The sequence below is a fragment of the Tateyamaria sp. GN1-10 genome (assembly GCF_055693845.1).
Genome location: NZ_JBVFUR010000002.1, coordinates 1 through 56,981, shown reverse-complemented (window position 1 = coordinate 56,981; position 56,981 = coordinate 1). Strand labels below are relative to the sequence as shown.

Genomic DNA, 56,981 nt, shown 5'->3' with positions numbered 1-56,981 from the left:
CGCCACTCTGGAATACCGGAACTTGTTTCCCACGGCGACACCGGCTTTCTTTCGGACGAGAGGGATGTGGAAGGGCTTTACGCAAACATCCTTTCACTTGTTCAGACCCCGCAGATGGCTGCCACTATGGCTAGAGCGGCGCGGGGAAAGGTTGAGAGTGAATTCAACGAGGATCGACAAAATGCACGTCTTATAGGACGATGCGAAATGCTGACGGCTGTGCCCCAAGACGCCGCGATCAAGATGTCAGTACCTGTCGTCAAGTGAATTGGAACACCACAGTCCGATGTGCAGAGCAAGCGCTTGCCCTGTGTGGTATCGGTTTGCGCGCCGGTTCGGGGTTACCGCAAGCGAAGCCTCAAGTGGTATTTTTCGTCCTTTTGTGCATTTTAGGAAAGCTTCGTAACAACCGAGCTGGAAGCCATCTGATTTCCGAAAGCCTGACAAATGTACCTTCATTGCGTTTGTAATCTGCCGTATTGCATCAAGGTGCGGCATACCTTGCCCTTTGAGCAGCTAAGTTTGCCGTAAACTGATGCAATCTCCCCTGGCTTCAGTTCTTTGATAACCATCCTGGGTCTTCCGTTTTCCTAAACACCGCAAGCTCAACTCAGGCAATGTCATCGATGTCGTGAGTGACCTGTTCATCATGCGCGGCGTGCCGACGTTCATTCGTTCGGATAGGTGGCGTTGGCACTTGCAGCGAACTTCCGCTTTCCGCCCTCCAAGACCAGAACATCCCGCCTGCCAGCTTCAACGTCCGCTTTGGGGGCAGTTGATTTCAGGTCGCGTCTGCAGCGAAGGTCTGCAATCCGCCCCGCCTGCGGGAAACATGGGATCGGGGACAAGTCAGAACCATGTCCACTTCGTCCCGCGAGTTGCCGAATGCCGATGCGTCATCTCGAAGCGATGACCTTGTAACTCTGGGCTCATTTCGAACGTTGAGCCATCAATGCATAACCACCAAGGCGGCTTCAGATACAACGCCCGCCATCCACCTCAAGCGCCACGCCGGTGATCATTGACGCGGCATCAGAGCAGAGGAAGGTGGCAGCGGCCCCCATGTCTTGCGGGGTGGATAAGCGGCCGAGGGGAATGGTAGACAGGAATTTGGCGCGGGTTTCGGGGGTATCTACGCCCATGAAGGATTTGAGCAACGGCGTTTCACCTGCCACCGGGTTGATTGCGTTCACACGCACGCCATGAGGCGCAAGTTCGATCGCCATCGCCTTGGTTGCCGTGATCATCCACCCTTTGGATGCGTTGTACCAGTTGAGCCGGGGCCGGGGGCTGACCCCCGCGGTGGAAGCCACGTTGAGAATGGCACCCGTCCCGCGGTCTTTGAAATGTGGGACCAGGCTGCGGGCGGTGAGGTAGACGGACTTGGCGTTGACCGCCAGCACGCGGTCGAAATCCTCTTCCGTCACATCCTCGAGCGCTTGGGGCAGGTGGGTGATGCCTGCGTTGTTCACCAGGATATCCAAATTGCCGAAAGTCTTGAGTGCGTGGTCGGCAAGGGCCTGCACGGATGCGCCAATGGACACATCGACTTCGAAGGCACTGCCGCCAATGTCCTGCGCAATTGCTTTTGCACCATCGCCGTCGATATCCGCGACCATGACTTGCGACCCTTCAGCAGCAAAGGCGCGCGCGATCCCTTCGCCAAAGCCGCTGGCTCCGCCCGTGACGATGGCCGTTTTGCCTTCAAGCTGCATGTGACACCTCTCCAATGAAATCTCGCATGAGGCTATAGAACGCCTCTGCCGCGTCAAAGTCGACCGTGTGGCCCGCGTTGTCCAGCAGGTGGTAGCGGGCGTCAGGCAGGTGTTGTGCGATTTCAGCGCCGAAAGGATGGGGCATGATGGGGTCTTGTTTGCCCGAGATGACGAGGGCGGGGCAGGTGATCTTTGCAAGCCCGGGGCGGAAGTCGAACCGCCCATGTTCGTTTTTTGGTCCGTTGAAGTGCATGGCAACCGGGTTCTTGACGATCATGCGCGCGACCATGTCCCGGTCCAGACCCTTGATCGAATAGAGCGGGAAACAGGTGTCGAAATAGGCTTGCCTGCGCTCTGGCGTGGGGTCGGACCAGTAGGTGCGCGCGACCTTACCGGCCTTCGCTCCGCCGATGCGTGTGAAAGCGTCGAACACCGCTTCGAAATCCACGTGGGCCGCTGTGACTGACAGAATAAGCCCCGACAGCCGGTCAGGGTGCCGCGTGGCAAAGGATTGCGCGACATAGCCGCCGAAAGACGCGCCGTAGATGATGGGTTTCTCGATCTCCAGAACGTCGCACAGCCCGGCAATATCATCGCCCCACTGCGCGAGGGTCCATGTTTCGGGATCGCCATCGTCTGATCGTCCGTTTCCACGATGATCGACATAGACGATCTGGCACAGGTCGGCGAGTTGGCTCAGATGCGGTTTGTAGATCGAATGATCCGCCCCCGGACCGCCATGCAGGGCGATGAGCGTGGGCTTTTCGCGCATGGTGGGTCCGTCTGGGACAAGGCCTGCGCCCTCTATGTCAACATAGAGCCGAACGCCGTTTACCTCGATCCGCATTACGCCGTCGCCCTCCCGCCCGATTGGTCGAAACAGAACCCGGTGGTGAAACTGGCCTCATCCGAGGCGAGCCAGCAGACCATACTTGCGATTTCGTCCACCGTGCCGAAGCGGCCCATGGGAATCTTGGACTGCATAAAGTCGATATGCTCTTGCGTCATCTGGTCGAAGATGGCTGTGCGCACTGCCGCCGGGGCAATGGCGTTACAAGTCACGCCGCTCGTCGCCAGCTCCTTGCCCAGTGATTTGGTCAGGCCGATGACGCCTGCCTTCGAGGCCGAGTATGCAGGGGCGTTCGGGTTGCCTTCTTTCCCCGCGATCGAGGCGATGTTGATGATCCGCCCCCACCCCTTGGCCCGCATCACGGGGGCAGCTGCGCGGTTGCAGTAAAAGACTGCGTTCAGGTTCAGATCGTGTACCTTCAACCAGTCGTCGATGGGGTAGTCCCATGTGGTTGTGTTTGGCCCGGTGATCCCGGCAGAGCAGACGAGGATGTCCGGGTTAGCGTCTTGCATGGCCAGTGCCACGGCTTCTGCATCTGTCACGTCGATTTGGCGGCTGTCCATGTCCAACGCGTCAAGGGCATCGGCATTGATGTCCCAAATCTCGACCGTTCCACCTTCGGCTGTGATCCGTTCTGCGATGCCGTGACCCAGCCCGGCGGCGCCCCCGGTGATGACCGCTTTGCGGCCCTGAAAGCGGTTTTCGAAAATCATGAGGTGTCCTTTCCGATTGTCTGGCTGTGCGCCCCGATTTCAGCCGTGATGCGCGGCCACAGTTTTCAGGGTTGAGAAGCCGTATAGCGCCTCGAACCCCTTTTCGCGGCCATGGCCGGATTTGCCGATCCCACCGAAAGGCAGTTCAACACCGCCGCCCGCGCCGTAGTTGTTGATAAAGACTTGACCCGAGCGCAGCGCTTTTGCCAGACGCATCTGCCGCGCGCCGTCGCGCGTCCAGACGCTGGCGACAAGGCCGTAGTCAGTGCTGTTGGCGATGCGCAGGGCGTCTTCTTCTGTGTCGAAGGGGATCAGCACTTGTACCGGGCCAAACACTTCATCGCGGGCAAGCGTGTGATCTGGCGGGACGTTTTCAAACAGGGTGGGGAGGACATAGGCGCCGCTATCGGGCGCATCTTTCAGGTGGCCTTGGGCGGCGATGGTCAGGTCCGCGCCTTTTTCAAGGAACCCTTCAACAATCTGTTTCTGCCGGGCCGAGATCAGCGGCCCGATGCGCAGGTCATCGAGCGCGGGACCGACGCTGAGGTTGGAGTAGGCGGCGGACATACGTTTGCGTACTTTCTCATAAACCCCGCGCTGCACAAGGATGCGGGACGAGGCGGAACAGGTCTGCCCGGCGTTTTGGACACCGGCATTCACAAGGAAGGGCAGGGCTGCATCCAGGTCGGCATCATCAAACACCAGTTGCGGGGATTTGCCGCCGAGTTCCAGGGTCACGGGCACCACGTTGGCCCCTGCCGCCTGTTGCACCAGCGCGCCGGTGCGGACTGAGCCGGTGAAGCTGATGTGCTGCACACCGGGATGGGACGCTAGGGCCGCACCGGCCTCGGACCCCAGCCCGGGGACCACGTTCAGCGCGCCATCGGGCAGCCCGGCCTCTGCCGCTATGTGAGCAAAAGCGAGGGCGGTCAGGCACGCCTCTTCTGCTGGTTTGAGAACACATGCGTTACCCATCGCAAGGGCTGCGCCAACTGACCGCCCGATGATCTGCATTGGGTAGTTCCATGGCACGATGTGGCCCGTGACCCCATGTGGCTCGCGCAGGGTATAGACGGTGTAACCATCCAGATAGGGGATAGTTTCACCGGTGATCTTGTCCGCGGCACCCCCGTAGAATTCCATGTATCGGGCCAGCGCAACGGCGTCGGCGCGGGCTTGGGTGAGCGGTTTGCCGACATCCAGAGCTTCGAGTGTGGCGAGGTCGTCGACCCGGTCCAGCACGCAACGCCCGATCCCGGTCAGGATACGCCCCCGTTCGGTGGCCGTCATTCGACCCCAATCGCTGTCACGGGCTGCGTGAGCGGCTGCCACGGCGCCATCGATGTCCTGCGCTTGCCCGCGCGCGATCCGGGCCAGGTCGCTACCATCCGACGGGTTGATGAGGGGGAGCGTGTCGCTGGCCGCGCCCCATGTGCCACCGATCAGCATCAGCGAGGGGTCGAACCAGAGGGCGTCGGTCATGGAAGGCTCCTTGCGCGTGTTGTTTCATGGAGTGGCAATTGCGGCGCGGCGTCAATCAATTGCCTTGTGTAGGGGTGTTGCGGATCGCTAAAGACAGCTTCGGTCTGGCCTGCCTCTACAATCCTTCCTTTCTGCACGACCATCACCCGGTCGGTGATCGTACGCACGACGCTCAGGTCGTGGCTGATGAAAAGGTAAGTCAGATCGTACTGGCGACAGAGTTCCGCAATCAGGTCAAGGATTTGCGCGCGCACCGAGACGTCAAGCGCGCTGACCGCTTCATCAAAGATCACCAGTTCGGGTCTGATCATCAGGGCGCGGGCGATGGCGAGCCGTTGCCGTTGTCCGCCCGAGAATTGGTGGGGGTACTTTTGCGCATCGTCGGGTGACAAGCCCACATCCGTCAGAGCCGACTCGATGCGGACATCGTGATCCCTTGGCGGGCTGTCCAACAGATGAAAAGGCTCCGTGATCAGACGTGCAACTTGGTGGCGGGGGTTGAAGCTGCCGTAAGGGTCCTGAAACACCACCTGCATCTTGCGCCTGACGGACGGGTCCGTGACGGGCGTGCCGTCAAGCGTGATCGACCCGCCTTGCACTGGCTCAAGCCCAAGGATGGCGCGCGTGAGGGTGGACTTGCCACAGCCGCTTTCCCCCACAAGGCCCATTCGTTCGCCGCGCTTGATGTCAAAGCTCACGTTGTCCACCGCACGATGTGTCCCCGCGGGGACAAACAGTTTCGTGCGGGGCAGGGTGTAATCGCGCACGACGTTTTGCACCCGTAACAGCGGAGCTTGCTCCGCCCCGCCCGGCAGATCGACGCGGTGGTTGGAGGCGGCCAGCAAGGCTTGGGTATAGGGGTGCTGCGGGTCGGCCAGTAAGGCGGGCGTGTCGCCCGCCTCGACCACTTCACCATGACGCATGACGACGATCCGATCGGCCATCTCGGCCACGACAGCAAGGTCGTGGGTGATCATCAGCAGACCCATCCCATCCTCAGCGGCAAGGCGTTTGAGCAAGTTCAGGATTTGGGCCTGCGTGGTGACGTCAAGCGCCGTGGTGGGTTCGTCTGCAATCAACAGCTTGGGTCCGCAAGCGATGGCAATGGCGATGACAACGCGCTGGCGCTGTCCGCCGGACAGCTCATGCGGGTAGCGGGACAGGGGGATACTCTCTAGTCCCACACGGTCCAGAACCTCCCGCGCGCGGCGTTGCGGGTTGAGTTCGGGCCGGTGCAGGCGCACCGTTTCTGAGACTTGGGCGCCGATAGTTTGCACCGGGTTAAGCGCTGTCATCGGCTCTTGAAAAACCATACCCGCGAGGTCGCCGCGCAAGGTGCAGAGCGTGGCGTCGTCCAACTCCAGCATCTCGTGGCCGTCGAGGCTGATGGTCCCCGTTGCTTCGGACTGAGGGGGCAGCAATTGCATCACGGCCAGCGCCGTCATGGACTTGCCGGACCCGCTTTCCCCGGTAACGGCGACAACCTCCCCCGGTGCCAATGACAGCGACACGTCTCGCAGGATCGGGGCGCTTGCGATGGACAGAGACAGGCCGTTGATGGACAGAAGGCTCATACCCGCGCCACACGCAGTTTCGGATCAAGCGCATCCCGCAAGCCGTCACCCAACAGGTTCAGGCCAAGCACTGTCAGGATGATCGCCATCCCCGGCACGAGCGCCATGTGGGGCGCGATACTGACCAACGTTTGTGCGTCTGCGAGCATCCGGCCCCAGCTGGGGGTGGGTGGCTGTGCACCAAGACCGACGTAGGACAGCGCAGCCTCGGCCAGAATACCAAGCGAGAATTGGATGGTCGCCTGCACGATCAGCAGGTTCGCGATGTTTGGCAGGATGTGTTCAATGCTGATCCGCGCGGCCCCTTTGCCCGCAACCCGCGCTGCCAGGATGAATTCGCGTGCCCAGAGGGGCAGGGCGCCACCGCGTGTGACGCGCGCAAAAACGGGGATGTTGAAGATGCCGATGGCAATGATGGCGTTGATCGCCCCTGCGCCGAAGACGGCTGTGATTAGGATGGCGATGACCAGTGATGGAAAGGCAAAGATCAGGTCGTTGCCGCGCATGATGACCTCGTCCACCCAGCCGCCTTGCCGCGCGGCTGCCCACAGGCCCAAGGGAACACCCAATCCGATGCCGATGCCCACCGCGACGCAGGCCACGGCGATGGATGTGCGTGCACCCACCATGATCATCGAAAACATATCACGCCCGAAATGGTCCGTGCCGAACCAATGGGTCCCGTTCGGTGTTTGCAGCTTGTCGGGGATGTTCATCGCGCCGTGATCAAACGGCGTCCAGACAAAGGACAAAAGCGCTGCGATGACCATGAGCGCCGACAGCGTCCCCCCAAGGATCAATGAGCGGTTCATGTCCGCGCCCTCAGCCTTGGATCGACGGCGGCATAGGCCAGATCAACAAGGAAGTTCACCATTATCACGGCAAAGACCAGCAGCATTGTCACGCTCTCCACCACGATCAGATCGCGGGCCGAGATGCTTTGAAAGATCAGTCGCCCGAGGCCGGGCAGGTAGAACACCTGTTCGATGATGATCCCACCCGCGAGCAGGAACGAGAATTGCAGGCCGAGGATCGTCAGCACCGGGATCATTGCATTGCGCAACCCGTGACGGCGCAGGGCGGCCCCACGGCTCAGGCCCTTGGCCCGCGCCGTGCGCATGAAATCCTCATCCAGCACATCCAGCAGCGATGACCGCATGACGCGCGCAAGGATCGCTGCTTGCGGCAGTGCAAGCGCGATGGCGGGCAGGGTGAGCGATTTCATCGCAGCCAACACCCCTTTATCCCAACCCGCGAACCCTCCGGCACTGAACCAGCGCAGGTTGATTGCAAAGATCAGCACCAACATCATCGCGAACCAGAAATTCGGGATGGCGATGCCCACTTGGGTCGCGCCCATCACACCCACATCACCCGCCTTGCCCCGGCGGGACGCGGCATAGATACCAGCGGGAAAGGCGATGATCGTGGACAGTGTCAGCGCATAGAGCGCAAGTGGCAAGGACACCCAGAGCCGGTCTGCAATCATCTCTGCCACGGGGGTGCGGTACTGGTAGGACGTACCGAAATCGCCCTGCACCATGCCGCCAACCCAAGACAGGTATCGCTGCCATTTCGGTTGATCGAGGCCCAGCTCGGCCCGCAGGGCGGCCAGCGTATCCTCCTGCGCATTGATGCCCAGCATGAAGGATGCCGGATCGCCGGGCGCGACTTCGATCACCGCAAAAATCAGCAGCGATGCAATGGCGAGGCTGATGAACAAGGACAGAAGCCGTTTGAGAGTGTAGCGCAGCATATGGCTGCGACGTTAGGCGGGGGGATCAGTGCAGGCAAGCACGTCGGTAAGCGCACCGAGATCGCGGGCGAGCGTGGCCATGGCCATCCCTCGGATCGTGGCGATGTAGCAGTCCTGCGACCAGCCGCAGGTTTGTGTCAGGTTTTCCCAGTTGCGAACCGAAAGGAGGGTCCAGAGCAGATCGGTGGCCTGTTCCATGTCGGTGCCGGGGGGCAGGGTGCCATCCTCGGCCAGCGCCGCGATGGCGGCGGCGCATCCTTCGCGCATGTCCTGCATACGGGTGTTCCAAGCGGCAGCCGCTTCGGAATCTGTGTCTGTGACGGCCATAATGGCACGGGCCACTCCATATATCTTGGGGATGTAGTTGCCCCATGCCGTGACAAAGGCATCCAGCCGTTCAGCGCCAGACCGTGCGCCCCTGCTGGGGGCAAGGCCGGTATCAATATCGTTCAGCCGGTCCTGATAGCGCGTTGCCGCCACCAGCAGGTCGGTCCGGCTGGGAAAGTGCAGATACACCGCTTGCCGGCTGATCCCCGTTGCCCGCGCGATGTCGGACATCGTTGGCAGTTTTGCATCGGGCGCTTCCAGCAGCTTCAGGGTCGCCTGCAGAATTTTTGTCGGGGTATCGGTTTGCTCACTTGACATGCTGTCAAGAAGCACATAGTTGACACGATGTCAATTTACACAGTGTCAAGCAAACGACGGAGACATCACATGACCAAAAAGGTTTTCATCTGGGTGGCGCATCCCAAGACCGGATCGCTGAATGCAGCCTTGGCGGAACGCTATGCGCAAGGGGCCCGGGCCAAGGGGGCCGAGGTGCGGATCATGCACCTGTCGGACATGGACACCGAACACGGCTATGATGCGGATACACCCGTGTCAGCGGATGTGCAGGCGTGGCAGGACAACGTCCGCTGGGCCGATCACGTGATGATTGTGCATCCCTATTGGTGGGGCGCGATGCCGGCGCAGGCCAAGGCGGTGATGGATGCGGGGCTGCAATCGGGATTTGCCTACAAATATCACGGGCGCGGTCTGGGCTGGGACAAGCTCCTTGAGGGCCGGACGGGCGATGCGATCATCACAGCAGATACACCGCCATGGGTCGACACGCTGCTCTACCGCAGTCCGGGCCGCCGCGTGATGCGCAATCAGGTAATGAAGTTCGTTGGCGTGAAGCCCCGCAACGTTGTGATGCTGGGATCGGTCAAACTGGCCAAGCCCGAAAAGATCGCAAATTGGCTGAAGCGGGCCGAGGCAATGGGCGCTGCGGCGGCCTGACCCCTCGCCGCAGTGGACAGGACCGTTATGTATGGGTCATGAAACGCCCCTTGTTCATTGGCTCCGAGATCTACCGCGGATCGTCCTACGGAACGTGGCACCCTTTGCGGGTGCCGCGCGTATCCACCGTCATCGACCTGAGCCGCGCGATGGGGTGGTTGCCAAACGAAGCCTATGTTCCCAGCCCACGCGCCAAACCGAACGCGCTGACGATCTGGCACACACCAGAGTATCTGTCGGCCTTGCGCGCAGCGGAAACAGCGCAGCATGTGAATGACGACGTAAAAACCCGGCACGGGTTGGGCACGTCCAACAACCCCATCTTTCCCGAGATGTACCGCCGTCCTGCCACGGCAGCGGGGGGATCGCTGTTGGCAGGTGAACTGCTTCGTGACGGAGGCATCGTCTATCACCCAGCGGGCGGCACGCATCACGCGATGCCGGATCGGGCCGGGGGTTCTGCTATCTCAATGATCCGGTGCTTGCGATCCTTGCCCTGCAGCGGAACGGGGCTGCGCGTGTCGCATATGTGGATATTGACGCGCACCACCCGGATGGGGTCGAAGTCGCCTTTGGCGATGACCCGGATGTGCTGATGATCTCGGTGCATGAGGATGGGTTGTGGCCGCGTACAGGCGCGCTTGGAGCGATGGATACCTTGGTCAACATACCTGTTCCACGACATCTCAACGATGACGAAATGGCCCTGATCCGGGATCAGGTCATTTTGCCCCGTGTTGAGGCATTTCGACCGGACGCCATCGTCATTCAGTGTGGCGCCGACGGGGTCGAGGAAGACCCCCAAGCGCATTTGTCCCTCTCCAACACGGCGCATTGGGCCATCGTCCGCGCCCTGATGAACCTCGCCCCGCGGCTGTTGGTGCTAGGTGGCGGTGGCTACAACCCTTGGTCTGTGGGACGTCTGTGGACTGGCGTTTGGGCCACGTTGAACGGGTACGGCATTCCCGACCGCGTCACCCCCGACGGCGAGGACGTGCTGCGTGGATTACGCTTTGATGGCAACCGGCGCGGCAAAAACCCACCAGAGCACTGGTTTACGTCGCTACAAGACACCCCCCGCAACGGCCCGATCAGGGAAGAGGTGCGACACCGTCTCGCGCAACTCTGATCCCCATTCACTTTGCCAGATAAACTTCGGGGGGAGGCCGCAGGCCGGGGGCTGGCCCCCCTTCGACCTATCCGCCGTAATCCGCGTCGCTGACCTGTTCCAGCCATGTGGCGGCTGACCCGTCCAGCGCCTCTTGCATGGCGATATGGGTCATGGCGGTGTCCGGCGCTGCACCATGCCAATGCTCGGCATCTGCAGGAATCCAAACCGTGTCACCCGGGCGGATTTCTTGCGGTGTCTCGCCCCGCATACAGATCAACCCGGCCCCTTGGGTCACATGAAGCGTCTGGCCCAGCGGATGCGTGTGCCATGCCGTCCGGGCTCCTGGTGCGAAATGTACGGTAAGCGCATGCAGCCGCGCCGGCGCTTCGGCCGAGATGATCGGATCCTGCCACACTTCACCAGTGAAGTACTCCGGGTTCGCCCGTTGGCTGGGGCGGCTGCCCGCCCTGTGTAGGATCATTCTGCCCAACTCACGCTCGTGAGGTCCGTGGCCTGCGTCGGTGCATTGACCCAAAGACCTTGCACCTCGGCCTTGGCAACAGACAGTTGTGCAAGCTGGAACAGGTAGCCGTTGACCGCATCATTCGCGATCATTTCCTGCGCCTTGGCCATCAGGTTCGTGCGTTTGTCGGGGTCCGTGGTGCTGTTCAGCGTGCCGATCAGTTCCTGGAATGCCGGGTTGTCGTACTGGAAATAGTAGTCGGGGTTGGCGTAAATCCCGATGTCCATCGGCTCGGTATGGCTGACGATTGTCAGGCCGAAATTCTTGCCGCGAAACACGGTTTCCAGCCATTGCGCCCATTCGACATTGATGATCTCGGCCTTGATGCCAACATCGGCCAGTTGCGCGGCGATAATCTCGCCGCCGCGACGGGCGTAAGACGGGGGCGGCAGGTGCAGCGTGGTTTCAAACCCGCCTTCCATCCCGGCCTCGGCCAGAAGGGCGCGGGCTTTTTCGGGGTCAAAGGCAGACCCACCGGTCAGATCGACGTAAGCCGGGTTGTGCGGCGCGAAATGGGTCCCGATCGGGGTGCCATAGCCGAACATTGCCCCGTCAATGATGGCTTGGCGGTCGATGGCGTGGGCCACGGCCTGCCGGACACGCAGATCGTCAAAGGGGGATTGCGCATTGTTGGTGGATAGGATCGTCTCGCCTTCGGTCGAACCGACAAGCACCTGAAAGCGCGGGTCGGCTTCGAATTGCGGCAGGTTCTCGGGCGCGGGGAAGCCGGTGAACACGTCCACATCCTCGGCCATCACGGCAGCAAAGGCGGCCGTTGGGTCCGAGATGAACTTGAACGTGGCCTCGGTCAGCGCGGGCGCGTCGCCCCAATACCCGTCATATTGGCTGATGCGGATGCTATCGCCTTGCGTCCAGCTATCGAACTTGAAGGGGCCGGTACCGATGGGTTGTTGCTTGATGTTCTCGATGCTTTCCGGTGCCACGATCACGGCATCACCCCATGCGAGGTTGAACAGCAGGTTGCCGTTGGGCTCGTTCAGCGTCATGCGCACGGTTTGCGGGTCGACCACCTCGACCAAGGCGATGGCAGCATAAAGCGCCTTTTGCGCATTGGCGCTGTCTTCGGCAAGGATGCGATCGAAAGTGAATTTCACATCTTCAGCGTCCATGCCGGTGCCGTCATGGAAGGTGACGCCGTCGCGCAGCGCAAAGGTATATGTCAGCCCGTCATCCGAGATTTCCCAGCTTGCCGCCAGACCCGGCACAACCGACCCATCGCCCATGAAGCGGGTCAGCCCCTCGAACACGTTGGAATAAAGCACCTGGTCGATGGCCCCCGCGGCGGCCGAGGTGGGATCAAGGTGCGGGGGTTCCAATTGCATGGCCACAGTGATGTCTGTTTTTGCCCAGGCCCCCGTCGCGGCAAGGGCGATGGCAGCGGTGGTCATCATCAGTCGGTTGAACATGGCGGTCTCCCCATCGGTGCGGTTTCCCCCAGCTTTCCCGCAAACCGGGCACCGTGCAAGCCCTCTGTGCCTTCGACCCGTTTCTTGCGGGTTGGGCATGGGTGCTTACGCCTGCGCAGGAAACGGGTCGGCGCAGGGTCGCGCGGTACGTAGAGCGAGCGCATGAACACAGATTTCCGAAAGGCAAAAGACATGCGACTGAAAGACAAAACGATCATAGTCACCGGTGCGAGCAGCGGGATTGGCGCGGCGGCGGCCCGACTGTTTGCTGAGGAAGGCGCAAACGTCGTGCTCGGGGGCCGCCGGCCCGACAAATTGCAAGACATCGTGGGTGAGATTGAAACCACGGGCGGGCACGCCGCCTATGCTGCCGGAGATGTGGGTGATCTATCTGTTGCCAAGGCACTTGTCGATACGGCCATAGCGCAATTTGGCGGTCTGGATGGTGCATTCAACAATGCCGGAATGGTGGGCGACATGGGTCCGGTCACGGACATGACGGACCAGACATGGGCCGATGTCATCCAGACCAATCTGACAAGTGCATTCCTGTCGGCCCGCGCCCAAATCCCCGCGCTGGTCGAGCGGGGCGGGGGTGCTTTGGTTTTCACGGGATCATTTGTCGGCGTAAGCAATGGCGGAATGCCTGGCATGGGCGCCTATGCCGCGTCAAAGGCCGGGTTGATGGGCCTTGTTCAGTCGCTGGCCATAGACTGGGCCGGACAGGGCATTCGGATAAACGCGGTCTTGCCCGGCGGCACACGCACTGCCATGGCGGGTGACGACCCTGACACCATCGACTTCGTGGCCGGTTTGCACCCGATGAAACGGCTGGCGGACCCCTTGGAAATCGCGCAGGCCGCCCTGTTCCTGCTGTCCGATGACGCGCCCTTTGTCACTGGCGCACCCCTGATTGCAGACGGGGGCATGTCCGTGCGTATGCTGTGACGTCACGGCCCGGGGTGGTGACATTGCGGTCCCGGGCCTGCTATGGGCGCGCAACGACATTATGCGAAGGACATGGACATGAGCGCCACAGCCCGCAAATCCGCCCCATTGCCCGACGATATCCGGGCCATGAAAGGGGGCACACCGATTGTCAGCCTCACGGCCTACACCACCCCCATGGCCCAGATGATGGACGCCCATTGCGACTTTGTTCTCGTGGGCGACAGCGTAGGCATGGTGCTGCATGGGCTGCCCTCGACCCTTGGCGTGACGATGGACATGATGGTGATGCACGGCAAGGCAGTTGCGCGCGGGCTGACATCCGCCATGATGGTCATCGACATGCCCTTTGGCAGCTATGAGGAAGGACCAGAGCAGGCGTTCAGAAACGCGGCCCGCCTGATGGCCGAGACGGCGGCAGGCGCCGTGAAGCTGGAAGGCGGCGTGGCGATGGCCGACACCATCGCGTTTCTTGTTGCACGCGGTATTCCGGTCATGGCCCATATCGGTCTGACGCCCCAGTCGATCAACACATTGGGTGGCTACAAGGTACAGGGCCGGGGTGACGCGGGGGCGACCCTGATGGCTGATGCCAAGGCGGTGGCAGAGGCCGGTGCCTTTGCCGTCGTGCTTGAGAAGGTGCCGGAAAACCTTGCCAACGACATCACGGGCACGGTTGATATCCCAACCATCGGGATTGGTGCGTCGGCAGGATGCGACGGGCAAATCTTGGTTGTCGATGACATGCTGGGCCTGTTCACTGCTTTCAAAGCCAAGTTCGTGAAACGCTATGCCGAGCTGGGCGTGGATGGCGAAGCGGCCATCGCAGCCTATGCCGAGGACGTGCGCGCGCGCCGCTTCCCCGGACCCGAACACGTGTTTGGTGACGCAGTGCCTGGAGCCAAGACATGACGGCGCCAATCGTGCGCACCTTGGCTGAGTTGCGCGAGATGACCCGCGGGTGGCAGCGGGCCGAAGAAACAATTGGCGTTGTCCCCACCATGGGCGCGCTGCATGACGGACACCTGAGCCTCGTGGCGCGGGCCAAGGACATGTCGGATCGGGTGATCGTCACGATCTTTGTGAACCCCAAGCAGTTCAACAATCCCGAAGATCTAGAGAACTATCCGCGCACCGAACACGAGGATGCGCGCAAGCTGGAACGCTTTGCCGTCGATGCGATCTATGTCCCTGATGGGCTGCAAATGTACCCGGACGGGTTTGCGACAAACATCAGTGTGGATGGGCTGACCAACGTGCTGTGCGGTGCGCATCGGCCCGGTCACTTTGACGGGGTGGCAACGGTCGTAACCAAGCTGTTCACCCAGACCTCGGCCGATCTGGCGTTCTTTGGCGAAAAGGACTTTCAGCAATTGCAGGTGGTGCGGCGGTTGGCCCGTGATCTGGATTTGGGGGTCGAAGTGGTTGGTTGTCCGACCATTCGCGAGATCGACGGGCTGGCCATGTCATCCCGCAACCTGCTCTTGTCCGATCAGGCCCGCAGTCGGGCCGCAGCGCTGAATGACGTCATGGAAGAGATGGCCGACGCGTTGGGGCAGGGCGCGCAGATTGCCGATCTGTTGCCGGACGCACAGGCGCGGCTGGCGGCTGCTGGGTTTGGCGAGATCGACTATCTCGAGATGCGCACCAAAGACACTCTGGCGCTGCTTGAGCGCGCGACAGAACCGGCCCGCTTGTTTGCGGCCGCATACATGGCCGGAGTGCGGTTGATCGACAACATAGATGTGCCGGTGATCGTCAAACGCTAGCTAGTTGTCGAGCTTGGACAGCCGCGCCCGAAACCACGCTTCGAGCGCGGTTTGCGACATGGCCCCGGTCACCACATCGACCACCACGTCATCGATCCTGTCCCCGGCGTGGATGGCAAGGTCGTAGCCGCTGTTGAGGCACAGCACTTCTGTCGTCAGCCACGCCGTGCGCTTGTTGGCATCATTGAAGCCATGGGACGTCGCCAAGCCATGCAACAAGGCTGCAGCTTTCTTGTGAATAGGCAGGTGATAGCCGTGATAGGGGCGGCCAATCGCCCCAAGGACGCTGTCGAGATTGCAGATACCCGGCAGCCCACCAAAAGCCTCAAGCGATTGCTCATGGGCCTCAAGAACGTCGCCAAGCTTGACGCGATAGTGCCGCTTACCGATTGGCGAGCCGCTGCAGGGCGTCCCTGTTCTTGCTGATCGAACTGCGCACAACCTTGGGGGTCTTCTTGCCCGAGGCATGCTCGGACGTATCCCCACCTTCCTTGCGGACGGTGAACTTTCCGGCGTTTGCACTGCGGGCAACGGTTGCGCTGTTTGTCTTGGTCATATCTGCGGTGTCCTTCTGCATCAGAAAATGCACATCCACCGACAACATATCAAGGGATCAAAAACCGGATGTAACCTGCAGCCACGGTCCGGCCTATGGTAAGAGCAGGGTTTCCAGCGCCCGTCCCATCACCTTGGCACTGTCGAGCATATCGGTGATCCCGACCCATTCATCGGGCTTGTGGGCCAGTTCCAACTCACCCGGTCCATAGGCGATGCAATTGCGCAGCTTGCCGATCCGGTCGATATGCTTTTGATCATAGGACCCAGGCGAGGCGACATAGGTGGGTTCGACCCCCAATACGCTTTCAATGGCGGCATGCACCGTTTCGACCACCGGGGCCGACTTGTCCGTCATGGATGGCAAGACCACGTTCAACTCGCGCATTTCATAGTCGAACCGGTCGCGCGAGGCTTTCAGCCCTTCAAGCAGCTCGACCACTTCACCGCGCACCTGTTCCACGTTTTCTTCGACCAGAAAGCGGCGGTCGATCACGATGCGGCAGCTGTCCGGCACGCAATGGGCGGGAAGGCCATCATAGTCTTCGGCCTGTTCCGGTTGACCGCCATGTATCGAATTGATGTTCATCGTGGATTGCCGTGCACCATCCGGCACGACTGGCATTTCAGTGTGGCGGGCCGCCATCGCCGGGTAGAGGTCACTTTCGAACTTGTCCAACACGGCCCCCATGTGGCGCACTGCGCAATCACCGAGAAATGGCATGGAGCCATGGGCAATCTCGCCCTTCGTTTCAATCTCGGCCCACCAGCCGCCGCGATGACCCAGGCAAATACGATCCTTATTCAGGGGTTCAGGGATGATGACATGCTGGACGCGTTCCGGCGCAAACAGGCCCTTTTCAGCAAGGTAGGCGACACCACCATAGCCGCCCGATTCCTCGTCTGCCGTGGCGCTGATTTCAATCGCACCGGCATAGTCGGGGTGTTCTTCGATAAACGCCTCCACCGCGATGATCGAGGCGGCCAGCCCGCCTTTCATGTCGCACGCACCCCGGCCATAGATCTTGTCGCCCTCAATCTCGGCCCCGAACGGATCGCGTGTCCAGCCGTGGCCCACTTCGACCACATCGTGGTGGCTGTTGAAATGCACACATTCCCCGGCACGTGTCCCTTCGCACCGCGCCACCACGTTCCAGCGTGGGTAGGTATCACTGTCACCCGGTGTGCCATGGGCACGGATCATCTGCACCTCGAACCCGTGGCCCTTCAGTCGTTCCCCGACCAATGCGCAGATGTCGTGATAATGCCGTCCCGGCGGATCCAGCGTGGGAATGCGGATCAAATCCTGTGTCAGCGCGATCAAAGCGTCGCGGTGACCGTCGATGCGAGCGGACAGGGTCATGGCCCGAGTGTTGAGCCGCAGACATCAAATGGCAAGGGACGTCCCAGCTCAACCCGGCCCTTCGGGGAGGATTTTTTGAAACAGGGAAGTGTCAGAGTTTGCCCAATGGGACCTTGAGCGCCATGTCCCCCTCGTCATCACGCGGGATTTCACCGGCGCGCATGTTCACCTGTAGCGCGGGAATGATCAGGCTTGGCATGGCGAGCTGTTTGTCCCGTTCCGTGCGGAACTTGATAAAATCCTCGCGCGTTTTGCCACCGCCCACATGGATGTTCTTTTCGCGCTCTTCTGCGACGGTCGTCTCCCACGCGATTGCGCGCCCGCCGGGGCCGTAATCGTGGCAGATGAACAAGCGCATGGCATCGGGCAGGGCCAGAACGCGCATAATACTGTCGTAGAGCTGTCCGGCATCTCCACCCGGAAAATCCGCGCGGGCCGAGCCACCGTCAGGCATGAATAGCGTATCGCCGACAAAAGCAGCATCCCCAATGACATGCACCATGCAGGCGGGGGTATGGCCGGGCGTGTGCATGGCAAAGCAGGTCATTCCGCCAACCTCGTAGCTGTCGCCGTCTTCGAACAGCGCATCGAATTGCGACCCGTCGCGTTGGAACTCGGTCCCTTCGTTGAACACTTTCCCAAAGGTGTCCTGCACATCGGTGATCTTGGCGCCGATGCCGATTTTCCCGCCCAAAGCCTGCTGAATATAGGGCGCCCCCGACAGGTGATCGGCATGGACATGGGTTTCGATGATCCAGTCGAGCCGGAGGTCATTGGCGCGTATGTGGGCGATGATCTTGTCGGCACCATCAAAATTCAAAGCACCTGCGGCATAGTCAATGTCCATCACCGCATCGATGACGGCACAGGCCCGCCCGCTTGGTTCCTGCACGACATAGGAAATCGTATTCGACCGCTCGTCGAAGAACGGGGTGACTTTCGGGTGACAATTCATATCGGGTGTCATGCCGTGTCCTCCTTTTCCACCGGGCCGCCTTGCGCTTCCCAAGTCGAGAAACCTTCGCGCAGATGCCCCGCCTCAAATCCCATGTCCTTCAATGTGGCGACGGTCAGCGCCGATCGCCAGCCCGAGGCACAATGAAACAGGTATGTTTTGTCGGACTGACCGAACACGTCCTTGAAGTAGGGGCTGTCGGGGTCGACCCAAAACTCGATCACGCCGCGCGGCGCATGGACCGATCCGGGGATGTATCCGCTGCGCTGACGTTCGCGAATGTCCCGGATATCGACGATAACGACGTCAGGATTATCCACTGACTTGATGGCATCCACCGTCTCAACCTCTTTGATGCGGGCGCGCGCATCGGCGACCATTTTCGCGGCAGTTGTCTTCAGGGCCATCGGCACCTCCGTTTGAATGTGTGAACTGTGCCAGCAGGTTTCGGCCACAGCAAGGCCGGTAAGCGCCTTGTAATGATGATTATGTAAAATTATGTGGCTAGGGTAGACGCCCAAGCCTCGTTCGGGTCATGTGCCTGTAACAAGGAAAGGGCCAAACATGGGCTTTGTCATACCGCCTCCGCAGCAAGCCTCTGTTGCCATTGCAGGGTTAGAAGACAGGTTCCCGGTCCGCCGCATCTTTTGCGTCGGTCGCAACTATGCCGCACATGCGCGCGAGATGGGCAAGGATCCCGACCGTGAGCCACCGTTCTTCTTTACCAAACCCGCGGACGCCGTTGCCGACAGCCCCTGCACCATTCCTTATCCGCCGCTGACGGCAGACCTGCACCACGAGATCGAACTGGTCATCGCCATCGGTACCGGCGGCGCAAACATTCCAGCCGATGCCGTCATGGATCACGTCTGGGGCGCCGGTGTGGGCATCGACATGACGCGCCGCGATCTACAGGCCGAAGCCAAGAAAATGGGCCGCCCATGGGACTGGGCCAAAGCGTTTGATTTTTCCGCCCCCATGTCGCCGCTTGTGCCGCTGGTGGATGTTCCCAGCCTGACCGCTGGGCGCATCTGGCTCGCCGTGAACGGAGAGGTGCGGCAGGACGCAGACATTTCGGACCTGATCTGGCCCGTCCGCGATCACGTGGCTTACCTGTCGCAAGCGGTGACGCTGGCCCCGGGTGACCTGATCATGACGGGAACCCCTGCCGGAGTGGGCGCTGTCGATCCCGGGGATGTGATGACCGGAGGTGTGGACGGGATCGGAGAGGTCGAAGTGACTGTCGGGTCTCGAGGCTAAAGTCCCGCCAAAACCTCTTTCAAACTGCGGCGCGCGCCGGTTTGCAGATACTCCATGGCCCGCAAGGACGCCTCGTGCGCCTCCAGACTTGATCCGGCGACGCAATCCTCGATCACGCGGCAGAAATAGTCGTGCTGGTGCCCATCAACAAAAGTGTAGTGCACACAGACATCGGTCAGCCCGCCGACCAACAGCAAGGTATCAACCTTGAGGCCTTTCAGCAGGATCTCGAAATCCGTCCCGAAAAAGGCCGAATAGCGCCGTTTCCGGATCACGTAGTCATCCGGTCGAACATCCATTTCCTTGACCGCAAGGGCCGTGGCCGGGTTGTTTTCAAGGCAATGCACATCTTCATCTCCATCCAACTCTCGACCAAAATCGACCATGGACGGATGGTGGACCTCTTGGATGAAAATCACCGGCACGTCTGCGGCGCGTGCGGAGTCAATCGCGGTACGTGCAGCCAGCATGCGATCCTTGTAGCCGGGCATATTGTCGATCGACCGCACTTCGCTGTCGTCGATAAATGTACTGGCCTGAATGTCGATCACGATCAGAGCTGCACGACCTTCGATCAAAGCACGCGGTGTCTTGCTTGCGTTTGCCATCAAACGGCCTGCGTTGCATCGATTGCGCGTTTCCAACGGCCATAGCCCGCTTCACGCGCATCTTCCGACATCTGCGGATCAAACCGTGCTTCGCGTGCCCATGTGGCAGCGAACCCTTCGGTATCCGGGTAGATGCCAGCACGCATGCCGGCCAGCCACGCCGCCCCCAGTGCCGTTGTCTCAAGCCCGGCAGGCCGATCTACCGGCGCACCCAGCATATCCGACAGGAATTGCATGGCCCAATCATTGGCGCTGAGCCCGCCATCAACGCGCAGCACTGCATCGCCCGCATCGGGCCAATCCGCCCGCATCGCTTCCCAAAGATCGCGGGTTTGGAAACCAATACTTTCCAATGCCGCGCGTGCCATGTCGGCAGGTCCCGTATCGCGGGTCAAACCGAACGTGGCGCCGCGGCAATCGGGGTTCCAATACGGCGCGCCAAGGCCGGTGAAGGCGGGTACGAGGGTCACGTTGCCATTGCCTTTCTCGGCCAGTGCCTGTGTTTCCGCAGCCGATGCAATAATCGCCAGCCCATCGCGCAGCCATTGCACGACGGCACCCGCGACAAAGATCGACCCTTCGAGTGCATATGTCGGTTTACCGTCCAGCTGATACGCCACGGTGGTCAGCAAACGGTTGTTCGATGTCACCGGCGCATCGCCTGTGTTCAGCAGCGCAAAACAGCCCGTGCCATAGGTCGATTTCAGCATCCCCGGTTCGAAACAGGCCTGTCCAATGGTTGCCGCCTGCTGGTCGCCCGCGACGCCATAAATCGGGGTCTCACCACCCAGCAGGTCGGTCACACCAAAGTCAGACGCGCAATCGCGGACCTCGGGCAACATCTCTATCGGGATGTCGAGCATGGCGCACATCTCGGGGCTCCAAGCGCCCTTGTGGATGTCATAGAGCATCGTGCGTGCGGCATTGGTCGCATCCGTGACGTGGGCCGTGCGGCCTGTCATGTGCCAGATCAGGAAGCTGTCGACCGTTCCGAACAGCAACTTGCCCGCCTTGGCCCGATCCCTTGATCCTTCATGCTGATCAAGAATCCATTTCACCTTGGTGGCCGAGAAATACGGATCAAGAAGCAGGCCCGTGATCGCCGTCACCTGATCGCCATGCCCGTCGGCCCGCAACCCTTCGCACATCTGCGCCGTGCGGCGGTCCTGCCAGACGATGGCGTTGTGCAGCGGCTCACCTGTTTCCGCATCCCAGATCACGGTTGTCTCGCGCTGGTTGGTGATGCCGATCGCGGCAATGTCGCTTGCCCCCAATCCCGCCTGGTCCATCGCGGCCTTGCACGTCGATTTCACAGTCGCCCACAAGTCGGCGGGTTCGTGTTCAACCCAGCCACTGTTCGGGAAATGCTGCGTGAACTCTTCCTGAGCCGAGGCAACAGGCTGCATGTCCCCGTCAAACACAATCGCGCGCGAGGACGTGGTGCCCTGATCAATGGCAAGAATATGGGTCATGCAGCGTTTTCCTTCATCCAATCGTCCACGGCCGCGCGCTCTTCTGCACTCAGGCGCAGTCCAAGTTTGGTCCGGCGCCACAGCGCGTCATCACCTGCCACCGCGTATTCGCGGGTCATCATCCATGTCAGCTCAGCACCGGTCAATGTTGCGCCAAAGTCGGGCCCAAGATCATCCGCTGTCTTGGCGTCACCCAAAACGTCCCACGCTTCGGTCCCGTATGCCCGGATCAAACGCGCAGCCCATTTCTGGTCGAGGAACGAGTAGTCGGACGCCAGTTTCGACGTCAGCGACCCCACATCTGCCACCTTGAAATCCCCACCGGGCAGCGCAACACCGGCAGTCCATGCCTCGCCCAATCCCATCTTGGCCAGCGACTGTTCAGCGAGCTTGCGATAGGTGGTGATCTTGCCGCCAAAGACGCTCAGCACGGGTGGGCCGTTGTCATCCAGCGCCAGCACATAATCCCGCGTCGCCGCCGTGGCCGAAGATGCCCCATCGTCATAGAGAGGCCGCACACCGGAATAGGTCCAGACCACATCTTCGGGCGTCACCGGCTTCTCGAAATATTCGGTGGCGAAAGCGCACAGGTAGTCGCGTTCTTCATCGGTGATCGCGGGCTTGGTATCCGCATCCGTATGCTCGGCATCGGTGGTGCCAATCAGGGTAAAGTCCTGCTCATAGGGAATGGCAAAGATGATCCGGCCGTCGGTGCCCTGGAAAAAATACGCCTTGTCGTGGTCATAAAGCTTCTTGGTCACGATGTGCGAACCGCGCACCAGCCGGATGTTGTGCTGTGAATTCTGCCGCATCACGCCGGTCAAAATGTCGGCTACCCATGGCCCACCTGCGTTGACCAGGGCCTTGGCGCGATAGGTTCCCTTCTCGGTCTCGATCCGCCAGAGATCACCATCCCGCGTGGCCTCCTTGACCGCGCAGCGGGTCAGGATCGTGGCACCCCGCGCTTCCGCATCACGGGCGTTCAGCATGACCAGTCGGGAATCCTCGACCCAGCAGTCACTATATTCATAGGCCATCTTGAAGCGTGACTTGAGGCCCTTGCCCTCGGACGCGGTGGTCAGGTCCAGCGTCTTGGTCCCCGGCAGGATCTCCCGACCGCCCAGATTGTCATAGAGAAACAGGCCCAAACGAACGAGCCATGCAGGCCGCCGCCCTTCTCGATCCAGGGCATCACAACGCGCAACAGACGCGAGGTCGGCGTGTCGCTGTCGAACCGCATGTCGGGCGCGTAAGGCAGGACAAAGCGCATGGGCCAACTGATATGCGGCATCGCCTTCAGCAGCACCTCGCGCTCTTTCAGCGCGGATTTCACCAGCCCGAATTCGAAGAACTCAAGATAGCGCAGCCCACCATGAAACAGCTTGGTCGACGCAGACGAGGTTGCGCCCCCCAGATCACCGGCCTCGGCCAAGGCCACACTCAGGCCACGGCCCGACGCATCGCGGGCAATCCCGGCCCCGTTGATACCGCCACCAATCACAAACAGATCATAGATTTTGTCGTCCGACACGCCCGCGTCCTCCGGATGGGTACGGAGTCCTCTTAAAACCATAGTAGGCAGTGATCAATCGTTAGCGTTAACGTTGCGGCGTGATGTCCTTGAGACCCAACAGAACGGCTGCGCCGATCATTAGGCCGCCACAGACGCGATTGATGGCCGTCATGGATCGCTTTGCAAAACGGGCGGCCACCCGGTCCCCGGCCCAGCCCCACAACAGCAACGTGGCGCCATCCACGACAAGATACGTGGCCCCAAGGATCAACAGCTGCGGCAGGATTGGCACATTGACCGTGATAAATTGCGGGAACAGAGCCGCAAAGAAAACAACGGCAAACGGGTTGGTCATTGAGGTTACAAACCCAAGGCGAAACAGCCGGACAGGATGGGCAGCGCCATCCGCACGCCCCCGCGCACCGTCGCCTCGGGACATCATCATGCGCAGCCCGATCCACACCAGATAGGCGACGCCCAACCATTTGATGACACCAAAGGCCGCCGCAGACGTGGCTATCACCGCAGCAAGGCCAAAAGCAGCAGCCGTCATCTGGATCACGTTGGCGCTCAAGTCACCTGCAATGACCCAGACGGAACGGCGCAGCCCGTGCTTCATCGCATTTGCAATGATCAAAAGCTGGCTGGTATCCGGCGGTGTGGCAAAAAACACCGCAACAGCCGCGAGGTACAAAAGATAGATCTCTACACTCACACCCGCGCGGCCTGCGCCAGGTCAGCGCCAAAGATCGTGTCGGCATGGTCCGCCAGGTAGATGCGCAGCCATGGCGTAAAACGATCAGGATGACGGGCCACCGTGGCCATCAGATCGTGGTAGTCGACCCACTCGTAGGCCATGACTTCATCCGGGTTTGGCGCCACGCGCAGATCACCCCGGGCGTGGCCCAGATAGACCTCAACCACCTCGTGCTCAATCAACCCATCGCCCACATCCGCCCGGTACTCCAGATGATGTCGATGCTCGAGCGGAACGCCAGTCACGCCCAACTCTTCGTTCAGGCGGCGGGCTGCGCACACCGAAGGCGCTTCGTCCCATTCGGGATGCGTGCAACACGTGTTCGCCCACAGGCCCGGCGTGTGATACTTACCCATCGCGCGTTGCTGCAACAACACCTCGGTGCCCCGCACAACAAAGACCGACACGGCCTTGTGCTTCAGACCGCGCTGATGCGCCTCCAGTTTTTCCACCGGGGTCAACGCGCCGTCGACCCAGGCGGGGATCATGATCGTCATACGTGGTTCGCCTTCACCAGCCCGGTCAGGTGGGCCATATTCTTGATACCGATCTTCAGATGCGCCATGGGCCGCGCTTTGACCAGCCTCTTGTTCATATACGCCTCGAAGGTCAGACGCTGCACATCTATATCGTGACAAAGTGACACAAAGCGTTCGCGCCGGTCGTCATTACGATAATAGGCATTCTGCATCGACGCCAGAACCCGGAACACGGTTTTGTGCTCGCGCATGAACAGCTTGCGCGCCAGTTTCAGGTCCTTGGCCCGGCCCGACGCAAGAGTCGCCGCACAAGCCGTCGCAGCAACCCGACCCCCGACCATCGCATAGTAGATGCCCTCGCCCGAGGATGGTGCCACGACACCAGCTGCGTCTCCGGCCAGAACAACATCCTTGCCATTGTCCCACCGGTCCATCGGCTTCAGGGGGATGGGGGCACCTTCCTAGCGCAAGGTCTCGCACTCGTCCAGACCGGATGCAACGCGCAGCGCCGCCGTCGCTTCCTTGAGGTTCACAGACGATTGCTCGGACCCCATCCCAACGCTTGTCGTGCCACCATGCGGAAACACCCAGCCATAGAAGTCGGGCGATATGGACCCGTCATAGATCACGTCACAGCGCATCGGGTCATAGGTGTCGGTGGCCTCCGGAGCCTTGATGATCTCGTGATAGGCAAAGACAAGCGGCACCTTGTCGGCCCCTTCCACCTCGGCCTGCCCAACGCGGGACTTGGCCCCATCGGCCCCGATCACCAGCTTGCAGGGCAGTTCGCGATGCTCCTGTGTTTCCTTGTCGCGATAGACCACCACCGGATGCCCATCGGGCCGGTCAATGCGGACGAATGTACCGGTGAAATACGCGGCCCCCGCATCGGCGGCGCGCTGGCGCAGGAACGGATCGAAATCCTTCCGATCGACCATCCCGACATACCCGTTCTCGATCGGGATATCGACGCGACGACCCGTGGGCGAAATCATCCGGGCGGTCGTGACCTTGGTCAACAACTGCTCTTCCCCGATGTGAAAATCCTGCATCAGCCGGGGCGGAATGGCACCACCACAGGGTTTGATCCGCCCCTCGCGGTCCAGCAGGGCAACGGAATGGCCCGACCGCACCAGATCCTCGGCTGCGGTGGCCCCGGACGGTCCTCCGCCCACAACAACGACATCATACATTATACTACTCCCCCGGAACCAAGGTTACATCATGGGTCTCGACCGCTCGCATCACGCGAGAGGCGACCAGAGCGGCACATAGGAACAGCGCCGCTTCGAATGTGAAAACCGTGCCGTAAGCCGCAGCATCGGGCAGGATCAAACGGGTCAGGTCCAGCATGCCCGTGGCGACCAACCCAGCCAGACCCGCGGCAATGGCCTGCGCCGCACCAAAGACACCCATGCGGGTGCCGGTGTTGCGCGCATGGGCGGCGGCCAACTGCATCATTGAACCGACCGCGCCAACGACAAACAACCCGTTGCCCAAGCCCAGCACAACCGTCGACGGCACCAGCGGCAGACCGGCCCCCAGACCCAACAAGCCAAGCGCTGACAACACACAGCCCGTCACCGCCCAAAACCGCAGACTGCCAATTCGCAGATGCGACAGGACCCCCGCCGCAATCATCCCCATCAGGGCGGCCCCGTCCTTACCCCCGACAGCTTGGTGCTGTCCTCGGGGCTCAGGCCATGCACATGACCGGCAAAAGGCTCAAAGATCAGTTCGGACAGGTAAAACGCGAGGATCGACAGAAAGACAAAGCCGGTAAACTGGCGCGCCGCGGGGTCAGCCCATGTGCGGCGCAAGGCTGCAATCAATGGCGTATCATCCGCCTGATGCTCGAATGCGGCATGGCTCTCAACACCGATAGTTGCGATCACAGACAGAAGGAAAGCCACCGCACAAACCGCCGCGACAACCCACACCAGCCGGTCCGGGCTGTAAGGCTCAAGCGCGATGCCGGTCCCGACAGAGGCAAAGATCGCCCCGGCAATCAACAGCAACCACGCCAGCGTGGCCCCTGCCCCTTTGCGCGGTCCGGTCACGCAGGCCAGAAGAGCAAGGAACGATGTGCCCGCGGCCCCGATACCCAAGCCAATAGCGGCGTACGACAGCACCCAAACCGTCAGCGCCCAGATCACGGACGTTTCTGCCAGCAGGATACCCCAAGCTGCTCCAATCACGCCCAATGCAACAACAGCAATCCCACCAAGGATAAACGGTGTTCGCCCCCCCTTCACGTCCGACCGGTGGCCCCAGACAGGCCGGGTCAGCTGCACACCATAATGCAGGGCGACCAGCAAACCGGGCAGCAGCGCGGGCAAGGCCAGTTCAACCGTCATCAACCGATTGAACAGATTTACGGGTAGTGCTGCCAGCCCACCGATGGCGGCATTCACCAGACACAGACGCACCAACATGCCCCAGCCAGCAATCATGCCAGCCCCCGCAGTGCAAAGGCGGCAATCATCATGCCGGAGACATAGAGCAGCACACCCGTGCCATTGTACCAAGGCGCCTTGGCCTTGGGATCGCGGAACATGATTGTCATGGCCCAGAATTGCAGCAACAGGACCAAGGCAACCCCCGCCGCATGGGCGGGCCGATCCCAAAGGGTCAACAGCGCAATCACGACAGCTTGTGGCACCGCCATCACGGCACAGGCCACCTGTGCCGCGCGACGCGGACCAAGGATCACAGGCAGGGAATTGACCCCCATCTGCCGGTCGCCTTCCAGCGCTTTGAAATCATTCAGGGTCATAATGCCATGCGCGCCCAGCCCATAGAGGAGCGCCACCAGCAACACCTCGCCGCGCGGTGCGCCCGCACTCAGCACGGCAGCACCTGTGATCCACGGCAAAGTCTCATAACTCAGACCGACAAGGCCCGGACCCCACCATCCCGACCGCTTCAGGCGAACGGGTTCAGCCGAATAAGCCCACGCGGCCAACACGCCCGCAATCGTCGCGGCAAAACCCCACGGACCCAACTGCCAGCCGACAAACAGGGACAGGGCGGACATGGTCAACGCAATCCACAGCCCCCATCGCCCCGGAATACGACCGGACGGGATCGGGCGGTCGGGTTCATTGATGGCGTCCACATGCCGGTCGCACCAGTCATTTGCAGCCTGAGACATCCCGCACACGATAGGGCCCGCCAAAAGCACACCCAGCAAGATCAAAGACCACTGCCCCGCCGGGGACGCCCCGGATGAGATGGCACCACACAGATAGGCCCACATCGGCGGGAACCACGTGATCGGTTTGATCAGGCGCAGGGCCGCCGCAGGCTCGGGAAATCGGCGCGCAGGTAAAGAAGGGCTGACATCCATGTGTCAACTATGGCTGACACTTTGAGTCGGCGCAAGGGTCGCAGCAGGCTAGCCGTTCTTGCTCAGCAGCCCATATTTGCGCAGCTTGACGTAAAGCGACTGACGGGACAGCCCCAACATCTCGGCCGCGGCAACGCGGTTGTTGCGCGTCAGGTTGACGGCCGTTTCAATGCACATCTTCTCAACCACATCAGTGGTCTCGGCCACGATCTCTTTCAGCGACGCAGAGCCGATCAGGTCCATCACGTTGCGGCCAGGCTCTGGCATGCTCGCCCCGCCGCTGCCTTCAACCTTGCGGACACCTTCCAGACGGCTGACATCACGCATGATCAGCGCCACGGCCGGGTTCTGCGCGTCTTCAAGCGCGGTGGCTGAAACTTCGACAGGAATGCGCGCACCCAGATCATTCACAAGACGGGTGGCATAGACACGCATCTGCCCGGTGCGGGCCGCATTCTCCAACAGCACACCCAGATCAATCTGACCGCGGGCCAGATACTCGGCCAAGGATTGACCCACCACATCCGACAGATGAGTTGCCCCTATCAGATCCAGAAAGGCATCATTGACGGACAGCGTGGTGCCACGCGGGTCCATAAAGACAATGGCATCCGTCGTTCCCCGGAACAGCGACACCGCATGATTGGATGCCAGAATCCGTGTTTGACGCAATCGCTTCGCTGCCGACAAGACGACACATCAGAACGCGCTGCCCTGCAGCGCGGAACAAGGTCGGATACAAGTCGATGGTTTGATGTGTCCGCGACGTACGCACCGGTACAGCTTCACCACCGTCTGTCAGGGTGGCGTTCATCAGGCTTTCGGTCAGCTCCGCACCGGACCGATCCTTGAACAGGCTGGCAAGGGTGACACCCACAAGCGCATCCGGCTTCAGGCCCAGCAACGCTGCAGCCCGGCCATTCGCATCTTCGATCCGCCCGGTCTGCACCGACACGAACACAATCGCATCGTCAACATTCGACATGACCACACGATAACGCGCGTCAAACTCGCGGCTGGCCTCGTATCCTTGCTCAAGCGCAATCTGGGCCTGCACCAACTGCTGCTGCGTTTCGGCAATGGGGCGCAGGTCGCGACCCAACAACAAGACCCCATTCTCTTGTCCAAAACGGTGGAACGTATAGCGCACAGGATATTGCCACACGGCATTGTCGCTGTGGTTCAGCTCAAGCGGCTTTTTCGGCGGATGCCCCGACATATACGCGTCGTGCGCTTGCTGAAACTTTTCAATGCTCTCTTCCGTCAGGAACTCGACAACAGGTCGACCTTCCCAATGGCTCAGGTTGCCAAAGCTGTCATCCTGGTCGTTCAACAGCACCGACAGGATCGTGCCTTCGGCAGATACAACAAGAGCGATGTCCGAGGCAGCCGCAATAATGCTGCTCAGAAACTCAGGCTCAATGAGCGGGACAGCGCCGCTTGTCCAAAAACTGCTTCCGTCAGTTGTCATCTACGGGCCAATGCCTTTTTGCGCTTCGTCGTGAAGCCAACAACATCTTTTGCCGTATTCGTCACAAGATCGACGCCTGTTTGTTCTGTTATATGTTTAGTGATCCCAGAATAGGCGCCACCTATGGCCAACACGGGACTCATATCACTTGCTTCTCTTATCTTTGTAACCGTTCCACATGCGGTTTCAAGGCCCGCGGCCCGCGCACATGAGAACAGAATCATATCCGGCTGATCATATTCAACCCTGGCAAGAATCTGAGGTGTTGCCTCGTTGATCGACAGGCTGACATCACAGCCCAGCCGACGCAGCTGCGCCGCAACAACGCTGGCTCCCAGGAAATGCTGCTCGCCATCAGGAACAATGACCAATGCGTGCAATACATTGCTCTGGTCCACCGACTCGCGCGTAAGGCCATGTGCCGCAACGCCCAAAAGCGCCTGCAAACGCAACGAACCCACCGTGACCGTGGCAAAATCCAGGTCTGATGTCATCCATTGCGCGCCCAGGTATTCCGCAGCCTTGGGAATATAAAGGTCAATCAGCGCATCATGGGTCAGGCGGTAGGTGCTCAACTCCTCCAGCACCAGCGCTGCATCAAAACTGCCATCAGACAGAACAGCCCGCACCAGATAGTCGATGGCAATCTGACGTGCGCCCGAGGGTCCAACGACCTGACGATCCTTCAGGATAGAAATAACCTCACCGGCCAACGACTCGTGGTCGTAGCTGTGCCCGTACACATAACGGGAAGTGCCAAATGGGTCGTCCTGCGTCATGGATTACCTCGATCCGTGTGAACGCAATGAACGGTTCTGGCGCGTCAGAGCCGTGGAAACAACAAAAGTGTCTGCCCGAACACACACAATGTCAACTCAATTTGACAGCAGCACCACGTCACAGACCTATGCGCGCCTCTGAGCAGCGCAGCTTAATTCAGAAAAGCGGGGTTTTTTCACACCCATACAGGTTGCAGCGATTAAAAACTGTGCGCCAAGATGACAGTCAGAGTGTAAGTTATAATTGACACTTTTCCCTCCCACCCGATACGCTGAACCCGTGACGCAAAGGGAGAGGCGCAACACAATGTCCATTCGGACACCCCCACATGCAGCACCGGTCGGGCTCTATACAGCCGAGGAACGCGCGCGTCGGGATGCCACCATCTGGACCCCGGTTCAGGGCATTCTCGCACCCCTCCAATTCGCGGTGTTCCTGATCTCCCTGACGCTTGTCATCCGCTACCTGTCTACGGGGGAAGGATACGCCGCCGCCACATGGTCCATCGTCATCAAGACGGGCGTGCTTTACCTGATCATGATCACGGGTGCGATCTGGGAAAAAGTCGTTTTCGGCCAATATCTTCTCGCCCCTGCCTTTTTCTGGGAAGACGTGTTTTCCTTCCTCGTGATCGCCTTGCATACGGCCTATCTCTGGGCGCTGTTCTCCGGTGCCCTGGAACCCGTCCCGCTGATGTGGCTGGCCCTCGCCGCCTACGGTGCCTACGTCATCAACGCCGCCCAGTTCGTGCTCAAGTTGCGCGCCGCTCGATTGCAGGCATCTGCAATGCACGAGGCACCGGCATGACCGAGCTTCCCCGCCTCCCATCGGCAGGTGGCTGCCGCGAGACACCGATTCTCAAACAGCGCGGTCAACGCGAGGTGTTTTGCGGTCTGACGGGAATCATCTGGCTGCACCGCAAGATGCAGGACGCGTTCTTTCTGGTGATCGGCAGCCGCACCTGCGCCCATCTGCTGCAATCGGCGGCCGGGGTCATGATCTTCGCCGAACCACGCTTCGGCACCGCGATCCTCGAAGAAACCGACCTCGCCGGTTTGGCCGATGCGCAGGACGAACTCGACAAGGTCGTGGATGAACTGCTCACCCGCCGCCCCGACATCAAGCAACTCTTCCTTGTCGGCTCCTGCCCCTCCGAGGTGATCAAGCTGGACCTCGCCAAGGCGGCCGAACGCATGACCCAACGCCACGCACCATCGGTGCGGGTGCTGAATTTCTCCGGCTCCGGTATCGAAACGACCTTCACCCAAGGCGAAGACGCCTGCCTCGCCTCCATGGTGCCCGTCCTTCCCAAAACAGACGAGCGGCAACTGCTGCTGGTCGGCGCCCTGCCCGACGTGGTTGAGGAACAGGCCATCGGCCTTCTCGAAGCCATGGGCATCGGCCCGATCAAGGTCCTGCCTGCCCCCCGGGCCGACAGCAACCTCGGCGTCGGCCCAAACACCCTCTACGCCCTGACCCAACCGTTCCTCGGCGACACGCATGACGCGCTGAGCCGCCGCGGCGCGCGCCACATCCCGGCGCCGTTCCCTTTCGGTGAAGAAGGCACAACCCAATGGCTCGCCGCCATCGCCACGGAATTCGGCGTCGCACCCGAGCTGTTCGAACAGGTCACCGCCGCACCTCGTGCCCGCGCCCGCAAGGCCATCGCCCAGGCGGCAGAGGCGCTGAACGGCAAATCCATCTTCTTCTTCCCTGACAGCCAGCTCGAAATCCCTCTGGCCCGCTTCCTGACCCGTGAATGCGGGATGGAAGCGATCGAAGTCGGAGCGCCCTTTATCCACAAAGGCATCGTCGGCCCCGACCTCGACCTGCTAGCCGAAGGGCCCACGATTTCAGAAGGACAGGACGTCGACCTGCAACTCGACCGCGCCAAGGCGGCCAAACCCGACCTCACCGTCTGCGGCCTCGGCCTCGCCAACCCATTGGAGGCTGAAGGGCTGGCCACCAAATGGGCCATCGAACTCGTCTTCACTCCGGTCCATTTCTACGAACAGGCGGGCGACCTCGCGGGCCTCTTCTCCCGCCCCATTCGCCGCGCGGACGTCCTTCAACTTGACCCTGTTTCTTCTGACGGCAAATACCACGGGGTGTGGGGGCTGGCCCCCACGCAGTTGGCCCATGAAGCTCACCGTCTGGACATATGAGGGCCCACCCCATGTCGGTGCCATGCGCGTGGCCACCGGCATGACGGACCTGCACTATGTGCTCCATGCGCCCCAAGGCGACACCTACGCCGACCTGCTCTTCACCATGATCGAACGGCGCGACCACCGCCCGCCGGTCACGTACACAACCTTCCAGGCCCGCGATCTTGGCGCCGACACGGCCAACCTGTTCAAACAGGCAGCGCAAGACGCCTACGACCGGTTCAAACCGCAAGCAATCATCGTGGGTGCCTCCTGCACCGCCGAACTGATCCAGGACGACCCCGGCGGCATGGCCGAAACCATGGGCCTGCCAGTCCCCACCATCCCGCTCGAATTGCCCAGCTACCAGCGCAAGGAAAACTTCGGCGCAGATGAAACGTTCTTCCAGATCGTAAAAACGCTGGCGAAACCCATGGAGCGGACCGAACAGGTCACCGCCAACCTGATCGGTCCCACAGCCCTCGGCTTCCGCCACCGCGATGACATTCAAGAGGTGACCGCGCTGCTCTCGGACATGGGGATCAGCGTAAATGTCGTGGCCCCAATGACGTCCTCACCCGCCGATATCGCCCGCATGGGCGCGGCGCATTTCAACGTTCTGATGTACCCAGAAACGGCAGAGTCCGCCGCCCGCTGGATGGAACGGGACCTGGACCAGCCCTATACTAAAACCGTGCCCATCGGCGTCGGCGCCACCCGTGATTTCGTCAACGAAGTCGCGACGATCACGGGCAAGGATGCTTATCTCGACACCTCCCGCCTGCGCCTGCCCTGGTACTCAAAATCCGTCGACAGCACGTATCTGACCGGCAAGCGTGTCTTCCTGTTTGGCGACGGCACCCACGTGCTCGCCGCCGCCCGCATCGCGCAGGACGAGATGGGGTTCGAGGTCGTAGGCATGGGCTGCTACAACCGCGAAATGGCCCGTTCTGTCCGTGCCAAGGCCCGCGAAATGGGGATCGAAGCGACCATCACCGACGACTACCTCGAGGTTGAGCGCGTGATCGAAGCGCTGCAGCCCGAAATGATCCTCGGCACACAGATGGAACGCCATATCGGCAAACGGCTCGGCATCCCATGCGCCGTTATCTCGGCCCCGGTCCACGTACAGGATTTCCCCGCCCGCTACTCCCCCCAGATGGGGATCGAGGGGGCCAACGTGATCTTTGACACATGGGTCCACCCGCTGGTCATGGGGCTGGAAGAGCACCTGCTGCACATGTTCCGCGAGGATTTCGAGTTCCACGATGCGGCCGGTCCCTCGCACCATGGCGGCCATGCGCCAAGCCCAACCGATGCAGGGGGGCCAGCCCCCCAGCCTGCGGCTTCCCCCCGAAGTTTATCTGGCAAGATGAATGAAGGATCCGTGATCTGGCTGGCTGATGCCGAGAAAGAGTTGAAGAAGATTCCGTTCTTCGTACGCGGCAAGGCCCGCCGCAACACCGAAATATTCGCCAACGAACGCGGTGTCGCTGAAATCTCCGTCGACACACTCTATGAAGCAAAGGCCCATTATGCGCGATGACACGCACATAAACGGGCGCATGCCCGGCTACCGCGTGGTGATCATCACGTTGGACAGCCATGCCGCCGGCCCGGCCCGACGGGCCATGGATGCACTGGTGTCGGACTACCCGGGCCTTGATCTGCAAATACATGCCGCCGCCGAATGGGGCGAATCTCCCGAGGCCTTCGAGGCCGCCGAAGAGGCCGTGATGAATGGCGACATCATCATCTCGAACCTCCTGTTCCTCGAAGAACATGTGGCCCGAATCCTGCCTGCGCTGAAAGCGCGCCGAGACACCTGTGACGCGATGGTCGGGGTCATAGCCGATGCCGAAGTGGTCAAGTTGACCCGCATGGGCACGCTCGACATGCAGGCCCCGCCCTCGACCATGGGCAAGTTGATGAAGCGCCTGCGCGGCTCCTCCAAACCCTCGACCGAGGACGGCGCGAAGAAGATGCAGATGCTGCGTCGTCTGCCCAAGATCCTCAAATTTATCCCCGGCAAGGCGCAGGATCTGCGCGCCTGGTTCATGGTCATGCAGTACTGGCTGGGCGGGTCCGACGACAATGTGCGGGCGATGATCCAGTTCCTGCTGAAACGCTACGCGACCTCTGCCGATTGGGCGAACGGGCCCGAAGCGGCCCTGCCCATCGACTACCCCGACACAGGCCTTTATCACCCCGATCTGCCGCAGCGCATCACCACTGATGCCGCCGATATCCCTGGTCCCAAAGGGGCGGAGATGACCGTGGGCATCGTCATGCTGCGCTCCTACGTACTGGCGGGCGACACGGCCCATTACGACGGCGTCATTCGCGCGTTTGAGGCCCGAGGCATGCGCGTTCTGCCCGCCTTTGCCGGAGGGCTGGACGCACGTTCTGCCATCGACGTCTATTTCAAAGGTCAGGTGGACGCACTTGTCTCCCTGACCGGTTTTTCGCTGGTGGGCGGCCCTGCCTACAACGACAATGAGGCAGCCATCGACGTGTTGTCCGAATTGGATGTCCCATACCTTGCCGCCCACGCGTTGGAATTTCAGACGCTCGGCCAGTGGGCAGACAGCACGGGCGGTCTCGGCCCCATCGAAACAACAATGCTCGTGGCTCTCCCCGAGTTGGACGGGGCCACTTGCCCCACCGTCTTTGGCGGGCGGCTTGGCCCCGAAGGGTGCAATGGCTGCGCCCATACCTGTCAGGCAGGCGAACCGAAGGCGATGGTGCCTTGCGTCGAACGCATCGACAGCCTGGCGGAAAAAACCCTGCGCCTTGGTCGCCTGCGTCGAAAAAAGAATGCCGAGAAGAAGGTTGCTGTCGTCCTCTTTGGTTTCCCACCCAATGCGGGTGCCGTGGGAACAGCTGCGTATCTTTCTGTTTTCGAAAGCCTTTTCAACACGTTGAAAGCCATGCAAGCGCGCGGCTACACGGTCGATCTGCCAAAAAGCGTGGACGCCTTGCGCGCCCAAGTCTTGCAAGGCAACGCCGCGCAGTACGGTCAGGAGGCGAATGTCGCCGCCCATGTGGATGCCGACACCATCGTTCGCACCACGCCGCCGCTTCACGCCATAGAAGCCGTCTGGGGCCCTGCGCCGGGCCGCATCCAATCCGACGGGCGCGGTGTGTTCGTGCTGGGCAAGGAACTAGGCAACGTCTTTGTCGGGGTCCAACCCGCCTTTGGCTACGAAGGCGACCCAATGCGGTTGCTGTTCGAGAAAGGCTTTGCCCCGACCCACGCCTTCACCACCTTCTATCTCTGGCTCCGCAACACCTATCAGGCTGATGCGGTGGTGCATTTCGGCATGCACGGCGCGCTCGAATTCATGCCTGGCAAGCAGGCCGGCCTTGGGGCACAGGACTGGCCGGACCGGTTGATTGGCGAGATGCCGAACATCTACCTCTATGCGGCCAACAACCCGTCCGAGGCGTCGCTGGCCAAGCGCCGGTCCAACGCCGTGACAATCACGCACCTGACGCCACCACTCGCGCAATCCGGTCTCTATAAGGGGCTGGCGGAGTTGAAAGACTCCCTCTGCCGCTGGCGCGAGATGGACGGTACTGACCCTGCGCGGGTTGAGCTGGAAGAGTTGATCGCCGAACAGGCCGAAGCCGTGGACATGGGCAGCACGCCTGCCGAAGCGCTCTGGCTGAAACTGCTCGAAACCGAAGACGCGCTGATCCCCGAAGGTCTGCACGTGGTAGGCCAACCGCTCAGCGATGTCGCGCGCACGGAATACCTCAACCTCATGTCCCACGCGGATGAAGATGCTCGGGCGCGCGTCGACGCACTGCTACAGCAGGAAACTGAACTGACTGCGCTTATGACAGCGCTCGACGCGCGTTACATCAAACCGGTGCCCGGCGGTGACCTCATCCGCTCGACCGACATTCTGCCCACGGGCCGCAACATCCACGCCTTTGATCCGTTCCGCATGCCCACGGCTTTCGCCTGCCGCGACGGGATGAAACAGGCGCAACTGCTCTTGGACACGCACCCGACCCTGCCCCGCTCGATCGCACTGGTGCTGTGGGGGTCCGACAACATCAAATCCGACGGCGGCCCCATCGCGCAGGCCCTCGCCCTCATGGGCTGCACCCCGCGCTTCGACAGCTTTGGCCGTCTTGCCGGGGCCGACCTGATCCCACTCACGGACCTCGGCCGTCCCCGCATCGACGTGATCATGACACTGTCGGGCATTTTTCGCGACCTGTTGCCCCTGCAAACCCGCATGCTGGCCGAAGCGGCATTGAAATGCGCCAAAGCCGACGAGCCGCTGGAGCAAAACTACATCCGCGCCCACGCGCTGGCCTATGCAGAGGCGCAGGGCGTGGATCTCGCAACCGCTGCGCTGCGCGTGTTCTCGAATGCCGAAGGGGCCTATGGCTCGAACGTGAACCAACTGGTCGACAGCTCCGCCTTCGGGGACGAGGACGAGTTGGCCGACGCCTATGAGACGCGCAAAAGCTTTGCTTACGGCGTCGATGGCAAATCCGCCGCGAACCCCGCGCTCCTGCAAAAGGCGCTCGCAGATGTGGAGGTTGCCTACCAAAACCTCGAGATCCGTCGAACTGGGTGTCACCACGGTGGACCACTATTTCGACACGCTGGGCGGCATCGCCCGCGCGGTGAAACGCGCGCGGGGGTCCGAGGCATCGGTCTATATCGGCGACCGGACTCGCGGCAACGCGACCGTGCGCACGCTCAAGGATCAAGTGGCGCTCGAAACCCGCAGCCGCGCACTGAACCCCAAGTTTTTCGAAGGGCTGCTGAAACACGGCGCCGAAGGTGTGCGGCAGATCGAGGCGCATATCACAAACACCGTCGGCTGGTCCGCCACCACCGGACAAGTGGACGACTGGGTGTACCAGCGCATCTCGGAAACCTTCGTTCTGGACGAAGAGATGCGGCAGCGCATGGCCGATCTGAACCCAACCGCGTCGTCCCGCATGGCCAACCGCCTGCTGGAAGCGTCCGACCGCGAATACTGGGCACCCGACGCCGAAACGCTGGCCGCGCTCCAGGATGCCGCCGATGCGCTTGAGGACAAGCTCGAAGGGATCGCAGCCGAATGACCCGTTACACGGACACATACCGCGGGAGCCTCCGGCGGAGGTTTATTTCGCAAGATGAAGCAGGGGATCTTTCCCCATTCGAAAGGAGGGGCGCATGAGCCCACTCGACAGAAACCCACCCGTCCTGCGCGGGCAAGACGGCGAAGGATCGGTGCAGAGTGCACCAGGACGCCGATGCACAGATCACCGGAGCCAAGGTCTTCTCCGTCTACGGCAAGGGCGGGATCGGCAAATCGACCACCTCGTCCAACCTGTCGGCCGCCTTTTCCAATCTGGGCAAGCGTGTGCTGCAGATCGGGTGCGACCCCAAGCATGACAGCACCTTTACCCTGACCGGACACCTGCAACCAACTGTGATCGACATCCTCAAAGAGGTCGACTTCCACCCTGAAGAACTGCGCCCCGAGGACTTTGTGACCGAAGGCTACAATGGCGTGAAATGCGTCGAGGCCGGTGGTCCGCCCGCGGGCACCGGTTGCGGTGGATACGTGGTTGGCCAGACAGTGAAGCTGCTGAAACAGCACCACCTGCTGGAAGAAACCGACGTTGTGATCTTTGACGTGCTGGGTGACGTGGTCTGCGGTGGCTTTGCCGCCCCTCTGCAACATGCCGACCGCGCCCTGATCGTCACCGCCAACGATTTTGACAGCATCTACGCCATGAACCGCATCATTGCCGCGGTGCAGGCCAAATCCAAAAACTACAAGGTGCGCCTTGCCGGCTGCATTGCCAACCGCTCACGCGAGACAAACGAGGTGGATCGCTACTGTGACACCGTCGGCTTCAACCGCATCGCGCATATGCCCGATGTGGATGCCATTCGGCGCAGCCGCCTGAAGAAAAAGACCCTGTTCGAGATGGACGACGAGGAAGACATCGTGCGCTGCCGCGCCGAGTACATCCGCCTCGCCGAAACCCTCTGGAACGGGACCGAGGGGCTGGCCCCCGCACCCATGGAAGACCGCGATATCTTTGAACTGCTTGGCTTTGATTGATGCCCGCATATGACCAAACCCGCGCCCGGGTCGAAAACTATTTCGACCGCACGGCGACCAAGACATGGGAGCGTCTGACCTCGGACGCGCCTGTGTCGCGCATTCGGGAAACCGTGCGCGCGGGTCGGGATCGGATGCGGGATCTGATATTGAGCCGCCTGCCCGATGACCTGCGTGGGGCACGTATTCTGGATGCCGGATGCGGCCCCGGCGTGGCAACCATCGCACTGGCGGAACGCGGGGCCACCGTGGTCGCCGCCGATATCTCGCCCCAACTGATCGATATCGCCCAACTGCGCCTGCCCCATGATCTGCAAAACCAAGTGACCTTCCATACCGGCGATATGCTGGACCCGAAATTGGGCCAGTTTGATGCCGTTATCGCGATGGACAGCCTGATTTACTACACGGCCTCCGATATCGGCGCGGCACTTGCAGCACTCGAACCGCGCGTGAGCGGGCCCATCGTCTTTACGGTCGCGCCTCGCACACCTGCGTTGATGGCGATGTGGTACGCGGGCAAGGCCTTCCCTCGCTCAGACCGCTCGCCCGTGATGATCCCGCACGCGCATCCGAAACTCATGAGCGCTGCCAAATCCGCGAGGTCCGCCGTATGCTGCGCCCGGTCGACCGGATCACCAGCGGCTTCTACATCTCCGAAGCGATGGAGCTGCGGCCATGAGTGCGCTCAAGCATCTCTCGCTCAAGGCACTGCCTTTTGCCGATGCGGCGTCAGATGACCTGCCGATGGGCCAGCTTCTGCGCCTTTCGCTGTTCCAGGTGTCGGTCGGCATGGCCTCGGTCATGCTGCTCGGTACACTCAACCGCGTGATGATCGTGGAATTGTCGGTGCCCGCCATGATCGTGGCGGTCATGATCGCGCTGCCCGTGCTCTCGGCCCCCTTCCGGGCGCTGCTGGGCTTCCGCTCCGACACCTACCGCTCCGCCATCGGGTGGAAGCGTATCCCCTACATCTGGTTCGGCGCGCTGTGGCAGTTCGGCGGCCTCGCCATCATGCCCTTTGCCCTGCTCGTCCTATCGGGCGACACGGTGCACGACATCCCCTTCGCGGGCGAAGTCCTCGCGGGCCTCGCTTTCCTGATGACGGGCCTTGGCATCCACATGACCCAGACCGCCGGGCTGGCCCTCGCAAGCGACCGGGCGACGGACGAAACCCGCCCCCGCGTGGTGGCGATGCTGTATGTGATGTTCCTTGTGGGCATGGGCATCTCAGCCCTGATCATCGGTGGATTACTGAACAATTACAGCAGCTTGACCTTGATCCGCGTGGTGCAAGGCTCTGCCGTTGTCGGTGCCGTCCTGACCTTCATCGCGCTTTGGAAACAGGAAAGCGTGAACCCGATGAGCCGCGCACAGCGCGAGGCCCCGCGCCCGCTGTTCCGCGGCGCGTGGAACGACTACGCCGCCGGGGGCAAGGCCGGCCGGCTTCTGGCCTGCGTCTTTATCGGCACCATGGCCTTCAACATGCAGGACGTGCTGCTCGAACCCTATGGCGGCGAAATCCTTGGCCTGTCGGTGTCGGCCACGACGATCCTCACAGCCCTCTGGGCGGCAGGCGCGCTGACCGGTTTCATCTGGGCCGGACGACGGCTTGCAAAAGGGTCAAACTCCTACCGTCTGGCCGGGGCAGGCATCCTCGCGGGCATCTGGGCCTTCAGCCTCGTGATCTTTGCCGCCCCCATGCAGGCCAACGTCCTGTTCTACGCGGGCGCCACGCTGATCGGCTTCGGTGGCGGGCTCTTTGCCGTCTCAACCCTCACCGCTGCTATGGCCATGCCAGCCAAAGGGGTCGCCGGGCGCGGCCTTGCCCTTGGTGCCTGGGGTGCGGCGCAAGCCACGGCAGCCGGCGTCGCCATCGCCCTCGGCGGTACGCTCCGCGACTGGATCGGCGCCATCGCCATGTCCGGGACCTGGGGCGAAGGCCTCGCCACACCCACCACCGGATACTCTTTCGTCTATCACCTAGAGATTGGCCTTCTCTTCGTCACTCTCGTCATCCTGGGACCGCTTGTGCGCACTTCGGGTCCCCTCACCGAACGGAAGGACGCAGGCCGCCTGGGCCTTGCGGATTTCCCCACATGACCTTCTCCAGGAAAGGACATTTGTCATGACCGCAACATTCTTTGGCGAATTCGACCTTGCGTCGCTGGCGCTCTGGTTGTTCTACATCTTCTTTGCCGGGCTGATCATCTACATCCAGCGCGAGAACATGCGCGAGGGCTATCCGCTGGAAGATGACGAAGGCAACGCCTCGTCCAATTCCGGCCTGTTCCCCCTGCCGGAAGATAAAAGCTTTGAACTGCCCCACGGGCGTGGCACCGTGACTGTCCCGTCGGGCCAAACGCCCGAACGCGCCGACATTCCCATGAAGCGCACCGGCCCAGGCAATGGCTACCCTCTGGAGCCTACGGGCGATCCGATGCTGGACGGCGTTGGCCCGGCCAGCTGGGCCCCGCGCCGCGACGTGCCCGAGCTGGACGGCCACGGCCACCCCAAGATCATTCCGATGTCCGCCAATGACAGCTTCCGTTTTGCCACGGGCCGCGACCCGCGTGGGCTGCCACTGATGTCCGGGGACGGCGAGGTTGTGGGCAAGGTTGTCGATATGTGGATCGACGAGCCCGAGCAGCTTGTGCGCTATCTCGAATACACGCTGGACGCCAAATGGGGCACGGGCAATCGACTGGTGCCGCTGACACTGGCGCGGATCAAATCCGACCGGGTTGTCGTGCGCACGCTCTATGGCAAGCACTTTGCCACCGTGCCACAGCACGCAAGCGCCACGCAGGTGACCATGCTCGAAGAGGAAAAGATCAGTGGCTACTACGGCGGCGGTGTCCTCTATGCCGACAGCAGCCGACAAGAGCCCAAGCTCTGATGCAACACGCACGCGCCATATCCTGGCAAGGCCCCGGGGCACCCCGGCGGCTGGCGCGTGCGTCTTCGTCACTTTGCGAAAAGGGACGCGCCCGACCCTGGGTGGGCGCTCTCGACATGATTTCTAGACACTCTGACTGCGGCAAGGCGTTCGCGAGTTCGATGCGTGACATAACCCATGCGCCCTCCCGGGGGGAGGGTCGGGCGCGGCCCGGGGCTGAACCCCGGGCATACCAGTTCAAATGCAAGACCCCCGAAACCAAGGAAGGGAACGTGCGCCATGTCCCATGATGATTTCGCAGTCGAGCCTATCGAAGGGCTCCCCGAACGCCCGCCCGAGGGCGAACAGATCCTGTGGCAAGGCAGGCCCGACACCCTCGCGCTCGCCCGCGAGGCGCTGAACCTGAACTGGATCATCGGCTACTTCGCCATCCTCGCCGCATGGCGGTTCATCTCGGTCGTCGACCTGTTGCCCATCGGACAAGCGATCGGGGCGACCCTGCCTGTCGCGATCCTCGGGCTGGTGGTTTGCGGCCTGCTCTATGCTATCGCGCTGATCCAGGCGCGGGCGACGATGTACACGATCACCACGTCGCGGATCGCCATGCGGATCGGGGCGGCCCTGACACTCACGATCAACCTGCCCTATCGCGAACTGGGCAACGCAGCGCTCGATCTGCGCAAGAACGGGACGGGCACCATCGCGCTCGACACCACAGGTCAGACCAAAATCAGCTACCTCGTCCTCTGGCCCCATGCGCGGCCTTGGCGGTTCGGCAGCACGCAGCCCGCCCTGCGCTGCATTCCGGATGCCGAAAACGTGGCCCGCATCCTCGCCGACGCGGCCGAGGCGCGGATCACAACACCCCAAATCACCCGCGTTGCCCCCGGCGGCGCCGTCGCGGCGGAGTAAGCGCCATGTCACACGCCGACAGCCCCCGCATCCACGCCAAGGAGGATGAACTTGTCCCGCGCATCCTGATCCGCGCGGTCCTCGCCCTGCTGCTCATTGTCCTTTCACTGGTCACAATTGCCACCCTCACGGACCGACCTCTGGAAAGCACACCGCCGCAAACAGAAATCATCACGGAACGCGCGATCTTCCTGTCCGGTGATGCTTCGGGGGCGGCCCGCGTGCTTGATGCACACGGCACGGTTCTGGCGGATTTCTCATCGGACAAGGGCGGCTTTGTTGCCGGCATCGAGCGCGTCATCGCACGCGAACGGGGCAAGATCGGTGCGGATCCCGCCGCCCCGGTGCTGCTGCGCCTGCGCGACGGCAACCGCCTGTCCCTCTACGACCCCGAAACCAACTGGAGCGCCGAGCTGATGGGCTTTGGCGCCGACAATCTCCGCACCTTCGCCAGGTTGCTGAGCAAACCCTGACCCAGAAAGGAAGCCACCTCATGGGACTACTGACAAAGGACATTGAACGTGCCCCGTGCACGGTTGAAATCAGCCACAAGTTCGAAAGCCTGCACGCCCATGTGCGGTTCAACAACGGCGCCGTGATCTATCCCGGCGACGAAGTGCAAGTGCAAGGGCCAGAAATCATGGCCCCCTTCGGTGAAATCGTGACCGAAGACCGCGAGGCCGTGATCGTCCGCGCCTCGGGCCTCGAACGGCTCTGGACCCGCCTGACGGGCGATCTCGAAGTCATGGAACTCTGCGAATTCTCCTTCTCCGAAGAGGTGACGCTATGAATGTTCGACACAGCAAACACACCGCCGACGCCACTTCGGTCGAGGAAGGGCTGGCCATCGCCCAAGCGCAGGACGAACAGTTCACGTCCGAATTCGCCACCGAAACGGCCATGCAGAACACCCTGCTGACACCGCGCTTCTACACCACCGACTTTGACGAAATGGACGCAATCGACGTGTCCCCGGTGCGCGAAGATTGGGACAAGCTGATCGCGCAAATGGAATCCGACCCGAACAAGGGCCACTTCAAGAAAAACGAAGACTGGGACACCGTCGATTGGGACGGGATGGAACCGGAGCTGAAAAAGGAATTCATCGACTTCTTGATCAGCTCCTGCACCGCCGAGTTTTCGGGCTGCGTGCTCTACAAAGAGATGAAGCGGCGCGGCAACAACGAGGACATTACCCAGCTGTTCCAACTCATGGCACGGGACGAGGCACGCCACGCGGGCTTCATCAATGATGCATTGCGTGAGGCGGGTTTGCGCGTGAACCTCGGGTTCCTCACGCAGAAGAAAAAGTACACCTACTTCCGGCCCAAGTTCATCTACTACGCCACCTACCTGTCGGAAAAGATCGGCTACGCCCGCTACATCACCATCTTCCGGCACCTGCAGGCGAACCCCGAACACCGCTTCCACCCGATCTTCAAATGGTTCGAAGAGTGGTGCAATGACGAGTTCTCTCATGGCGAAGCCTTTGCCCTGCTGATGAAGACGGACCCGAAACTGACCTCCGGCATGAACGTCTACTGGATCAAGTTCTTCCTGACAGCGGTCTATGCCACCATGTACGTGCGCGACCACCAGCGCCCCGCCTTCCACAAGGCCCTTGGGGTCGAGCCCGACTGGTACGCGCACGAGGTGTTCACCAAGACCTCGAAACTGTCGGAACAGATCTTCCCCATCACGCTCGACATCGACCACCCGCGCTGGCAGCGCCAGCTTGAGAAGCTGCAAAAGGCCAATGTCGACATGGCAGAGGCGAAGGGGCTGAAAAAGATCGGCGCACAGCTGCGGGCCGCAGCGGCCTTCGTGGCGCTCTACACGATCCCGGCGAAAAAGCACGTTGTGCCTGCGTCAACCCGCTTGGAGCCAGCGTATTGAACCACGTCGGTCGACATAAGATGGCGTTCCGGTGGAACTGTTGTGCCCGGCTTCAAGCCGGGCCGCGCCCGACCCTCCCCCCGGGAGGGCGCATGGGCAATGTCATGCACCGAACCCAGGTTCTACGGAAATCCGACGCCTCACACCGCACTATTGCCGGGTGCGCCCATCCAGGCTCGGGCGCTGCCCTCAGCACTTCGGGGGCACACTTATGACCCCGTGGATCGCCGCCCTCATCGCCCTGTTCATCTGGTGGTTCTCCACCGGCACCATCCTGATGGCGGTAAAATACGCCGACCGTTCCGGCGAAAGGGCGCGGCGCGCCACGACATTCGCCGCCCTGCCCCTTATGATCTTGGGCGCTTACGGCACCTACTGGTCCATGACGCAAACCGATATCCTCGGCACCTATGTCGCGTTCCTCTCGGCCCTCGCCCTCTGGGGCTGGATCGAACTGGCCTTCCTCACGGGCGTTATCACCGGCCCCAACCGCATGCCGCTGCCGCCGCACAAGGCGGAATGGGAACGGTTCATCCGCGCATGGGGCACCATCGCCTATCACGAGATGCTGCTGACAGCCGCCCTGATCCTTCTGGGCCTCACCCTCTGGCACGCGCCCAATCCGTTCGCCTTCTACACCTTCGCGGTGCTCTTCTTCGCCCGCGTCTCAGCCAAGCTGAACCTGTTTCTCGGCGTCCCCCGCATCCACGTGGATTTTCTACCCGAAGCTCTCAGCCACCTGCCCAGTCACTTCCGCACCGCGGGCATGAACTGGCTTTTCCCCATTTCGGTCACGGCCCTGACATTCGCTGCCGCCTGCTGGCTCGAACGGCTCTACGCCGCAGACACCACCGGCGCAGTCACGGGCTTTGCCCTGCTCACCGCACTCACGGCCCTCGCGGCCCTCGAACACTGGGTGATGGTCCTACCCATCCCCGACGAACGGCTCTGGCGCTGGATGCTGCCTGCGCCCAAACCAACCAAGAACTCGACACCACAAGGGGGACATCATGGACTTTGATGTATTGTTCCAAAGCCAAATCGACGCGCTGAAGGACGAGGGGAACTATCGCATTTTCGCGGAACTGGAACGGAAGGCCGGGGCCTTTCCCAAGGCCAAGTGCCACGACCCTGAAGCCCCCGATGAAGTGACGGTGTGGTGTTCAAACGACTACCTCGGCATGGGCCAGCACGAAAGCGTCACCAAGGCGATGAAAGACGCGGTGGACCTCTACGGCGCAGGCGCAGGGGGCACGCGCAACATCTCGGGCACGAACCACGCGCACAAGCTGCTCGAAGCGGAACTGGCTGACCTGCACGGCAAGGAAAGCGCACTCCTGTTCACCTCGGGCTACGTGTCGAATTGGGCCGCCCTCTCGACACTGGGCAGCCGCCTGCCCGACGCAGTGATCCTGTCGGACGAACTGAACCACGCCTCCATGATCGAAGGCATCCGCCACTCACGGGCCAACAAGGTGATCTGGAAACACAACGATCCCGAAGACCTTGATCGCAAGCTGGCGTCCCTGCCTGCCAACGCCCCCAAGATCGTCGCGTTTGAGAGCGTCTACTCGATGGACGGCGACATCTGCCCCATGCAGGAAATCGTCGAAGTGGCCGAAAAGCACGGCGCCATGACGTATCTGGACGAAGTGCACGCCGTCGGCCTCTACGGCCCGCGCGGCGGGGGTATCTCGGAGCAGGAAGGGCTGGCCGACCGCATCACCCTGATCGAGGGCACACTTGGCAAGGCCTACGGCGTGGTGGGCGGCTACATCACCGGCTCAGATGCGATGTGCGACTTCATCCGCTCGTTCTCAAGCGGCTTCATCTTCACAACCGCCCTGCCGCCTGCCGTCGCATCAGCGGCGCGTACGTCCATCCGCCACCTCAAGCAATCGGACCAGGAACGCATCGAACAACGCAAGCGCGTCGCCTACCTGCGCAAACGGCTGGACCAGGAGGGGATCCCTCATATGGACAACCTCAGTCACATCATCCCGGTGATGATCAAGGACCCGGTCAAATGCCGGATGTTGTCGGACTACCTGATGCAGAAATACGGGATCTACGTGCAGCCCATCAATTATCCCACGGTCCCCAAGGGCACGGAGCGGCTGCGGTTCACCCCGTCCCCCCTGCACAGCACGGAGGACATAGAACACCTTGTCATGGCGCTAAAAGACCTATGGAAACAGTGCGCTATTGCCCACGCCGTCGCCTGACAGGGGAAAACCCGCCTACATTTCCCGCCGATCCGTGGATCAAGTCAAAGTTACTGTTGACTTGATCACGAAGCCGCTACGTTCTTGCGAAGAACTTTGGAAGGAGATTCACATGTTCCGCACACTTGCCATCGCAGCCACAACTGCCACGCTGGCCGTGCCCGCATTTGCTGACGGCCACGCAGCCTCCGGCGACGTCGCCGAAGGGGAAAAGGCATTCCGCCAATGCATCTCGTGCCACGTCGTCCAAAACGAGATCAGGCGACACGCTGGCAGGCCGCAACGCCAAGACCGGCCCGAACCTCTACGGGATCGCAGGCGGCCAGTTCGGCATGGTCGAAGGCTTCCGCTACTCCGACATCAACCAGCTCGCAGCCGAGATGGAAGGCCTCGTGATCACCGAAGAAGTGTTCGTGGCCTATGCCCAGGACCCTACGGCCTACTTGCGTGAGGTCACCGGCGACAAGGGTCGCAGCAAGATGACCTACAAGGTTCGCAAGGAAGAGGACGCAGTGAACCTCTACGCCTACCTCGCCTCTCTGCAGGCTGACGGCGGCAGCTAAGCCGAACCCGGATACAGTCAACAAAGGCCGTCGGACCCCCGGCGGCCTTTTGTACATGTGGCGCATTCCCGCCGATTGGGCTGGGCAATGGCGGGGATGTGAATGCGCGCTGAACAAAAGTGACGACAAGGGACTGGACGCCACCGCACGGACTTTGCATCTGTCTCCGCATTGAATACCAAACCAGAGAACAACAATGGCCCTCACAGCCCACATGACGCGCCGCAGCGCCCTTGCCACGCTTCTGGCAGGCGTCGCCCTGCCACGAACGGTGCTCGGCCAGGCCACAGGGCAAGCGTTCTCCTTTGATTGGCTCAAGGCGCGGATGCAGGCGCGGGCGCATGAGCCTGACACGCCGCCCCCGCCGTTGGACAATTTCCTCCAGAACCTCACCTATGACGATTACCGCAACATCTATTTCCGGCCGGAAGCCGCGCGGTGGTCCGACACCCCCCTGCCCTTCCATGTCTCATCCTTCCATCCCGGCTGGCTGTTCAAAGAACCGGTGCAAATCCACGAAGTCACGGATGGCACCGCCCGCCCGCTCACTTTCTCAACCGACGATTTCGAATATCGCAACGATGTGGGCACACGGGTTCCAGACCACGCCGAACTATCAGGCATCGCGGGCCTGAAACTCACCCACCCGCTCAACACGCCCGACAAGTTTGACGAAGTGGTCACGTTCCTCGGCGCCAGTTATTTCCGCGCCTTGGGTCGCGGCAACAGTTATGGCCTCTCCGCCCGTGGCCTCGCCATCAACACATGGCTGAACGGACCCGAAGAGTTCCCCCGCTTCTCCGAATTCTGGCTGGAAAAGCCCAAGGCAACGGACACGTCACTGACGGTCTACGCGGCCCTCGACAGCGCCTCGGTCACCGGGGCCTACAAGTTCACGATCACACCCGGCGACGACACCACCATGGACGTCGAAGCAACGCTGTTCTTCCGCGAAGCGGTCCCGCAACTCGGCCTCGGCCCCCTCACCTCAATGTTCTATTTCGCCGAACACTCCGAACGGGATTTCGACGACTTCCGCCGGCAGGTGCACGACAGCGAAGCGCTCAAGATCATCCGCAAGGACGGCAACGTGATTGTGCGCCCGCTCAACAACCCGCCCCGCGTGTCCAGCTCCTATTTCAACGAACCGAACATGGCTCAGTTCGGCCTGATCCAGCGCGACCGCACCTATGAGGACTACCAGGACGCAGGCGCGCGCTACCACGACCGCCCCTCCGTGATGATCGAACCCCTGAACGATTGGGGACCGGGCATCGTGCGCCTCGTGGAAATCCCCGCTGAGCTTGAGATTGACGACAACATCGTCGCCTTCTGGGTGCCCAAGACCGCACCGCAAGCCGGGGAAAGCCGCACCTACAGCTACCGCATGCACTGGGGCGACCTACCGCCCTCAGGCGACCTTGCATGGGTTCAAGGCACGCTCGCAGGCATCGGCGGCCCCTCGGGCGTCCCACTGGACAACCCCAACCTGCGCAAATTCGTGGTGGATTTCCAGGGCGGCGCGCTCGGGTCCATGCCCGAAGACGCTGACGTGACCCCGATCATCACCCACTCCGCCGGAGAGATCGACGGCATGGTCCTGCACAAGGTCACAGGTGCGGCGGTCCCAACCTGGCGCCTGTTCATCGACATCGACGGGCAGGATCACGACCTGATCGAACTCACCGCCCATGTCGCCGATGACACGCAACGGCTCTCGGAAACATGGGTCTTCCAATGGCTGCGGGACGACGTGCCAAGCTAACCATGACAGGCGGAGAGTCAGCCGCGCGAAAAAGCAAAACCCTGCACCGTGCCATCCAGCTTTCTACAGTACCCCAAAGCGTCGGATACTGATCAGTGGCTGAGCAACCTATATAAGATGTGGATTTGTACGATGAGCGATCATGTGAATTCACGCCGGAGCGGAATATCTGTATGTTACTTCATTTCAAAAGGCTCTGGATTTTCATCAGCTTTGTTAAAAAGCGCCAATTATTGCTCTGTAAAAAATATATTATTTTCAAGGCAGTAAGGAGTATCTGGAGATATTCGACTGCACATTTCGCACCCACCAGTGCGCAGTCATTGTGTTTTTCATGGACTGTTGAAAACAACGGAGACCTCTGTGGTGCGGCACATCCCATTTAACCGCCTCAGCCTGACCGGGAATGAAATCAAGTATATCCGGGATGCGGTGCGCCTTGGGCAACTCGCGAGTGATGGGACTTATACTGGCAAGTGCCAAGAAATGATCTGCAAGCTCACAACGTCACCCAAAGCCTTGATCACCCATTCCTGTACGGCGGCGCTTGAGATGGCAGCAGTCCTATGTGACCTCGGCCCGGGGGACGAGGTCATCATGCCGTCCTTTACCTTTGTTTCGACGGCCAACGCCGTAGTGCTCCGTCATGCAACTCCAATCTTTGTTGATATCGCCCCCCTTACACTCAATATGGATCCCACAGAGGTGGCCAAACATGTCACGCCCCGCACACGCGCTATTTTTGTAGTGCACTATGCGGGCTTCCCGGCTGATATGGATGCGCTTTCCGAAATTGCCAAAGCGCATGATCTGATGCTGGTCGAGGACGCGGCTCAAGCGCTTGGTGCCACCTATAAAGGCCGTCTTGCGGGCAGTCTTGGGGACATGGCAACCCTGAGCTTCCACGAAACCAAGAACATTACCAGCGGCGAAGGTGGCGCACTGACGCTAAACCGGGAGAACCTTTTTGAGCGCGCCGAAATCATTTGCGAAAAGGGTACTGACCGATCGCAGTTCTCCAGTGGGCAGGTCGACAAATACACTTGGGTCGATGTCGGTTCATCCTACTCCCCTGGCGAGCTTATCGCAGCGTATCTGTATGCTCAGCTTGAGGCGCACGACACGATCCTGACCAGGCGGCAGGCCATCTTCGACACCTATATGCAGGCCTTTGCCCCATTTGAGATGCAGGAAAAGGTCACACGCACCAAAGTGCCTCCGCACAGTGTTGGCAACGGGCACATGTTCTATTTGCGGTTGCCCGATCTGGAGGCGCGCAATCAGTTTATCAAAGAGATGGGCAAGCGGGACATAAACACACCCTTCCATTATGTCCCGCTGCACAGCGCGCCTGCAGGGCTTAGGTTTGGCCGAACCACCGGGCCCTTGCCAGTCACAGATCATGTGGCAGACACACTGGTGCGTCTGCCGATGTATTTTGACCTGGGCTCTGACATCGAAACGGTGATCAGTGCGGCCAGCGATATTTTACAGACGCTCTGAGATTCATCCCACCTCGGTTGTCCCAAGCGAGGCAAGCCAGCGCCTCAGTTCCCCCTGAAATCGACATGCGGACTTGGTTCGACGAACGCTTCGCCCAAAGCAGACGATGCCAGGGCCGGCACCCACAAGGTCGCCATGGCTGTCTTGGTAGGCCAATCGATTTGCAAGCGAACCTACGAAGTGGCCAATATGGAGCGGCCCTGTTGTGCGGTCTCCGTTGAGAATAACGGGTTTGGTGAGTCCGCGCACTCGACCTTCCAGCGTTCCAGATGAGCTTTGCCCATGTTCGCCAAAACTATTCTCTGAATGACCGAAATGTCAGACAGCAATGTTTCCAACAATTTCAGCTGGTTCAGAACTCTCATGTGACAATGACGCCGCCCAGCTTCTTCTGACCTATAGTACGACAGGGGAGGCGCAAAGCGCCGGGGGCAGCGCCCCTCCTACCCCAACATCGGCAAGTCGGTCGGCTCAGGACGTGCCCCCGCCGCCGTCAACATCCCATGAATTTGCCCCCGGTGGTGTGTCTGATGATTGAACAGATGCGCAAAACACACCGCCGCCGGTTTCTCAACCCGCATATCCCCTCCCCCAGGATACCACGCAATCACGCCCTCCAAATCGGATGAAGCAAGACCTTCGGCCCACGCCGACACCTCCGCATCCCGCTCAGTTCGTAACCCCTTGAACACATCCCAATCTCGCGGCGCCTCCAAAGACACAGGTACGCTCAACTCAGGCCGCGTATCCGCGGCAAAGCGGGCCAACCACAGCGCATCATCCCACAGCACATGATTGAAAGTGGCCGCAATAGAGCCGAAAAACGCCCCCGATCCTGCCACCGCTCCGCATCACTCAACGTATCCGCCGCTGCCATAAGCGACCCGTTCTGCCATGCGTTGTACCGCGCCATCAGCCGCAGATGCTCCACAAACTCAGACAACGATCCGCACCTCGCTCACATCGCCATCCACTTCGCGACACGCCGCCAAAACCCGCCGCTCCAGATGCGTCTGTACATAGGCTCCGTGAAAGCGCGACGGCGCGCGCAGGGTCAACCGCCCCCCTGCCCGCTCAACCCGCTCCAGCCCGGCAATCCACGACGCGTACACGCCGGCATCCTCCGCATGCAAAACCGCCTGGGCCAAGGACCACTCCGTCCCCTTCGACACATCCGGCGCAGCCACGGCCCCTTTCACCGGCAAAGGCACCACCTTCAGCGCCTCCTCCTCCGCAGCCCCCATACGCAACTCGAAATCCGGCCCCACAGCCGCCCAATACGCCTCCGTATCCAGCAACACGCGCTCCAGATCCAAACCATGCTCAGATACACGCCCCCGCGCACCCTGTCGCTTCACGACCAACCAGCCCCGGGCACGCAACAGCGCCATTTCGCGTTTCACCGTGCGCTCGTCCACAGACCACAGCCGCGCAATCTCGCGCTGCCCCACGGCCAGCTCGTCCCGCGCCCAGTTGTAGCGCGCCGTGATCAGCGTCATCAGCCGCAGAACACGGCGCTGCTCATGCTTGCCCTGCGCCAACGCAAAGGCACCCAAGGCTGTCAGAATATCGTATTTGCGCGCAGACGCGCCCCGGCCCACCGGCCTCAGCGTTTGCATCACTGCCCTCATTTTTGAAAACTGTCCGGATTACACCGAACAACACCTGCCAACGGTGGGTTTCCCCGCGGTTCTGGCCGCTTTTCCGTCTCTGCCCCTGATTTGCGTCCGAAGCTGCGATTCTGTCAAGGGCGGATGTGGATAACCTGTCAGACCCAAACCAATTTCAAAAGAAAAACAGGTTTAAATGGTATTGGGGGACATCCTGTTTGTCCCCTATTCCAACCCTTTTGTCACCCAATAGATGGTGGAAGGCAAAAAACTGTCCCCCCAAATCTGGTCGGTCAACACAGCGGTCGCGTCCATCACAGAATCACAACCATTGCACCTGCTTCCATGGCGCAACGCCCGATCTGTCCCCGCGGGGACAGACATATTCCCCTTTTGCTTTTTCCGCAAAATCAGCGTAAATCTGGAAATGAGCAGAATTAGCGTCCCCACGGGGCCAAAAAACCACCTGTCCCCGCGGGGACAAACGTACAGGCAGCGCATGTTCACGCACACAGACCTCGCCCAACTCCAGGCGCAATCCCTCAAAATGCAGGGCTTTATCCGCCAGCAAACCTACTCTCCCGAAAGCGAAAAAACGCTTCGCCGCTTCTCAAGCTGGGAGGTGGCGGAACTCATCTTCAAGGCCAACCAATCCACCCTGCGCGGTCGCCTCGGCGCTGACCCCTCTCTGCCCCAGGGCATCGTCGAAGAAGACGGCCGCCAACGCTGGTACACGCTCGAAGAAATCAACGAGTTGCGCCGCCGCATCAAGGTGAACCGCAAATCGCTCATGCCCCACCGCCCGGCGAACAAGCGCGCGATCCGCGCCGCCATCGCCAATTTCAAAGGGGGCGCGGGCAAGTCCACAACAGCCCTCCACTTCGCCCACGCCGCCGCTCTCGACGGCTACCGCGTGCTGTGTGTTGACTTCGACCCACAGGCCACGCTCAGCCACTCCATGGGCCTCAGCGACGTGGCCGAAGAATACACCGTCTGGGGCATCATGGCCCGCGATCTGGGGCACGAGACCGACCGTATGAACTCCGCCCTGCGCGGCGCGGAATCAGGCACCGCCCTGCCCCAGCGCAAACTGCCCGCCGCCATTACCGACATGGGGCTCAACGACCTGCGCGCCAGCGATTTCATAAAGCCCACGAACTGGCCCACCATCGACATCGTGCCAAGCTGCGCCAACGCGGCCTTTGTCGAATTTGCCTCCGCCCAGTACAGGCACATCAACCCCGAATGGTCCTTCTTCGCCGCCGTCTCGCGCTTCCTCGACCAGATCGCGCCTGACACCTACGACCTCATCCTCTTCGACTGCCCGCCCGCCATCGGCTACCAATCGATGAATGCCGTCTTCGCCGCCGACGTGCTCTACATCCCCTCCGGCCCTGGCTACTGGGAATACGACTCAACCACGTCTTTCATCGGCCAGCTCTCCGAAGCGCTCGAAGATCTCAGCCGCTTCAACGGCCTTGTCCCCGCGGGGACAATGACCCTACCCAAGACCTTCCTCGACCTGCGCTTCCTGCTCACCCGCTACGAACCGGGCAACGAACTCCATCGCGCCATGCAGGGCGCGTTCCAAAAGGTTTTCGGGGATCGCGTCTGCGAACACCCGATCGAGATGACCCGCGCTGTCGAACAATCCGGGCGGTTCCTCAGCAGTATCTACGAAATGGACTACCGCGATATGACCCGTGAAACCTGGCGCCGCGCCCGCGCCTCGTTTGACCGGGCCTATGAAGAATTCAAAACCAACCTGGGAACAGCCTGGGACCAATTGGAGGATGAGGCATGAGCAAACGCCGCGTATTCGACATCGACTTCGAGCCCGATGCGGGCCCCAGCCTGGACATAGAACAGCCAGAAGCCCCTGCCCCGGAAAGCCGTCGCGGCCCCATGGCCGCCGCCATCTCGGAAAACGCCACAGCTCTTAGTGAGCGGCACTCAGCAGAAGCTGAAATCCGCGCCGAGAATGACCGTCTCGCCCACGAATATGTGTCTCTAAAAAGGGATGGTGCAATCGTTGCCCGCGTTCCCCTCGGGGACGTGGCGATGAAAAAACTGACCCGCGACCGTAGCACCAACCGCGACCCGGACCTCGAAGAACTCAAAACCTCCATCCGCGATCTGGGCCTCTCCAACCCGATCCAGGTCGAAGACACCGGCGAAGGATACGAACTGATCCAGGGCTTCCGCCGCCTTAGCGCCTACAAATCTCTCTACGAGGAAACAGGAGACGACAAATATGCCTCCATCCCCGCCGTCCTCGTGGCCAAGGGCGAGGCACTCGAAAAACTCTACCGCCGCATGGTCGACGAAAACATGGTACGGCGCGACATCTCCTTCGCCGAGATGGGACAGCTTGCCGCCAGCTATGCCCGGCAAATGGACCTTGAATTGAACGATGCTATCGCCGTTCTTTTTGCATCTGCGGGACGGCAAAAACGTCACTACATAGGCAGTTTCAGTCTCTTGATGGACAAACTGGGGCCCCGCCTCCAATTCCCCGAAGCGATCCCTCGCGCCCTCGGTCTGAAGCTGATCAAGGCGCTGGAAGAACAACCGCGCGCGGTCCAACAACTGAACGTCCTGCTCGAGCACCAGAAGCCCACGGATGCGATTGCCGAGCTGGCCGTTCTGAACAAGGTTGTGGCGCCCAAGCCTGTCAGCGAACAGACGGCACCTTCGACGTCATCTAAGACCACAATCAAACTGAACCGCAAAGCAGGTGCGGTGAAGGTCATCGGCGCCAAGGGCAAGATCGAATTGCAGATGAACCGCGACTTCGGATCGGTCGACCCCCGCAAGCTTGAAGCCGCAGTGCGCGCCCTTCTCGACCAGCTCGATCTGTAATCTGTCCCCGCGGGGACAGACACAGAAAAGGAATCGTTTTCCCAATGATGCGTAAGCCGCGTTAACGCACTTGTCCCCGCGGGGACAAAGTAGAAAGCCCGCCAATTCGGCGGGCTTTTTTGGTGGTGATGGCAGGTTGTCCCCGCGGGGACAGATTGAATTAACCCAACTCTTTTTCGATAATGTTGTTGATCAGCTGGGCAAAGCCTTCGGGATCTTCCTCGTGGGCAAGATGGCCCAACTCGGCAAAGCGATGCAGGGTGGCCTGATGCATGCGAGAGGTTACCTTTTTTGACACCTCGGGCGGCACAGTGGCGTCCTTGTCCCCGACGATGAAATGCATGGTGGATGGGTGATTTGGCAGTCGGGCCAGAAGCGGGTCCAACGCCCATTGCGCCATCATCAACAGCGTTCCATCCACGTGGTTCCGGTCCGCAACCAGTCGGCGATAAAGCTCGAGCCCGTCTGCGTTCAGTTGAGACCCCGTTGAACTGATAAGCGCCTTGATCCGGTCCGGTCGATTGGACGCGCCCGAAAACAAGGATGCTGTGAATGGCACTGCTGCCAGCAACTTGGCCATCATGGGAAAGACAAGCCCGGCAAGCCCAGTGAACTGTGCCAATGCGGCATTGATCCCGATGACCAAGGGCGCTTGTCCCCGCGGGGACAGATCGCTTTCGGCGAGCCTCAAAGCAACGGCTGCGCCCGCGGAATGGCCAATGATGACATCGGGGATCCAGCCTTCTTGGTCGCACAGTTTGGCAATGTCTTCAGCCATCTGCTCAAGTCCGCTGCGATGTCGTGCACCAAGCTGGGTGAATCCCTGTCCTGGCAGGTCCAGAGCGACGATGTGATGACTCTGTGCGAGTGTGGGTATGAGGTCGGCATAGGAGTGGGTCGATCCCCCGGCACCGTGCAGCATCAGCAGTGTTTTGCCCGCACCTGTTTCCTGGATATGCCAACGATGCACGGGTCCTTGTCCCCGCCGGGACAGTTCGGAATTGGGCCATGTGTGAATTTGCGCCCAGTCCATGTTTTAGCTGTCCAAAGCCGCTTGCACCGCGCCGCTTAGCCGCTGCGCGTCAGCGCGCGGGAGGGCAACGTAGGGAGCGTCCAAAGTGCGGCTCAGATCCTTCAGAGCGGGTTGAGGGCGGTTGGACATGTCGATCACCAAAGCAGCCGTTCCCGAGCCGCGCAAGGCCCTTGCCATCGTGGTCGCGTCTTGCGCGGCCTGCGCCCGGTTTGCTTGGCCGTCGAGCGCGATATTTGCGCGTCCATCGGTGATCAGAATGACGGTCGGTGTGAGCCCTCTTCCACCGCTTTGCTGCGCGAGCAGGAGGGCGTGTTGCAGGCCGGAGGCAAGGGGCGTGCCGCCTCCGCCGGGCAGGGCAGAGAGCCGCCGTTTGGTCTGAACCAGGGAACGGGTTGGAGGCAGGAGAGTTTCGGCCTCGGTGCCTCTGAATGAGATGAGTGCGACGTGGTCGCGGCTAGCGTAAGCGTCGGCGAGCAGGAGTTCGATGGCGCCTTTGGCCTCGCCCAGTCTGGACACGGCGGCTGAGCCGGACGCGTCCACCGCGAAGATCAGGAGGCGGTCGGATTGTTTGGCGTAGCGTTTCAGACGGATGTCTGAGGGACGGATGAGGAGGCCCGAGCGGTTGGGCTGCTGTTGACGGCGGAGGGGTTGCCACGGGGCGGCGGCGCGCAGCGTGGCAACCAGGTCGATGCGGGAGGTGCCGTCGAGCCGTCCGGGCCGCGAGGGTAGGGGGCGGCCACGACGGTTGCTGCTGCGTTTTTGACCGGCGCCAGCACCGCCGGATGTGCGGTTTGTCCCCGCGGGGACAAGTCCGTTTAGGAGGTCTGCTGGGAGCAGGGATTTGACGGTTTCGACCAGCATATCCGTGTCCGGGAATGCGTCGTTTTCCTGGTTGTCCCCGCGGGGACAATCATCATTTGAAGGTGGTGGAGGGGGGCTTTCCCGGTCCTCCATGTCCTCTGGGATCACGGTTGCGCGATGCGGATAAACGAGGGTTGCGGCAACCTCGACGTCGGCGTCTGTAAGGTGCGCTCGGCCCATGTAGTGCGCGTGGGCGCGCGCGGTGCGCAGGGCGAGGGTGGGAGCCCTGAGGGATGCGATGCCGAAGCGAGTGGCGAGCAGGGTGAGCTGCAAGATCGCGTCTGCCGTTTTTACCGCTGTCCCCGCGGGGACAGATTGGGGTGTCCCCGCGGGGACAGATGGTTTTCGCCCCTCGGGCGAGAGATGGAAGGCGCAACGATCAGCAAGCGGATCGGGGGTGCGTTCGTCGGGTTCGATCCCTTCGTCCAGGAGCAAAAAGCCCTGTGTTAGAGACTGATCCGTGAGTTGAGAGAGTTTGGCTGCGAGGGCTGGCGGGCAGCGTTCGGCCATTGGGAGTTGAGCTATGCAAGGCGCGCTGAAAAATGATTTATTTTCAATGACTTGGGAAGATGAAAGTGTCGCGCTTAGGTCGATACCGCCAAAGAGTTGTTCGTCTGAGATGGTGACGGGCAGTTTGCGGATGGGCAGGGAAGGGGTGAAGCCTGCGAGTAGCGCGTCGCGGTCGGGGCTGGCGCGCATGCGTATGACCGCGCCGCCAAGGCCTGCGGGGTCGAGGGCCAGGAGGCGCAGGGCGAGGGCCGCGTTATGCCAGCTTTCGGCTGTCATTGCGTGCTGCCTTTGGCGGACGACACGTCCGCCTTACAGGTGGGAGGTGATGCAATTAAGCGGTGTAGGTCGTGGGATAAGTGGGCTGGCGGGGTGAACCCCGCCCTAGGGGATGA

The 56,981-nt window shown here is 61.2% G+C and carries 52 protein-coding genes and 5 pseudogenes (1 of these 57 running past the window's edge); 26 read left to right on the top strand and 31 right to left on the bottom strand.

Annotation, left to right across the window (positions count from 1 at the left end; all coding sequences use genetic code 11):
- On the top strand, window positions 1-267 hold the 3' end of the coding sequence (locus tag ACZ1HN_RS00340) for a glycosyltransferase (RefSeq protein WP_472726000.1). Its footprint begins 513 nt before the window's first position; the window shows 267 of its 780 coding nt (coding positions 514-780); the start codon falls outside the window, past its left edge; it ends in the stop codon at window positions 265-267.
- Between the two features lie 707 nt (window positions 268-974).
- On the opposite strand, the gene ACZ1HN_RS00335 is transcribed toward ACZ1HN_RS00340, so the two are convergent.
- From ACZ1HN_RS00335 to ACZ1HN_RS00300, 8 genes are read right to left on the bottom strand one after another with little or no spacing between them, the layout of a single operon-like run.
- Window positions 975-1,715: an SDR family oxidoreductase gene (locus tag ACZ1HN_RS00335; RefSeq protein WP_472725999.1), complete on the bottom strand. Its 741-nt coding sequence runs from the start codon at window positions 1,713-1,715 to the stop codon at window positions 975-977.
- Window positions 1,705-2,562, bottom strand: coding sequence for an alpha/beta fold hydrolase (locus ACZ1HN_RS00330; RefSeq protein ID WP_472725998.1), 858 nt, complete (start codon window positions 2,560-2,562; stop codon window positions 1,705-1,707). Before ACZ1HN_RS00330 ends, ACZ1HN_RS00335 begins: the two co-directional genes overlap by 11 nt.
- A complete protein-coding gene (locus ACZ1HN_RS00325) occupies window positions 2,562-3,278 on the bottom strand; it encodes an SDR family NAD(P)-dependent oxidoreductase (RefSeq protein ID WP_472725997.1) in 717 nt (238 codons plus the stop codon). The genes ACZ1HN_RS00330 and ACZ1HN_RS00325 overlap by 1 nt, the downstream gene beginning before the upstream one ends.
- Before the next feature lie 39 nt (window positions 3,279-3,317).
- Window positions 3,318-4,760, bottom strand: coding sequence for an aldehyde dehydrogenase family protein (locus ACZ1HN_RS00320; protein ID WP_472725996.1), 1,443 nt, complete (start codon window positions 4,758-4,760; stop codon window positions 3,318-3,320).
- Window positions 4,757-6,334 (bottom strand): ABC transporter ATP-binding protein, encoded by a 1,578-nt coding sequence (locus ACZ1HN_RS00315; protein WP_472725995.1) that lies wholly within the window; start codon window positions 6,332-6,334, stop codon window positions 4,757-4,759. Before ACZ1HN_RS00315 ends, ACZ1HN_RS00320 begins: the two co-directional genes overlap by 4 nt.
- Window positions 6,331-7,146: an ABC transporter permease gene (locus ACZ1HN_RS00310; RefSeq protein WP_472725994.1), complete on the bottom strand. Its 816-nt coding sequence runs from the start codon at window positions 7,144-7,146 to the stop codon at window positions 6,331-6,333. The genes ACZ1HN_RS00315 and ACZ1HN_RS00310 overlap by 4 nt, the downstream gene beginning before the upstream one ends.
- Window positions 7,143-8,090 carry an ABC transporter permease gene (locus ACZ1HN_RS00305; protein ID WP_472725993.1) on the bottom strand — a complete coding sequence of 316 codons (948 nt, stop codon included), beginning with the start codon at window positions 8,088-8,090 and terminating at the stop codon, window positions 7,143-7,145. The genes ACZ1HN_RS00310 and ACZ1HN_RS00305 overlap by 4 nt, the downstream gene beginning before the upstream one ends.
- A 12-nt stretch (window positions 8,091-8,102) precedes the next feature.
- Entirely contained in the window at window positions 8,103-8,735 is a 633-nt protein-coding gene (locus tag ACZ1HN_RS00300; protein ID WP_299707445.1) for a TetR/AcrR family transcriptional regulator, read from the bottom strand.
- A gap of 69 nt (window positions 8,736-8,804) precedes the next feature.
- On the opposite strand from ACZ1HN_RS00300, the gene ACZ1HN_RS00295 reads away from it, so the two are divergent.
- Entirely contained in the window at window positions 8,805-9,374 is a 570-nt protein-coding gene (locus ACZ1HN_RS00295) for an NAD(P)H-dependent oxidoreductase (RefSeq protein ID WP_472725992.1), read from the top strand.
- 38 nt (window positions 9,375-9,412) lie between these two features.
- Window positions 9,413-10,503, top strand: a pseudogene (locus ACZ1HN_RS00290) (acetoin utilization protein AcuC).
- A gap of 67 nt (window positions 10,504-10,570) precedes the next feature.
- Here the strand turns inward: ACZ1HN_RS00290 and ACZ1HN_RS00285 are convergent.
- Window positions 10,571-10,966 (bottom strand): (R)-mandelonitrile lyase, encoded by a 396-nt coding sequence (locus ACZ1HN_RS00285; protein ID WP_299209788.1) that lies wholly within the window; start codon window positions 10,964-10,966, stop codon window positions 10,571-10,573.
- On the bottom strand, window positions 10,963-12,420 hold the full coding sequence (locus ACZ1HN_RS00280; protein WP_472726036.1) for an ABC transporter substrate-binding protein: 1,458 nt from the start codon (window positions 12,418-12,420) through the stop codon (window positions 10,963-10,965). The genes ACZ1HN_RS00285 and ACZ1HN_RS00280 overlap by 4 nt, the downstream gene beginning before the upstream one ends.
- 207 nt (window positions 12,421-12,627) lie before the next feature.
- Here ACZ1HN_RS00280 and ACZ1HN_RS00275 point away from each other — a divergent pair, with 207 nt between their 5' ends.
- The 3 genes from ACZ1HN_RS00275 (at window position 12,628) to panC (ending at window position 15,152) form a co-directional block, all read left to right on the top strand.
- Entirely contained in the window at window positions 12,628-13,383 is a 756-nt protein-coding gene (locus tag ACZ1HN_RS00275) for an SDR family oxidoreductase (protein WP_472725991.1), read from the top strand.
- A 78-nt stretch (window positions 13,384-13,461) separates the two neighbouring features.
- A complete protein-coding gene (gene panB / locus ACZ1HN_RS00270; protein WP_472725990.1) occupies window positions 13,462-14,295 on the top strand; it encodes a 3-methyl-2-oxobutanoate hydroxymethyltransferase in 834 nt (277 codons plus the stop codon).
- Window positions 14,292-15,152, top strand: a complete 861-nt coding sequence (gene panC, locus ACZ1HN_RS00265) for a pantoate--beta-alanine ligase (RefSeq protein WP_472725989.1) — start codon at window positions 14,292-14,294, stop codon at window positions 15,150-15,152. Before panB ends, panC begins: the two co-directional genes overlap by 4 nt.
- Here panC and ACZ1HN_RS00260 read toward each other — a convergent pair whose 3' ends face one another.
- The 5 genes from ACZ1HN_RS00260 to ACZ1HN_RS00240 form a co-directional block, all read right to left on the bottom strand.
- On the bottom strand, window positions 15,153-15,593 hold the full coding sequence (locus ACZ1HN_RS00260; RefSeq protein ID WP_472725988.1) for a type II toxin-antitoxin system death-on-curing family toxin: 441 nt from the start codon (window positions 15,591-15,593) through the stop codon (window positions 15,153-15,155).
- A complete protein-coding gene (locus ACZ1HN_RS00255) occupies window positions 15,535-15,708 on the bottom strand; it encodes a hypothetical protein (RefSeq protein ID WP_299209806.1) in 174 nt (57 codons plus the stop codon). The genes ACZ1HN_RS00260 and ACZ1HN_RS00255 overlap by 59 nt, the downstream gene beginning before the upstream one ends.
- Window positions 15,709-15,801: 93 nt before the next feature.
- Window positions 15,802-17,070, bottom strand: a complete 1,269-nt coding sequence (locus ACZ1HN_RS00250) for an acetylornithine deacetylase/succinyl-diaminopimelate desuccinylase family protein (RefSeq protein ID WP_472725987.1) — start codon at window positions 17,068-17,070, stop codon at window positions 15,802-15,804.
- Between the two features lie 91 nt (window positions 17,071-17,161).
- A complete protein-coding gene (locus ACZ1HN_RS00245; protein WP_299209812.1) occupies window positions 17,162-18,037 on the bottom strand; it encodes an MBL fold metallo-hydrolase in 876 nt (291 codons plus the stop codon).
- A complete protein-coding gene (locus ACZ1HN_RS00240; RefSeq protein WP_472725986.1) occupies window positions 18,034-18,432 on the bottom strand; it encodes a rhodanese-like domain-containing protein in 399 nt (132 codons plus the stop codon). Before ACZ1HN_RS00240 ends, ACZ1HN_RS00245 begins: the two co-directional genes overlap by 4 nt.
- A gap of 157 nt (window positions 18,433-18,589) precedes the next feature.
- Here ACZ1HN_RS00240 and ACZ1HN_RS00235 point away from each other — a divergent pair, with 157 nt between their 5' ends.
- Window positions 18,590-19,285 (top strand): fumarylacetoacetate hydrolase family protein, encoded by a 696-nt coding sequence (locus ACZ1HN_RS00235; RefSeq protein WP_472725985.1) that lies wholly within the window; start codon window positions 18,590-18,592, stop codon window positions 19,283-19,285.
- On the opposite strand, the gene ACZ1HN_RS00230 is transcribed toward ACZ1HN_RS00235, so the two are convergent.
- The 12 genes and pseudogenes from ACZ1HN_RS00230 to ACZ1HN_RS00175 form a co-directional block, all read right to left on the bottom strand.
- Window positions 19,282-19,893, bottom strand: a complete 612-nt coding sequence (locus ACZ1HN_RS00230; RefSeq protein ID WP_472725984.1) for a cysteine hydrolase family protein — start codon at window positions 19,891-19,893, stop codon at window positions 19,282-19,284. The genes ACZ1HN_RS00235 and ACZ1HN_RS00230 overlap by 4 nt on opposite strands.
- Window positions 19,893-21,365: a glycerol kinase GlpK gene (gene glpK, locus ACZ1HN_RS00225; RefSeq protein WP_472725983.1), complete on the bottom strand. Its 1,473-nt coding sequence runs from the start codon at window positions 21,363-21,365 to the stop codon at window positions 19,893-19,895. The genes ACZ1HN_RS00230 and glpK overlap by 1 nt, the downstream gene beginning before the upstream one ends.
- A pseudogene (gene glpD / locus ACZ1HN_RS00220) lies at window positions 21,362-22,938 on the bottom strand (glycerol-3-phosphate dehydrogenase). The gene glpK and the pseudogene glpD overlap by 4 nt, the downstream one beginning before the upstream one ends.
- A 25-nt stretch (window positions 22,939-22,963) precedes the next feature.
- The gene (locus ACZ1HN_RS00215) at window positions 22,964-23,593 is read right to left on the bottom strand and encodes a LysE family translocator (protein ID WP_472725982.1); all 630 of its coding nucleotides are present in this window, start codon (window positions 23,591-23,593) and stop codon (window positions 22,964-22,966) included.
- Window positions 23,590-24,132 (bottom strand): isopentenyl-diphosphate Delta-isomerase, encoded by a 543-nt coding sequence (idi, locus tag ACZ1HN_RS00210; protein ID WP_472725981.1) that lies wholly within the window; start codon window positions 24,130-24,132, stop codon window positions 23,590-23,592. Before idi ends, ACZ1HN_RS00215 begins: the two co-directional genes overlap by 4 nt.
- Window positions 24,129-25,307, bottom strand: a pseudogene (locus ACZ1HN_RS00205) (geranylgeranyl diphosphate reductase). Before ACZ1HN_RS00205 ends, idi begins: the two are co-directional and overlap by 4 nt.
- 4 nt (window positions 25,308-25,311) lie before the next feature.
- Window positions 25,312-25,761: a PucC family protein gene (locus ACZ1HN_RS00200; protein ID WP_472725980.1), complete on the bottom strand. Its 450-nt coding sequence runs from the start codon at window positions 25,759-25,761 to the stop codon at window positions 25,312-25,314.
- Entirely contained in the window at window positions 25,761-26,567 is an 807-nt protein-coding gene (locus ACZ1HN_RS00195; protein ID WP_472725979.1) for a PucC family protein, read from the bottom strand. Before ACZ1HN_RS00195 ends, ACZ1HN_RS00200 begins: the two co-directional genes overlap by 1 nt.
- Entirely contained in the window at window positions 26,564-27,463 is a 900-nt protein-coding gene (gene chlG, locus ACZ1HN_RS00190) for a chlorophyll synthase ChlG (protein ID WP_472725978.1), read from the bottom strand. Before chlG ends, ACZ1HN_RS00195 begins: the two co-directional genes overlap by 4 nt.
- Before the next feature lie 48 nt (window positions 27,464-27,511).
- A complete protein-coding gene (locus tag ACZ1HN_RS00185; protein ID WP_472725977.1) occupies window positions 27,512-28,099 on the bottom strand; it encodes a helix-turn-helix domain-containing protein in 588 nt (195 codons plus the stop codon).
- Window positions 28,026-28,934 (bottom strand): PAS domain S-box protein, encoded by a 909-nt coding sequence (locus tag ACZ1HN_RS00180; RefSeq protein WP_472725976.1) that lies wholly within the window; start codon window positions 28,932-28,934, stop codon window positions 28,026-28,028. Before ACZ1HN_RS00180 ends, ACZ1HN_RS00185 begins: the two co-directional genes overlap by 74 nt.
- Window positions 28,931-29,713 carry a cobalamin-dependent protein gene (locus tag ACZ1HN_RS00175; protein WP_299209846.1) on the bottom strand — a complete coding sequence of 261 codons (783 nt, stop codon included), beginning with the start codon at window positions 29,711-29,713 and terminating at the stop codon, window positions 28,931-28,933. Before ACZ1HN_RS00175 ends, ACZ1HN_RS00180 begins: the two co-directional genes overlap by 4 nt.
- A 307-nt stretch (window positions 29,714-30,020) precedes the next feature.
- Between ACZ1HN_RS00175 and bchF the strand changes: the two genes are divergently transcribed.
- From bchF to rffA, 17 genes and pseudogenes are all read left to right on the top strand, one after another.
- Window positions 30,021-30,521, top strand: coding sequence for a 2-vinyl bacteriochlorophyllide hydratase (gene bchF, locus ACZ1HN_RS00170; protein WP_472725975.1), 501 nt, complete (start codon window positions 30,021-30,023; stop codon window positions 30,519-30,521).
- A complete protein-coding gene (locus tag ACZ1HN_RS00165; RefSeq protein ID WP_472725974.1) occupies window positions 30,518-31,879 on the top strand; it encodes a ferredoxin:protochlorophyllide reductase (ATP-dependent) subunit N in 1,362 nt (453 codons plus the stop codon). The genes bchF and ACZ1HN_RS00165 overlap by 4 nt, the downstream gene beginning before the upstream one ends.
- Window positions 31,854-33,407, top strand: coding sequence for a ferredoxin:protochlorophyllide reductase (ATP-dependent) subunit B (bchB, locus tag ACZ1HN_RS00160; RefSeq protein WP_472725973.1), 1,554 nt, complete (start codon window positions 31,854-31,856; stop codon window positions 33,405-33,407). Before ACZ1HN_RS00165 ends, bchB begins: the two co-directional genes overlap by 26 nt.
- Window positions 33,397-36,955, top strand: a pseudogene (locus ACZ1HN_RS00155) (magnesium chelatase subunit H). Before bchB ends, ACZ1HN_RS00155 begins: the two are co-directional and overlap by 11 nt.
- Window positions 36,956-37,049: 94 nt before the next feature.
- Window positions 37,050-37,950 (top strand): annotated as a pseudogene (gene bchL / locus ACZ1HN_RS00150) (ferredoxin:protochlorophyllide reductase (ATP-dependent) iron-sulfur ATP-binding protein).
- On the top strand, window positions 37,950-38,690 hold the full coding sequence (gene bchM, locus ACZ1HN_RS00145) for a magnesium protoporphyrin IX methyltransferase (protein ID WP_472725972.1): 741 nt from the start codon (window positions 37,950-37,952) through the stop codon (window positions 38,688-38,690). Before bchL ends, bchM begins: the two are co-directional and overlap by 1 nt.
- Complete coding sequence (locus ACZ1HN_RS00140; protein ID WP_472725971.1) at window positions 38,629-40,053, top strand: PucC family protein; 1,425 nt, start codon at window positions 38,629-38,631, stop codon at window positions 40,051-40,053. Before bchM ends, ACZ1HN_RS00140 begins: the two co-directional genes overlap by 62 nt.
- A gap of 25 nt (window positions 40,054-40,078) precedes the next feature.
- The gene (puhA, locus tag ACZ1HN_RS00135) at window positions 40,079-40,849 is read left to right on the top strand and encodes a photosynthetic reaction center subunit H (RefSeq protein WP_472725970.1); all 771 of its coding nucleotides are present in this window, start codon (window positions 40,079-40,081) and stop codon (window positions 40,847-40,849) included.
- A 279-nt stretch (window positions 40,850-41,128) separates the two neighbouring features.
- On the top strand, window positions 41,129-41,761 hold the full coding sequence (puhB, locus tag ACZ1HN_RS00130; protein WP_472725969.1) for a photosynthetic complex putative assembly protein PuhB: 633 nt from the start codon (window positions 41,129-41,131) through the stop codon (window positions 41,759-41,761).
- A 5-nt stretch (window positions 41,762-41,766) separates the two neighbouring features.
- Window positions 41,767-42,234 (top strand): photosynthetic complex assembly protein PuhC, encoded by a 468-nt coding sequence (puhC, locus tag ACZ1HN_RS00125; RefSeq protein ID WP_472725968.1) that lies wholly within the window; start codon window positions 41,767-41,769, stop codon window positions 42,232-42,234.
- A gap of 20 nt (window positions 42,235-42,254) precedes the next feature.
- Window positions 42,255-42,551, top strand: a complete 297-nt coding sequence (locus tag ACZ1HN_RS00120; RefSeq protein ID WP_299209876.1) for a hypothetical protein — start codon at window positions 42,255-42,257, stop codon at window positions 42,549-42,551.
- A complete protein-coding gene (acsF, locus tag ACZ1HN_RS00115; RefSeq protein ID WP_472725967.1) occupies window positions 42,548-43,657 on the top strand; it encodes a magnesium-protoporphyrin IX monomethyl ester (oxidative) cyclase in 1,110 nt (369 codons plus the stop codon). Before ACZ1HN_RS00120 ends, acsF begins: the two co-directional genes overlap by 4 nt.
- 211 nt (window positions 43,658-43,868) lie before the next feature.
- The gene (puhE, locus tag ACZ1HN_RS00110; protein WP_472725966.1) at window positions 43,869-44,678 is read left to right on the top strand and encodes a putative photosynthetic complex assembly protein PuhE; all 810 of its coding nucleotides are present in this window, start codon (window positions 43,869-43,871) and stop codon (window positions 44,676-44,678) included.
- The gene (gene hemA / locus ACZ1HN_RS00105; RefSeq protein ID WP_472725965.1) at window positions 44,668-45,882 is read left to right on the top strand and encodes a 5-aminolevulinate synthase; all 1,215 of its coding nucleotides are present in this window, start codon (window positions 44,668-44,670) and stop codon (window positions 45,880-45,882) included. The genes puhE and hemA overlap by 11 nt, the downstream gene beginning before the upstream one ends.
- Before the next feature lie 167 nt (window positions 45,883-46,049).
- On the top strand, window positions 46,050-46,445 hold the full coding sequence (locus ACZ1HN_RS00100; RefSeq protein ID WP_472725964.1) for a c-type cytochrome: 396 nt from the start codon (window positions 46,050-46,052) through the stop codon (window positions 46,443-46,445).
- 196 nt (window positions 46,446-46,641) lie between these two features.
- Window positions 46,642-48,210 (top strand): OpgD/OpgG family glucan biosynthesis protein, encoded by a 1,569-nt coding sequence (locus tag ACZ1HN_RS00095; protein WP_472725963.1) that lies wholly within the window; start codon window positions 46,642-46,644, stop codon window positions 48,208-48,210.
- Window positions 48,211-48,573: 363 nt separating this feature from the next.
- On the top strand, window positions 48,574-49,713 hold the full coding sequence (gene rffA, locus ACZ1HN_RS00090; protein WP_472725962.1) for a dTDP-4-amino-4,6-dideoxygalactose transaminase: 1,140 nt from the start codon (window positions 48,574-48,576) through the stop codon (window positions 49,711-49,713).
- A gap of 443 nt (window positions 49,714-50,156) precedes the next feature.
- On the opposite strand, the gene ACZ1HN_RS00085 is transcribed toward rffA, so the two are convergent.
- The gene (locus ACZ1HN_RS00085; protein ID WP_472725961.1) at window positions 50,157-50,555 is read right to left on the bottom strand and encodes a DinB family protein; all 399 of its coding nucleotides are present in this window, start codon (window positions 50,553-50,555) and stop codon (window positions 50,157-50,159) included.
- A 93-nt stretch (window positions 50,556-50,648) separates the two neighbouring features.
- Complete coding sequence (locus ACZ1HN_RS00080) at window positions 50,649-51,332, bottom strand: hypothetical protein (RefSeq protein WP_472725960.1); 684 nt, start codon at window positions 51,330-51,332, stop codon at window positions 50,649-50,651.
- Window positions 51,333-51,822: 490 nt separating this feature from the next.
- Between ACZ1HN_RS00080 and ACZ1HN_RS00075 the strand changes: the two genes are divergently transcribed.
- Together ACZ1HN_RS00075 and ACZ1HN_RS00070 are read left to right on the top strand one after the other, a co-directional pair.
- Window positions 51,823-53,127, top strand: a complete 1,305-nt coding sequence (locus ACZ1HN_RS00075; RefSeq protein WP_299209906.1) for an AAA family ATPase — start codon at window positions 51,823-51,825, stop codon at window positions 53,125-53,127.
- Window positions 53,124-54,185 (top strand): ParB/RepB/Spo0J family partition protein, encoded by a 1,062-nt coding sequence (locus ACZ1HN_RS00070; protein ID WP_472725959.1) that lies wholly within the window; start codon window positions 53,124-53,126, stop codon window positions 54,183-54,185. Before ACZ1HN_RS00075 ends, ACZ1HN_RS00070 begins: the two co-directional genes overlap by 4 nt.
- 160 nt (window positions 54,186-54,345) lie before the next feature.
- On the opposite strand, the gene bchO is transcribed toward ACZ1HN_RS00070, so the two are convergent.
- Window positions 54,346-55,218, bottom strand: a complete 873-nt coding sequence (gene bchO, locus ACZ1HN_RS00065) for an alpha/beta fold hydrolase BchO (RefSeq protein ID WP_472725958.1) — start codon at window positions 55,216-55,218, stop codon at window positions 54,346-54,348.
- 3 nt (window positions 55,219-55,221) lie between these two features.
- Window positions 55,222-56,865, bottom strand: coding sequence for a magnesium chelatase subunit D (locus tag ACZ1HN_RS00060; protein WP_472725957.1), 1,644 nt, complete (start codon window positions 56,863-56,865; stop codon window positions 55,222-55,224).
- Window positions 56,866-56,981: the final 116 nt, after the last annotated feature.

Coding starts and splice junctions, on each gene's coding strand:
- ACZ1HN_RS00295 (WP_472725992.1), top strand. CDS start 8,805: ATGACCAAAAAGGTTTTCATCTGGGTGGCGCATCCCAAGACCGGATCG.
- ACZ1HN_RS00275 (WP_472725991.1), top strand. CDS start 12,628: ATGCGACTGAAAGACAAAACGATCATAGTCACCGGTGCGAGCAGCGGG.
- ACZ1HN_RS00300 (WP_299707445.1), bottom strand. CDS start 8,735: ATGTCAAGTGAGCAAACCGATACCCCGACAAAAATTCTGCAGGCGACC.
- ACZ1HN_RS00195 (WP_472725979.1), bottom strand. CDS start 26,567: ATGATTGCTGGCTGGGGCATGTTGGTGCGTCTGTGTCTGGTGAATGCC.
- ACZ1HN_RS00120 (WP_299209876.1), top strand. CDS start 42,255: ATGGGACTACTGACAAAGGACATTGAACGTGCCCCGTGCACGGTTGAA.
- ACZ1HN_RS00240 (WP_472725986.1), bottom strand. CDS start 18,432: ATGGCCCTGAAGACAACTGCCGCGAAAATGGTCGCCGATGCGCGCGCC.
- bchM (WP_472725972.1), top strand. CDS start 37,950: ATGCCCGCATATGACCAAACCCGCGCCCGGGTCGAAAACTATTTCGAC.
- ACZ1HN_RS00320 (WP_472725996.1), bottom strand. CDS start 4,760: ATGACCGACGCCCTCTGGTTCGACCCCTCGCTGATGCTGATCGGTGGC.
- ACZ1HN_RS00255 (WP_299209806.1), bottom strand. CDS start 15,708: ATGACCAAGACAAACAGCGCAACCGTTGCCCGCAGTGCAAACGCCGGA.
- panC (WP_472725989.1), top strand. CDS start 14,292: ATGACGGCGCCAATCGTGCGCACCTTGGCTGAGTTGCGCGAGATGACC.
- ACZ1HN_RS00140 (WP_472725971.1), top strand. CDS start 38,629: ATGAGTGCGCTCAAGCATCTCTCGCTCAAGGCACTGCCTTTTGCCGAT.
- ACZ1HN_RS00310 (WP_472725994.1), bottom strand. CDS start 7,146: ATGAACCGCTCATTGATCCTTGGGGGGACGCTGTCGGCGCTCATGGTC.
- ACZ1HN_RS00165 (WP_472725974.1), top strand. CDS start 30,518: ATGACCGAGCTTCCCCGCCTCCCATCGGCAGGTGGCTGCCGCGAGACA.
- puhC (WP_472725968.1), top strand. CDS start 41,767: ATGTCACACGCCGACAGCCCCCGCATCCACGCCAAGGAGGATGAACTT.
- hemA (WP_472725965.1), top strand. CDS start 44,668: ATGGACTTTGATGTATTGTTCCAAAGCCAAATCGACGCGCTGAAGGAC.
- ACZ1HN_RS00230 (WP_472725984.1), bottom strand. CDS start 19,893: ATGGCAAACGCAAGCAAGACACCGCGTGCTTTGATCGAAGGTCGTGCA.
- ACZ1HN_RS00325 (WP_472725997.1), bottom strand. CDS start 3,278: ATGATTTTCGAAAACCGCTTTCAGGGCCGCAAAGCGGTCATCACCGGG.
- ACZ1HN_RS00095 (WP_472725963.1), top strand. CDS start 46,642: ATGGCCCTCACAGCCCACATGACGCGCCGCAGCGCCCTTGCCACGCTT.
- puhE (WP_472725966.1), top strand. CDS start 43,869: ATGACCCCGTGGATCGCCGCCCTCATCGCCCTGTTCATCTGGTGGTTC.
- puhA (WP_472725970.1), top strand. CDS start 40,079: ATGACCGCAACATTCTTTGGCGAATTCGACCTTGCGTCGCTGGCGCTC.
- chlG (WP_472725978.1), bottom strand. CDS start 27,463: ATGGATGTCAGCCCTTCTTTACCTGCGCGCCGATTTCCCGAGCCTGCG.
- ACZ1HN_RS00200 (WP_472725980.1), bottom strand. CDS start 25,761: ATGGGGATGATTGCGGCGGGGGTCCTGTCGCATCTGCGAATTGGCAGT.
- bchB (WP_472725973.1), top strand. CDS start 31,854: ATGAAGCTCACCGTCTGGACATATGAGGGCCCACCCCATGTCGGTGCC.
- ACZ1HN_RS00175 (WP_299209846.1), bottom strand. CDS start 29,713: ATGACGCAGGACGACCCATTTGGCACTTCCCGTTATGTGTACGGGCAC.
- ACZ1HN_RS00070 (WP_472725959.1), top strand. CDS start 53,124: ATGAGCAAACGCCGCGTATTCGACATCGACTTCGAGCCCGATGCGGGC.
- ACZ1HN_RS00280 (WP_472726036.1), bottom strand. CDS start 12,420: ATGATGACCACCGCTGCCATCGCCCTTGCCGCGACGGGGGCCTGGGCA.
- ACZ1HN_RS00285 (WP_299209788.1), bottom strand. CDS start 10,966: ATGATCCTACACAGGGCGGGCAGCCGCCCCAGCCAACGGGCGAACCCG.
- acsF (WP_472725967.1), top strand. CDS start 42,548: ATGAATGTTCGACACAGCAAACACACCGCCGACGCCACTTCGGTCGAG.
- ACZ1HN_RS00305 (WP_472725993.1), bottom strand. CDS start 8,090: ATGCTGCGCTACACTCTCAAACGGCTTCTGTCCTTGTTCATCAGCCTC.
- ACZ1HN_RS00060 (WP_472725957.1), bottom strand. CDS start 56,865: ATGACAGCCGAAAGCTGGCATAACGCGGCCCTCGCCCTGCGCCTCCTG.
- panB (WP_472725990.1), top strand. CDS start 13,462: ATGAGCGCCACAGCCCGCAAATCCGCCCCATTGCCCGACGATATCCGG.
- glpK (WP_472725983.1), bottom strand. CDS start 21,365: ATGACCCATATTCTTGCCATTGATCAGGGCACCACGTCCTCGCGCGCG.
- bchO (WP_472725958.1), bottom strand. CDS start 55,218: ATGGACTGGGCGCAAATTCACACATGGCCCAATTCCGAACTGTCCCGG.
- idi (WP_472725981.1), bottom strand. CDS start 24,132: ATGACGATCATGATCCCCGCCTGGGTCGACGGCGCGTTGACCCCGGTG.
- ACZ1HN_RS00250 (WP_472725987.1), bottom strand. CDS start 17,070: ATGACCCTGTCCGCTCGCATCGACGGTCACCGCGACGCTTTGATCGCG.
- ACZ1HN_RS00245 (WP_299209812.1), bottom strand. CDS start 18,037: ATGACACCCGATATGAATTGTCACCCGAAAGTCACCCCGTTCTTCGAC.
- ACZ1HN_RS00080 (WP_472725960.1), bottom strand. CDS start 51,332: ATGCAAACGCTGAGGCCGGTGGGCCGGGGCGCGTCTGCGCGCAAATAC.
- ACZ1HN_RS00330 (WP_472725998.1), bottom strand. CDS start 2,562: ATGCGGATCGAGGTAAACGGCGTTCGGCTCTATGTTGACATAGAGGGC.
- ACZ1HN_RS00335 (WP_472725999.1), bottom strand. CDS start 1,715: ATGCAGCTTGAAGGCAAAACGGCCATCGTCACGGGCGGAGCCAGCGGC.
- ACZ1HN_RS00075 (WP_299209906.1), top strand. CDS start 51,823: ATGTTCACGCACACAGACCTCGCCCAACTCCAGGCGCAATCCCTCAAA.
- ACZ1HN_RS00315 (WP_472725995.1), bottom strand. CDS start 6,334: ATGAGCCTTCTGTCCATCAACGGCCTGTCTCTGTCCATCGCAAGCGCC.
- ACZ1HN_RS00180 (WP_472725976.1), bottom strand. CDS start 28,934: ATGACAACTGACGGAAGCAGTTTTTGGACAAGCGGCGCTGTCCCGCTC.
- ACZ1HN_RS00235 (WP_472725985.1), top strand. CDS start 18,590: ATGGGCTTTGTCATACCGCCTCCGCAGCAAGCCTCTGTTGCCATTGCA.
- puhB (WP_472725969.1), top strand. CDS start 41,129: ATGTCCCATGATGATTTCGCAGTCGAGCCTATCGAAGGGCTCCCCGAA.
- bchF (WP_472725975.1), top strand. CDS start 30,021: ATGTCCATTCGGACACCCCCACATGCAGCACCGGTCGGGCTCTATACA.